We start from the raw sequence: 56,467 nt of genomic DNA on the forward strand, positions 1-56,467 counted from the left end.
GCTTCGATGGACACCGAAGCACAGCCTGTGGAGGGGGGAAGAGTCCCCCCACCCCCCGAAAAAACACCCAAAGGAGGAGGGGGAAAGGCGGATTCCTCCCTTTTTTTTTTCCCCCCCCCCGCGCCTGTGGAAGTCGCTTGTCAGTGGCTCAAGCAGCACGACCATGGCATCCGGCGGGCCGGCTGCCATAGGTAAAGACGAAGATCGTCGCGAGCTTGAACATGCCAGGGAGTATAGCGCGGCCCCCATCAACCCCCTCCGGGCACACTCAAGCCCCTCCGGCGATTGAGGAGCGGGGTCCGGGGCGGAGCCCCGTGGCCTCAGGGCCAGCGCCGCCGAACCGGTAGAATCACAGGTACCGACCCCCGTAAAGCCGCCGGAAGGCAACCCGTGTCATCAGCGACCACCGCTGCCCCCGCCCCCGACACCGTCCTGGTCGTCGACTTCGGCGCGCAGTACGCCCAGCTCATCGCCCGCCGAGTCCGTGAGGCCCGGGTCTACAGCGAGATCGTCCCGTCGACCATGCCGGTCGAGGAGATCCTCGCCAAGAACCCGGCGGCGATCATCCTCTCCGGCGGCCCCTCGTCGGTCTACGCGGAGGGCGCCCCGCGCCTGGACCCGGCGCTCTTCGAGGCCGGCGTCCCCGTCTTCGGCATGTGCTACGGCTTCCAGCTGATGGCGACGGCCCTCGGCGGCACCGTCGACGACAACGGTGCCCGTGAGTACGGCCGCACCCCGCTCACCGTCTCCAAGGCCGACTCGACGCTGTTCGAGGGCACCCCGGCCGAGCAGCCCGTGTGGATGTCGCACGGCGACGCCTGCTCCGCCGCCCCCGAGGGCTTCACCGTGACCGCGTCCACCGACGTCGTCCCGGTCGCCGCCTTCGAGAACGACGAGAAGAAGCTGTACGGGGTCCAGTACCACCCCGAGGTCATGCACTCCACGCACGGCCAGCAGGTCCTGGAGCACTTCCTGTACCGCGGCGCGGGCCTCAAGCCCGACTGGACGACCGGCAGCGTGATCGACGAGCAGGTCGCCGCGATCCGCGCCCAGGTCGGCGACAAGCGCGCCATCTGCGGCCTGTCCGGCGGCGTCGACTCCGCGGTCGCCGCGGCCCTGGTCCAGAAGGCCATCGGCTCGCAGCTCACCTGCGTGTACGTCGACCACGGTCTGATGCGCAAGGGCGAGACCGAGCAGGTCGAGAAGGACTTCGTCGCCGCGACGGGGGCGAACCTGAAGGTCGTCGACGCCAGCGAGCGCTTCCTCACCGCCCTCGCCGGCGTCTCCGACCCGGAGACCAAGCGCAAGATCATCGGCCGCGAGTTCATCCGCGTCTTCGAGCAGGCCCAGCTGGAGATCCTCCAGGAGGACGGCCCCGAGGTCGCCTTCCTCGTGCAGGGCACGCTCTACCCGGACATCGTCGAGTCCGGCGGCGGCACCGGCACGGCGAACATCAAGTCGCACCACAACGTCGGCGGCCTGCCCGACGACATCGAGTTCGAGCTCGTCGAGCCGCTGCGCCAGCTGTTCAAGGACGAGGTCCGGATGGTCGGCGCCGAGCTGGGCCTGCCGGACGAGATCGTCCAGCGCCAGCCGTTCCCCGGCCCGGGTCTCGGTATCCGGATCGTCGGCGAGGTCACCAAGGACCGGCTCGACCTGCTGCGCGAGGCCGACGCCATCGCCCGCGAGGAGCTGACCGCGGCCGGCCTCGACCGCGACATCTGGCAGTGCCCGGTCGTCCTGCTCGCGGACGTCCGCTCGGTCGGCGTCCAGGGCGACGGCCGCACCTACGGCCACCCGATCGTGCTGCGCCCCGTCTCGTCCGAGGACGCCATGACGGCGGACTGGACGCGCATGCCGTACGAGACGCTCGCGAAGATCTCGACGCGCATCACGAACGAGGTCGCGGACGTCAACCGCGTCGTGCTCGACGTGACGTCGAAGCCGCCGGGCACCATCGAGTGGGAGTAGTCCCCACGGTCGTGTGATCGTGCCGTCCACCTCCGGGTGGGCGGCACTTTCGTGTCTTCGGCCCGGTCCCCGTCAGGTCCGCTTCATGGTCCGCACGCCGCCGCCCGGCGTCCACACCTGCACCACCAGATAGGTGTCGTCCTGGACGGACGTCCTGGTCACCTCGGTCACCTCGACGCGGAACAGGTGGAAGGACGACGGGTCGGGGACGGTGACCTGGCCGGTGTAGCGCTGGATCGTCGGCTCGTCCTCGACGAGCACCGCGCGGCCCGAGATCCGGACGTCGCCGCCGGCCATGGTCGTGCCCTCGCCCGGGTTCGCCTGCACCGCGCACCGCGGGTCGCGCAGCAGGTCCAGCGCCTTGAGCGACCCCGGCATCATGCCGAGCCACAACTCGCCCTCCAGGAAACGGACTTCGAGGCCGGAGGTGCGCGGCGAGCCGTCCTTGCGGAGGGTCGCGAGGACGTGGTGGGTGAAGGCGCCGAAGCGGTCCTCCACGGTCTTGGCGAGGACGGGTTCCGCGGTCGAGAAGGCTGCCCAGTTCGACGTCATGCGTCGAGTCTGCCGCGCATACCCGACATCTTCTGTCGGATATCGGGGACGACTCGCCGCATTCTCTTCACAGCCCGGCCCTGTCGCCTTGGATGCCGCGGAGGTACCTTCCGCTCCATGTCGACGCAGAACCCCGGACCCGTGCCCGCCCCCGCCCCGATACCGACGGACCAGCTGCACTTCGCCATGCCGCCGGTGCACACGAGCGCCGCCGACGAGCGGCGGCACCGCAAGGAGCGGCTCGCGGGCGCGCTGCGCATCTTCGGGCGGCTCGGGTACGAGGACGGGGTGTCGGGGCACATCACCGCCCGCGACCCGGAGTTCGACGACTGCTACTGGGTCAATCCGTTCGGGGTGCCGCTGCGGCACATCACCGTCGGCGACCTCGTCCTGGCCAACGGGGAGGGGCAGGTCGTCCAGGGCCGCCACCACGTCAACCAGGCGGCGTTCACCGTGCACGCCGAGGTGCACCGGGCCCGCCCCGACCTGGTCGCCGTCGCGCACTGCCACTCCACGTACGGCAAGGCGCTGTCCGCGCTCGGCGAGCTGATCGAGCCGATCACCCAGGAGGCGTGCGCCTTCTACGAGGATCACGCGCTGCTCGACGAGTACACGGGGGTGTCCGTGGACGCCGGGGAGGGCAAGCGGATCGCTGTCGCGCTCGGCAACTACAAGGCCCTTGTCCTTCGCAACCACGGGCTGCTGGCCGTCGGGGACTCGGTGGACGCCGCCGCCTGGTGGTTCATCGCGCTGGAGCGGTGCTGTGAGGTGCAGTTGGCTGCGCGGGCTGCCGGGCGGCCTGTGCTCATCGATCGCCGCCAGGCCGTGGCGACCCGGGATCGGACGGGCGGCGACCTTGTCGCGTGGATCAACTACCAGAGCATGTGGCAGGACATCACGCGCAGCGAGCCGGAGTTTCTGGCGTAGTCGATCGTCTGCGGGCCGCGTCGTGGCTGGCCGCGCAGTTCCCCGCGCCCCTGAGGCAGGCGCTTCGCGCCGCCTCCCCTTGAGGCTGCGCTTCGCGCGCCTCGATGGAGATAGCGCACGCAGTGCGCATCTCCAGGGGCGCGGGGAACTGCGCGAGAAGCGGCCACCGGCCGTCAGCCGAACGACAACCCGATAAGGGGCGCGGGGAACTGCGCGTGTGGATCAGCGGAAGTCTCGGAGCACGACCTGCTTCGTCAGGGTGAACTCGTCCTCGGTCAGGACCCCTTGGCGGTGCAGGTCACCCAGCTCGCGCAGCCTGCGCAGCAGTACGTCATGATCGGCCCGCAAAGGCCCCGGCACCGCCGACAGGGCTTCCCGGGGCGTCGACGGGTGCGGCAGCCGGGCCGTGACCGCCGCCGCGACGAGCGCCGTCAGCAGGTCCTTGCGGGCGTTGCCCCACAGATCGAGGGCGTACGGGTCCTTCTCCGGCGGCAGCTTGACGTGCGGGGCGGTGTCCGCGGCGCCCTTGGTGACGAAGCGCAGGAACCCGTCCTCGTAACCGGAGTTGGGCACCCAGTCGACCCCGTCCAGATCGCCGAGCGCGATGATCCGCGGGCCCGTCGCCCGCTTCACCCGGTCCGAGGTGTCGCTCCAGTCGATCCGGACCCGGCTCCCGTCGAAGGAGACCATGCCGTCGCTGGAGCGGACCGAGACCGGTACGGCGGGGCCGGGCACGAGGTACGACTCGGCGGGCCCGTCCGGGAGTTGTTCGAGGAGCAGCGCCTGCCGTATCTCCTCGGCGAGATACTCGGCGACACCGGACCGGTCCGTGTCGACGGCGAGGCGGAAGGGGTCCGCGGCCTCCGGGAGACGGCCGCCCGTGGCCTGGAGGAGCGGATCGGCGGCCTCGCGCAGGGTCAGGCGGAGCCGGCCGCGGCGCCGCTCCGGCTCGTAGGCGACGCCCGCGACGGCCGTCAGCGGCACGTCGATCTCGCCGTACGTCTGCCGCAGCAGCGCCACACTGCGGTGCAGACCTGGGGTGATGCGGACCGTGGTTCCGTCGAAGGCCCAGGTTCCGTCACGCTGGATGATCTCGGCCATACGGAAATTCTCGCAGTGTCGTCAACACTTCGGTCAATGCGGGCGAAAGCCGTTCAGGCCCTAGGGGTGGACCTGCGCGCCGGAGCGTACCTCCGGTACGGCACAATTCCCTGGCATCACAAGGAAGTTGACTGGGGGAACGACGGTGGCGGTGCAGGAAGCGCGGCAGGGGCAGGACACGCACGGGGGCGGCTGCGTGTGCGGCGACTGTCCGCACGGCGCACGCCAGGGGCACCGCAGGGCGGTCGCCGCGTTCCTGGCCAAGCGGGACGAGCTGGCGGCCGGCACCGGACTGCCGCCCGCCGTCGCCCATTCGGCCGGAGCCTCCCGGCAGTGGATCTCCGACGAACTCACCCTGTCCGCACAGGCCGTCGCCGACCGCGGCCGCGAGGAGGGCACGGCCTGGCTGGCCGGGTTGTGGCCGCGCACCCTGTACGTCGTCTGGGGCGCCGCCGGGGTGCTGCTCCTGGTGCAGCTCCTCACCGCGCTCGGAGCGGGCTGGACGGCCGCCCGCACGGCCGGCCTCGTCGCCGCCGTGCTGGTCGGCGCGCTGCTGACCGGCGCCGCCTACTGGCACCGGGCGCGCGGCGGGGTGCTCGCGCCGCTGATCGGCGAGGACAACCGGCTGTCGACCTCGCGGGCGGTGGCGGGCGGTGTGGTGCTCCTTTCGGTGTACGCGGTGCTGGTCCTCGCCGGTGAACTCGCGGCCGCCTCCGGCCCGGCCCGCCGCGACGCGCTCATCGACGGCCTCGAACTCGCCGCCGGGGCAGGTCTGTTGACGGTTCTCGCCGTGGTCTGCGCGGTCGCGGTGCTGGTGCGGCGGGTCGTCGGGCTCCGGATCGCCGGGCAGCGCCTGCAGAAGGTGCGGGCCGCCCGGCCGCGCGCGGCCGACCTGCTCACCGACGACTCGGGGCGCGGCAGCTTCACCGACACGCAGTACGTGGCCGTGTGCGCGGCCGCCGTCATCTGGGCCGGGGCGCGCCTCGCCCGCCGCCCCGAGCAGCTCCCCGACCTGCCCTGGGGCCTCGCCGTCCTCGTCGTCGTGTCCGCGGCGACGTACCTGGCCGGCAAGTACGCCGAGGGCGGCCGTCCGGTCATCCTCTCCGTGGTGCGGGCCCGGGAGGCCGGTGACCTCGACGCGCCCATCCGCACCGGCGACGACATCGAGATCCGCGGCACCGGCTTCGTGCCGCCGGGCGCGGGCGGCGCCGATCAGCTGGCCCGGGTCGCGGTGCGCATCGGTCCGGTCCATGTGCACGTGCCGCTGGTGCCGGTCGCGGGCGGCTTCACCAACCCGGCGGACGCGCTGCTCACCGTGCCGGTGCCGGTGGACGTCGAGCCCGGCCGGGTGGAGGTGCAGGTCATCACGGCGACCGGCGTCGAGACCAATCGCTGCCCGATCGACGTCACGGATTGAGCCATACCGATCAGTACTGAGCCGAACGCGTCTCTCGTACGTATGGTCGGGTAAAGGCGTGTGGAGCGCCCAGGCGCGAGAGGCGGCGGAGCGGTGATGGCCCACGGCATGCGGACCGACGCGTACACCGGATATGTCGACAGAGGGCGCGGCAACTGGCGGGAGACCGCGCAGCGGTACGCGCTGGTGCCGCTGCGCGTCTTTCTCGGCATCACGTTCATCTACGCGGCGTACGACAAGCTCAGCGACAGCGCGTTCTTCAAGTCTTCGGGGGCCGGGTCGATCGGGGATCAGATGCGCGGGGTCCGTGACAGCTCCGCGATTCCGGCGCTCGTCGATCTGGCGCTGAAGTCTCCTTCGGGGTTCGGCTACGCGATTGCCTTCGGCGAGCTGGTGGTCGGTATCGGCACGCTGCTCGGTGTGCTGGCCCGGATCGCGGCTCTCGGCGGTGCGCTGATCTCTTTGAGCCTGTGGCTGACGGTGAGCTGGCAGACGGAGCCGTATTACCTCGGCAACGACTTGGCGTATCTGATGGCTTGGCTGCCGTTGGTTCTGGCTGGGGCGGCTGTGTGGTCGGTGGATGCGTGGTGGAGGGGGCGGCGGCGCGGGTTGTAGCTCGGCTCCGGGTGGGTGGGGGCTGGTCGCGCAGTTCCCCGCGCCCCTGGGTAGTTCTTCACGCGCGGGCCGGTGGCCGCTTCTCGCGCAGTTCCCCGCGCCCCTGAGATGCGCACTGCGTGCGCCATCTCATCAGAGGCGCGCCGCCCCCTTCAGGAGAGGCGCGCGAAGCGCAGCCTCAAGGGGAGGCGGCGCGTAGCGCCTGCCTCAGGGGCGCGGGGAACTGCGCGAGAAGCCCCACCGGCCGTCAGTCGAAGGTCAACCCTTCAGGGGCGCGGGGAACTGCGCGAGAAGAGGCCACCGGCCGTCAGCCGAACGACGACCCATCAGGGGCGCGGGGAACCGCGCGACCAGCCGTGACGAGAGCCGCTACCGGGCACTATCGGGACCCCTGAGACCGGCGGTGCCGTACCGCGTGGGTCACCGTTCCTACGGCGCCGGCCAGGCACAGGCCTCCGACCACCAAGGGAATCGCCGTGAACCACGGCGTGTCCCACGCCCCACCGGCGTCGCCGAAGTACACGACCCCGGTCACCATCAGAACGACCCCGGCCAGCAACCGCCCGGGACGGAATTCACGCCGCACGGGACACCTCCACCTGTCCGACCCCGACCTCGACATGCAGCTCCACCGTGCCGGAGGCCTTCGTGCCGGGCGGCGGATCGAGCGTCTTGCGCTTCTCGACGCCAGGCCTGACGTCGACGTCGTTCGAGGTGTCGCCGGGCAACTGGATGTCCCCGACCCCGACCTCGGCGTGCAGCTCCACCGTCGCCCCCGCGGGCACGACGACCTTCGCCTGCCCGGCGCCGACCTCCACGTGCACGGACACCTTCTTCCCCGCACCCGGCCGGACCTTGGTCAGATCGAGCGTGCCGACCCCGGACCCCAGCTCGTACTTGGCGGAGACATCGGCGGCGCTCGCCGGTGTCCAGTCCGTGCGCATCCACTGCGTACTGATGTTGGAGGGCAGCGCGGCGGACGCCGTGAGCAGTCCCGCCGTGACGACGGCGAGGACGATCGAGCCGACGCCGGTGCGCCCGCGGAAGGCGCTGACCGCGATGCCGAGCCCGAAGACGGCCAGCGCGCAGGCCAGCCCGGTCTGGAGGCTGTGGCCGAGGGAGCGGTCGTCCCAGGTGGCGCCGGCGCCGACCAGACCCGCGACGAGTGCGCCCAGGAAGGTGAGCGCCCCGATCCCGCGCGGTCCGCGAGGCCGTTCGGGCGCCACGGGCCGCCCCCACCCGGCGGGCCGCCCCCCGGAGGGCGCGGCGGCGGTCCGGGCCGCGTCCGGCGGCCCCCAGAAGTACCCGGTGCCCCCGACGTGCGTACCGTCCTTGACGATCGGATCGCGCCACCACGACGGCGCCCCGGCCACCGGCGGCGCCTGCGCCTCGGGCGGCGCGTCGGCGACGGCCTGCGCGGCGACCGGGTCGGCCTCGGCGGTGGTGGTGCGCCGCTGCGACCAGTAACCGGAACCCGCCAGGAGCAGGGCGAGGACGGCGGCGAAGGAGAGCGCTCCGCCGTTGTTCAGCATGGAGAGGAAGACACCGCAGCCGACCAGCGCGGTGACGATGGCGGCGAGTCCCGGCCCGTCGACCCGCCCGGTGAGCAGCTTCCTGAACTCGTTCTCGTCCTCGTCGTCGTACGCCACGAACAGCCACGCGAAGCCGTAGAAGATCAGGCCCACGCCGCCGGTCACGGCGAGCACGGACAGGCCGATCCGGAAGATCACCGGGTCCATGTCGCAGTGCCGGCCGAGCCCCGCGCACACCCCGCCCAGCGTCTTGTGCCGGCGGTCCCGGCGGAACCGGCGCAGCGGGGCGGGCTCCCGCTCTCCACTCGGGGCCGCGGTGGCGGCCGGGGCATCCTCTTGCGTCATACGTCCATGGTGGCGGGCCGGGGCCGCCGACGGCAGTCGGGACAACCCTGGACGGACCCTGAGATCGTCCCTGAGGCACCCATCGTGGTACCCACCGCCCCGGCCGCGAAGATCAGGGGAGTATCGGGGCCCGACCCTGATGCCCCGCACCACCCCGCCGTGTGACGATCGGTGGCATGCCGGAAGCAGCGACCGCCCCCCTCGTGGAAGACCCGCGGCCGCCGCGCAAGCTCTACCGAAGCAGCGACGGACGCTGGCTGGGCGGAGTCGCGCGGGGCCTGGCCGGGCATCTCGGCCTGCCCGTCATCTGGGTGCGGCTGGTCTTCGTCGGCCTGTTCATGGCCGACGGGCTCGGCGCCCTGCTGTACGCGGCGTTCTGGTTCTTCGTCCCGCTGGGCGTCGGAGGCGTCGGCGCCGACCGGCCCCTGACCTCGTCGGTCCTCACCACGGAGGTCTCCGCCGACGGCCGCCGCAGACTGGTGGCGCGCCGCCCCGACAAGGGGCAGATCCTCGCGCTCGTCCTGATGGTCGTCGTCGCGATGATCTTCGTACAGAACGTCCACCTCTCCGGCAGCGCCAAGGCATACCTCGTCCCCTCCATCCTGGTCGGCGCGGGCGTCGCCCTGGTGTGGCGCCAGGCGGACAACGCGCGCAGGGCCCGCTGGGCCGAGGTCGGCCGCCGCAGGCGCACCCTGAACCTGGCGCGCGCCGCCGCCGGGGTCGTCCTGGTCGGCGCGGGCGTGACCGGCATCTTCGTCACCCAGGGCTCCACCGAGCACCTCGGCTCGATCCTCCAGGCGGCGCTCGCCGTGCTGGTCGGCATCGCGCTGCTCGCGGGCCCCTATCTGATCCGCATGACGCAGGACCTCTCCGAGGAGCGCCTGATGCGCATCCGCGCGCAGGAGCGGGCCGAGGTCGCCGCCCACGTCCACGACTCGGTGCTGCACACCCTGACCCTGATCCAGCGCAACGCGGACAGCGCCAGCGAGGTGCGCCGCCTCGCCCGCGCCCAGGAACGCGACCTGCGCGCCTGGCTCTACAAGCCGGCCGCGGCCGAGAACCCGCAGGAGCCCGAGACGGTCGCGGAGGCCGTCAAGCGCAACGCGGCCGAGGTCGAGGACAAGCACGGCGTCCCCCTGGAGGTCGTGGTCGTCGGCGACTGCCCGCTCGACGAGGCCCTCACGGCACAGATGCAGGCCGCGAGGGAGGCGATGGTGAACGCCGCCAAGTACGGTGGCGAGGGCGGCGCGGTGCAGGTCTTCGCGGAGATCGAGACGACCGGCGAGGGGGCCGAGGTGTTCGTGTCCGTACGCGACCGTGGGCCGGGCTTCGACATGGATTCCGTGCCCGCCGACCGCATGGGCGTAAGAGAATCGATCATCGGCCGGATGGAACGCAACGGCGGCACGGCCCGTCTGCGGGCGGTGCCCGACGGCGGCACGGAGGTCGAACTGACCATGAAGAGGGCGGAGAGGACGTCATGACCGACGCAGCGGCGGAGCAGGGCCCCGGACGGCACGTGCGGGTGGTCCTGGTCGACGACCACAGGATGTTCCGTACGGGCGTCCAGGCCGAGATCGGCCGCACCGAGACGACGGGCGTCGAGGTCGTCGGCGAGGCGGCCGACGTCGACCAGGCGGTCACCGTCATCACGGCGACCCGCCCCGAGGTCGTCCTCCTCGACGTCCACCTCCCGGGCGGCGGCGGTGTCGAAGTGCTGCGCCGCAGCGCGGCGTTGATGGCCGACGCCGAGAGCCCGGTGCGTTTCCTCGCCCTGTCCGTGTCGGACGCGGCGGAGGACGTCATCGGCGTGATCCGCGGCGGCGCCCGCGGCTACGTCACCAAGACCATCACCGGCACCGATCTGGTCGACTCGGTCTTCCGTGTGCAGGACGGCGACGCGGTGTTCTCCCCGCGGCTCGCGGGCTTCGTGCTCGACGCGTTCGCCTCCACGGACGCGCCGCCGGTCGACGAGGACCTGGACCGGCTCACCCAGCGCGAGCGCGAGGTGCTGCGCCTCATAGCCCGCGGCTACGCGTACAAGGAGATCGCCAAGCAGCTGTTCATCTCGGTGAAGACGGTCGAGTCGCACGTCTCGGCGGTGCTGCGCAAGCTCCAGCTCTCCAACCGGCACGAGCTGACCCGGTGGGCGACGGCGCGACGGCTGGTCTGACCGCCCGGTCTTCTTGACCGCCCGGTCTTCTTTACTCGGTGGACGGGGCGGGCGCCCCTGTGTCCTCATGGCTGCATGGTGTCCACCGACCGGCTTCTCGCCTTCGCCGCGATGTCCCTCCTCCTCATCGTCATCCCCGGCCCGAGCGTCCTGTTCGTCGTCGGCCGGGCCCTCGCCCAGGGCCGCCGCGCCGCGCTGACCACGGTCGTCGGGAACACGGCGGGGTCCTATGTCCTCGTCGCCGCCGTGGCCCTCGGCGTCGGCGCGGTCGTGGAGCGCTCGATCGCCGTCTTCACCGTGCTGAAGCTGGCGGGCGCGGCCTACCTGATCTACCTGGGGGTGCAGGCGATCCGCCGGCGCCGCTCGCTCCAGACGGTGTTCGCCGGGGCGGGCGCGGAGCCCGCGAAGGGGTCGCGGACCTTCTGGGAGGGATTCGCGGTCGGCGTCGCGAACCCCAAGACGATCGTCTTCTTCGCGGCGGTCCTGCCGCAGTTCGTGGACCGCGGGGCCGGGCACACCGTGCTTCAGATGCTGCTGCTCGGGCTGGTGTTCAACATCATCGCGGTGACGTCGGACAGCATCTGGGGCCTCGTGGCGGCCACGGCCCGCGACTGGTTCGCCCGTTCACCGCGCCGGCTCGCCGCGGTCGGCGGGATCGGCGGGCTCGCGATGGTCGGGCTCGGGGTCACCGTCGCGGTGCAGGGCCGCAAGGACTGACGCCCCCCCACCCGACCGTCCCGCGGTTACTTGCCGGAGCCGACGTGGTAGCCGACCGGGTCGACGAAGACGTCGGGGGAGCTGCCGCCGTCGGCCGGGACGGTGATGTCCAGCCCGTCGAGGTTCACGATCTCCGAGACGGTCTCGTTGGGCGGGGTGACGGACAGCCGCGTGAACTTCTTGCCCTTGCTGTCGGGGATCCAGCGGAGCAGGAAGCGGTTCTCCTCGCCGGGGCCGACGGTGACGGTGGGGGCCTTGGCGTCGGTGCGGGCGGCGTCGGGGCCGGTGTCGCCCAGCCCGTCGGGGCCGATCAGCTGGACGCCGGGGAAGCCGTGCATGGTGCACGTGGTGGAGCCGGTGTTCTTCAGGCTGACGACGATCTCGTTCTTCACGCCCGAGGCGGCGGCGGTCCCGGTGAGGTGGTCGGTCTTGCACGTCGAGGCCGACGTCGAGGCCGAGCCGGAGCCCGCGCTCTGGGCCTTGGTCCCGGTCCGGTCGGAGAGCTTGGTGCCGGAGGAGTCCGAGCCGGTGGAGTCCGAGCCGGAGGAGTCCGAGCCGGTCGCGTCCGAGGACTTGCTGTCCGTGGACCCGCTCGCCGCCGTGGAGGTGCTGCCGCTGCCGGAGGCCGCATCGGATCCGTCCGCACCGCCGCACGCGGTCAGCGAGAGGCCGGCGGCGGCGACGACAAGGGCGAGAGCGGAGTACTTCTTCGTACGCATGGGGGCTCCTGAGAAACGGTGGGGCGTTTGCTGTTTCGCGCTGTCGTTTCATAGGACACCCACTTGCCGGTGATCCGTTGCGGGCCACAATCGATCAAGACGCCCCTGTGACACGGGAGTCGAAAAGCGGTGACGAACCGAAAGCCGAAGGGGTTCACCCGGTCTTCGGTGCGCAACCATCGGCCGTTCACGCGCGTCTCGAAGACGACTACATTCACGAGGAGGAACCGTGTCCATCCGCAGACCTGTCCTGTCGACCGCCATAGCCGCCGCGATGATCGGCTCGCTGGGCGTACCGCTCATCGCCGGGACCGCGTCCGCGCAGACCCGGTCCACCACCGTGCGCGAGGACTTCGACGGCGACGGCTACCAGGACGTCGCCGTCGCCGCCCCGCAGGCGAAGGTCGGCGGCCACACCTGGGCCGGTTACATCACGGTCAGCTACGGCTCGGCGCACGGCATCGACCCGGCGCGCACCAAGGTCTTCACCCAGGACACCGCGGGCGTGCCCGGCGCGTCCGGCGACGACCACAGGTTCGGCTACGCGATGGTCTCCCGCGACCTGGACGGCGACGGCCTGACCGACCTGGCCGCGGTCTCCAGCGAGTACGACGCGACCGCCGGGGTCAATGGGGCGGTGACCGTCCTGTGGGGCCGCAAGGGCGGCATGACCGGCGCGGACTCCGTCCGTATCGCCGCGCCCGCGAACACCTCGATCGGCGAGGACCTGACCGCCGGCGACTTCGACGGCGACGGCCACACCGACCTGTTCATGAACCACGGCGACGACTACGACTACCACGCCGTCCTCTACGGCCCCATCGGCCGCGACGGCGCCCCCGCCCGCGAGCAGCAGGTGAAGGTGTACAGCACCGACAACTTCATCGACACGACCACCTCGGGCGACTTCAACGGCGACGGCATCGAGGACCTCGCGACCTTCTACGTCTACGAGAACCACGCCGAGGGCGGCAAGCTCTGGCTCGGCACCAAGAACGGCCTGTCCGCGACCTCGACGCCCCTGCCCTCCGCGGCGGCCGCCGCCGTCGGTGACTTCGACAAGGACGGCAAGGCCGACCTCGCCACCCGCGTCTGGCCGGGCGAGATCACCGAGGGCACCGACACGGACCCCGGCACCGTCAAGATCTACTACGGCTCGGCGACCGGCGTCAGCACCACCCGCACGAAGACGATCACGCAGAGCACGGCGGGCGTGCCCGGGGCGAGCGAGAAGGGCGATCAGTTCGGCTCGCGCCTGAACGCGGCCGACGTGAACGGCGACGGATACGCCGACCTGGCCGTCGGTGTCCCCGGCGAGGCGATCGGCACGAAGAAGCTGGCCGGCGCCGTGGTGCTGCTCAAGGGCGGCAGCGGCGGCCTCACCGGCACCGGCGCGCAGGCGTTCCACCAGGACACGGCGGGCGTCCCGGGCGTCGCGGAGGCCGGTGACGCGTTCGGCGGTGCGGTGCGGCTGCTCGACGTGACGGGCGACGGCAAGGCCGACCTGGTCGCGGGCGCGCCCGGCGAGGACCTGGGCAGCGTCGTCAACGGCGGCGCGGTGTGGCAACTGCGCGGCGCCACCGCCGGGTTGACGGCCACGAACTCGGTCGCGATCAACCCGACGGACATCGGCGCACCGTCGGCGAAGGCCCTGTTCGGTGCGAACCTGAGCGGTGACAACGGCCTCACCGTGCCGATTCCGTAGCCTCCTCGGTCTCCTTGGACTCCGTGGCGAACACCGCCTTCACCAGCTTCTGCGTGGCCTCCTGGAACGGGACGGCCAGGGAGAGGGTGGCGTCGTCCACGTAGTTCAGGGCGGCGGTCAGCGTCGTACGGCCGTCGGGCGTGCTGTACATCAGCGCGCCGTGGCCGGCGATGCCGCCGTTGTGGGTGATGACGGTGGAGCCGCCCGGTGTCTCCTGGACGAAGACCCCGAGGCCGTAGTGGGCCTTGGACTCCGGGGTGCACATCTCGGCGAGCAGCGGGGCGGGCAGGAGCCGGCCGGTCACGAGGGCCCGGATGAACGTGTGCAGGTCCTCGGTGGTCGAGACCATGTCGCCGCCGGTGGAGATCCAGGACGCGTTCTGCCGGGTGACGTCGACGACCGTCTCCGAGCCGTCCTCCTCGTACCGGTAGTAGGCGTGGGCGTGCGGTTCGGGGAGGTCCACCTGGGTGTCGCCGGGCATGAAGGTGTCCGCGAGGCCGAGCGGCTCCAGGATGCGCAGCCGCATCTCCTCGGCCAGTGGGCGGCCGGTGACCTCCTCGATCACCAGCCGTGCCACGACGTAGTTGGTGTTGGCGTAGCTCCAGTCGGTGCCCGGCTCGAAGCGGGCCGGCTTCGACAGCGAGAACCGCACCAGCTCCTCCGGGAGGTGCGCGGCGAACCGGCCCTCGACCCACTCCTTGCCCTGCCAGGGCATGCCCGGCGCGACGGTCCCGTCCTCGTAGTACTCGCCGGTGAAGTTGAAGAGCCCGCTGGTGTGCTGGAGCAGCATCCGTACGGTGATCCGCGGGTCGAACCCGAATTCGGGCAATATCGCGGCGACTTGGCCGTCGAGGTCGACCAGGCCGTCGGCCACGAGCTGGAGCATCACCGTCGCGGTGAAGGTCTTGGTGTTGCTGCCGATCCGCACCCGCCCGTCGGCCGGCGGCTGTTCGGTGCCGCCCAGTTCGCGCACTCCGGCGGTGCCGACCCACTCGCCGTCCGCGTCGTTCACGCGCAACTGCACCCCGGTGAAACCGGAGTCGACGATCTCCTGGGCGAGTTCCCGCAGCTCCGAACGGTTCGACATCGTGCACTCCTTCAACCTGGCGACTCGTTGTTTCCGATGAGTGAAACGCTACGTTGCGTTCGTGAGTCAGGCAATGCTGATGTTGCTCGCGGAGTGAGTAACTGCACGTCAATGGCGCCGAATTGATGCAATGGGCCTGCGCGATAATGCAACGAACGCGAGATAGTCCTTGCAATCGCCTGTGGGTGAACGCTCCAGCCCGGCCGGGAAAACCGGGTGCGCCCGGGTGCCCGCGGGCCCTACGGTCCTCGGATGGTCACTGGAGACGACGGCTACTTCCCGGAATCCATCGCGGCGGACTACGACCGGTCCTCCGCCTCCATGTTCACCCCCGAGACCCTCGACCCCACCCTCGACCTGCTGACCGAACTCGCGGGCGGGGGAAGGGCGGTGGAGTTCGGCATCGGCACCGGCCGCGTCGCCCTCCCGCTCGCCGCGCGCGGGATCGGGGTCCACGGCATCGACCTGTCCGGCGCCATGGTCGCCCGCCTGCGCGCCAAGCCGGGCGGCGACCGCATCCCCGTCACGATGGGGGACTTCGCGACGGCGCGGGCCGACGGGGCGGGCGGCTTCTCGCTCGCCTACCTCGTGTTCAACACCATCAGCAACCTGACCACCCAGGACGCCCAGGTCGACTGCTTCGTCAACGCCGCCGCCCATCTCGCCCCCGGCGGCACCTTCGTCGTGGAACTCATGGTGCCGGACCTGCGGCTGCTGCCGTACGGACAGGAGGCCGTGCCCTTCCACGTCAGCGACACCCGGTGGGCGTTCGACCGGTACGACGTGGCGACCCAGGCCATGAGTTCGAACTACTTCAGCGTGGATCCCGGGACCGGGCAGGGCACGTTCTGGTCCCTCCCCTTCAGGTACGTATGGCCGTCCGAACTCGACCTCATGGCGCGGATCGCCGGGCTGCGGCTGCGCGAGCGGTGGGACGGATGGACCCGCGAGCCCTTCACGAGCGAGAGCCGCAAGCACGTCTCCGTGTGGGAGAAGGCCGCCTGAGGACCCTGAGGGCGGGGAGCGGTCACACCACCCGGGCCGCCCCCGCGAAGGGCATCTGGTCGATCGGCGCGATCCGCACCGGCGCGCTCGGGTTCGGGGCGTGGATCATCTCGCCGTTGCCGATGTAGAGGCCGACGTGACTGATGCCGGAGTAGAAGAACACCAGGTCGCCCGGTTGCAGCTCGGACCGGGACACGCGCTGTCCCGCGTTGATCTGCGCGTAGGTGGTACGCGGGATGGAGACGCCCGCCGCGCGGTACGCGGCCTGCGTGAGGCCGGAGCAGTCGAAGGCGTTCGGACCCGTCGCGCCCCAGACGTAGGGGCTGCCGAGGGCCTGGCGCGCGTACGCGATGGCGGCCGCCGCGCGGGAGTTGGGGGCCGTGGCCGTCGGCGTCGTCCGGCCGGTGTCGGCGCCGGAGCGCGAGGCGCGGTCGGCTCCCGCCGCGGTGGTCGCGCCGGCCGTGGTGGCCGCGCCGGTCCCGGCGCCCGAGGCGACGGCGCGCTCGGCCGGGGTGAGCCGGTCCAGGAGGTCGCGGGCCTCGCCCAGCTTGCCCGTGACGGTCTTCTTCTGGCGGGCCAACTCCTGCTGCTTGGCGCGGAGTTCGGAGACCTGGCCGTCGGCCTGGCTGCGCAACTGCTCGACACCGCGCAACTGTGCGCGCACCCGGGAGATCGTCGCCGCCTGCCGGGTACCGACCCGGTCGACGAGGGACGCCTGGTCGAGATAGCGGTCGGGGGAGGAGGAGAGCAGGAGCTGGAGCGACGGGTCGACGCCACCGGTGCGGTACTGGGCGGCGGCCGTCGAGCCGAGGCGCTGCCGCTCGGAGTTCAGGGCCTCCTCGCGCCGGGCCGCCTCGTCCTGGAGCGACCTGACCTTCTTGCGGGCCCGGTCGGCGTCCTCCTGCGCGCCGTTGTACTTGTCGGTGGCGACCTCCGCCTCCTGGTAGAGCCGGTCGACCTTCGCCTTCACCTGAGCGGGGCTGAGGTCCGGCTCCGCGTGCGCCGTGCCGCTCTCGAAGGCGGTGGCGCCCGCCGCGGAGGCGAGGGCGAGGGTGGCCGCGGTGCGGGCCGTATGGCCGCTGAGCGAGCGCTGCCTGGGCTTGCGATGCGCTGCCGGCACGAAGTGCCACGTCCTTCCGGATCGTACGACCGCCGTCGTCATACGCCCGGCGGCGGCCCGCACAGGGGGAACGGGCCGCCGCCGGACTCTCCTCGGCGGTGGTGGCCGACTGCCGCCCCTGGCCCGGGCGGCGGTGGGGAGCCGGTCACCTGAGGAAGGACGCTAAACCTCGGCGTAACGGGTTGGTGTGGGATTGTTCGGAACTGCTCCCTTTGTTGTGGACGGCGTCAGAGGGTGACAGGTCGGCGACCATGCGTGCTCGTGGGGGATCGGTGGCGAGGCGTCCCCTGCGTCCCGTTAGGCTCCGGAACCATGGACGTACTCATCCATCTCTTCGTCGGCCTGCACATCATCGGCATCGCCTCGCTGCTCGGCGGCTTCCTCACGCAGATGTCGGCGATGGGCAAGGGCACCGCCCGCTTCAACAAGGCGATGCTGCACGGCGCCCTGACCATGCTGGTGACCGGTGTCGCCCTCGTCGGCCTCAATCAGGCCGACGACAACACTGTCAACAACATCAAGATCGGCGTGAAGCTCGCGATCCTGATCGTCATCCTCGGCATCGTGTATGTGAAGCGGGACGAGGAGAAGGCCGAGAAGGGCCTGTTCGCGACGGTCGGCGCGCTCACCGTCGCGAACATCTTCATCGCGGTGCTCTGGACCTGAGACGGTCCGGGCTCCGCTCAGGCGGGGCGCACCACGCTGTGGATCGACGAGGTGCCGTCGTAGTAGATGGACTCCTCGCGCACGTACGCGCCCGGCTTCGGGGCGTGGATCATCATCCCGTCGCCGAGGTAGAGGCCGACGTGGCTGATGTCGTCGTAGAAGAACACCAGGTCGCCGGGCTGGATGTCGGAGAGCGAGACCGTCGTGCCGACCTCGACCTGGTCCCAGGTGGTGCGCGGCAGCGTGATGCCGGCGGCCTTCCAGGCGGCCTGGGTCAGGCCCGAGCAGTCGTAGGAGTCGGGGCCCGTGGCGCCCCACACGTACGGCTTGCCCTCCTGGGCCTTGGCGAAGGCGAGGGCCTGCGCGGCCTTGGCGGCGTAGCCGGACGACGAACCGGACGACCCCGATGACGACCCCGTCGAGCCGGAGCCCGACGCGCCCTCCTGGGCGGCCTTCTCCTCGGCCGCCTTCTGCTTGGCGGCCTCGGCCTCCTTCTGCTGCTGCGCCAGCTCGGCAGCCTTCTTCCGGGCCGCCTCCTCCTTGGCCTTCTCGATCCGCGCGAGCCGCGCCTTCTCCTCGGCGGTCAGCTTGGAGAGCAGCTGCCGCGCGTCGGACAGCTTCGTCTGCACGGCTTCCTTGGAGCTCTGCAGCTCCTCCTGAGAACCGGCGAGCTGGCGCAGGTTCTCCTGCGCCTCGGTGCGCTTCTTCGCCGTCTTGCGCTGCTCGTCCTGGAAGTCGTCGACGGCCTTCTTCTGCTCGTTCGTCATCCGGCTGAGCAGTTGGTCCTGCGCGAAGTAGTCCTCGGGGTTGTCGGCGAGGAACATCGTCGCGGTGTCGCTCATCCCGCCCGAGCGGTACTGCTCGGCGGCGTACCGGCCCAGTTCCTGGCGGGCCTTGTTCATCTTCTCGGTGCGCTGCGCGATGTCGTCGAGGAGCCGGTCGACCTGCTGCTTCTTGCCGGTGGTCTGCTCCTTGGCCGCGTTGTACTTCTGCGTGGCGACCTCGGCCTGGCGGTACAGGGTGTCGACCTTCTTCTGGACCTCTTCCAGGCTCGGCCGGTCCGGCTGCGCGGGAGCGGCCTGCGCCGTCTGCGAGAGCAGGGCGACAGAGGTGAGGGCGGCGGTGGTGATGCCGATCGCGGGGGTCGTGCGAAGACCGCCGGCGAGTCGGGACCGGTTGCGCGGCTTGCGGTGCGACGCCAAGGCTGGCGACTCCTTCCGTCATCCGCCTACCGGGTTAGCTGTCGGGTTCGGGCCAGGAAGGTCGCCCTACGCTCCACCGCCCGGTACTGCCGGGCCGTCGAGCCGATTCACCCCAAGGTCGGTGGGTCCCCGGTTCCCTGCCTCACGGCGTACGGAACTCAGCGGGGGCTGCCCGCTCGCCGCGACGATCGCGGGCGGGGGGACGGACGGCCCGCGCAGCACGGTAGCCAACTCGTGTTGCTGCTGTGAAGGTTGATGTGCGATATGCCCGATACATTTTCGTGACCTTGCTGCGGTCGGGGGACCCGAGGGGTGCCGCGCGTCCATTTCTTGATCGGTTCTCGGTCTGTTTATCCGGCTGTGTGCCGATGTGGCGGCATGATCCGCGGCCGGGGGAGCGGCGAGTGATCTGCGTCATGCGGAACACGCCGCGTCCGCGCTCCCGCACGGCGGCGGAGGCCCGGTATCGCAAAGGCGGCGGCGCTCTGTCAGTGGGGCGGCCTAGACTCGTACGGCGATGAGCAGCCTCTTTGACGACAGTTTCCTGGCCAGCCTCCAGAGCGGCGCGGAGCAGCCCCCGCCGCCGCCCGAGGACCCCGCCCACGACAGCGCGCCGGAGCCGATCCCGGACGATCTGTTCGGCGGGAAGTTCGACGTGCCACCGGCCAGGGACGCGTACTACCGGGACGGCGCCCCGCGCCCGGCCGTCGACGCGGAATCCCTCCTGGAGGGGTTGAACGAGAATCAGCGGGCGGCCGTCGTCCACGGCGGCTCGCCCCTGCTCATCGTCGCGGGCGCCGGCTCCGGCAAGACCCGCGTCCTGACGCACCGCATCGCGTACCTGCTCGCCGAGCGCGGCGTCCACCCGGGCCAGATCCTCGCGATCACGTTCACGAACAAGGCCGCGGGCGAGATGAAGGAGCGCGTCGAGGCCCTCGTCGGCCCGCGGGCCAACGCGATGTGGGTGTCGACCTTCCACAGCGCCTGCGTGCGCATCCTGCGCCGGGAGAGCAAGAAGCTGGGCTTCACGTCCTCCTTCTCGATCTACGACGCGGCCGACAGCAAGCGCCTCATGGCGCTCGTCTGCCGCGACCTGGACCTGGACCCGAAGAAGTTCCCGCCGAAGTCCTTCAGCGCGAAGATCAGCAACCTGAAGAACGAGCTGATCGACGAGGAGGACTTCGCGAGCACGGCGGCCGACGGCTTCGAGAAGACCCTCGCCCAGGCCTACGCGATGTACCAGTCCCGCCTCCGCGAGGCGAACGCGCTGGACTTCGACGACCTGATCATGACGACGGTGAACCTGCTGCGTGCGTTCCCCGACGTCGCGGAGCACTACCACCGCCGCTTCCGCCACGTCATGGTCGACGAGTACCAGGACACCAACCACGCGCAGTACGCGCTGGTCAAGGAGCTGGTGGGCCCGGCCGACAGCGACCCGGCCGAGCTGTGCGTCGTCGGTGACGCCGACCAGTCGATCTACGCCTTCCGCGGCGCCACGATCCGCAACATCCTCGACTTCGAGGAGGACTACGCGGACGCGACGACGATCATGCTGGAGCAGAACTACCGCTCCACGCAGACGATCCTCTCCGCGGCCAACGCGGTCATCGAGCGCAACGAGTCGCGCCGCCCGAAGAACCTGTGGACGAACGCGGGAGCGGGCGCCCAGATCACCGGCTACGTCGCGGACACCGAGCACGACGAGGCCCAGTTCATCGCCGACGAGATCGACCGCCTCACGGACGCGGGCGACGCCCGGGCCGGCGACGTCGCCGTCTTCTACCGGACGAACGCGCAGTCCCGTGTCTTCGAAGAGATCTTCATCCGCGTAGGACTGCCCTACAAGGTCGTCGGCGGCGTCCGCTTCTACGAGCGCAAGGAGGTCAGGGACGTCCTGGCCTATCTGCGGGTGCTCTCCAACCCGGAGGACTCGGTCCCGCTGCGCCGGATCCTGAACGTGCCGAAGCGCGGCATCGGCGACCGCGCCGAGGCGATGATCGACGCGCTGTCGCTGCGCGAGAAGATCAGCTTCCCGCAGGCGCTGCGCCGCGTCGACGAGGCGTACGGCATGGCGGCCCGCTCGACGAACGCGGTGAAGCGGTTCAACACGCTCATGGAGGACCTGCGCACGATCGTCGAGTCGGGCGCCGGTCCGGCGACGGTCCTGGAGGCGGTCCTCGAGCGCACCGGGTACCTCGCCGAGCTCCAGGCCTCCACCGACCCGCAGGACGAGACCCGCATCGAGAACCTTCAGGAACTCGCCGCCGTGGCCCTGGAGTTCGAGCAGGAGCTGGCCGCCTCGGACGAGGGCGCGCAGGACGACGGCGTGGAGGCCCCGGTCTCCGGCGGCACGCTCTCCGACTTCCTGGAGCGGGTCGCGCTCGTCGCCGACTCCGACCAGATCCCCGACGAGGACGACGACGGCAGCGGCGTCATCACCCTGATGACCCTGCACACCGCCAAGGGCCTGGAATTCCCGGTGGTCTTCCTGACGGGCCTGGAGGACGGCGTCTTCCCGCACATGCGCTCGCTCGGCCAGGCCAAGGAGCTGGAGGAGGAGCGCCGGCTCGCCTATGTGGGCATCACGCGCGCGCGGGAGCGGCTGTACCTGACCCGGTCCACGATGCGCAGCGCCTGGGGCCAGCCCTCGTACAACCCGCCGTCGCGGTTCCTGGAGGAGATCCCGGCCGCGCACCTGGACTGGAAGCGCACGGGCCCCTCGACGCCGGCGGCCTCGACGAAGAGCATCGGCGGCGGCATCGCGGCCTCGCTCTCCTCGTCGCGCTCGCGCACCGGCTCGACGCCCGCGTTCGCCACCCGGCGGGCGAGCGAGAAGCCGGTGGTGTCGCTGTCGGTCGGCGACCGCGTCACGCACGACCAGTTCGGCCTCGGCACGGTGGTCGGGGTCAACGGCTCGGGGTCGAACGCGGAGGCGACGATCGACTTCGGAGACCCCAAGCCGAAGCGGCTGCTGCTGCGGTACGCGCCGGTCGAGAAGCTGTAGCGGAGTTTTTTGCAGGGGGGCTCAGGTCGGGTCCAGGCCGTGGCTGCGCAGCCACGGCAGGGGGTCGATCGCCGAGCCGCCGCCGGGCCGTACCTCGAAGTGCAGGTGCGGTCCGGTCGAGTTCCCGGAGTTGCCCGAGCGCGCGATGACGTCCCCGGCCTTGACCGGCCCGCTCATCACGGTGTGCGCGGAGAGATGGCAGTACCAGGTCTCGGTACCGTCCTTGGCGGTCACTATCGCCATGTTTCCGTAGGCGCTGTTCCACTGCGTCCGTACGGTGCCGTCCGTCGCGGACATCACCGGAGTCCCGTAGCTGACGGGGAAGTCGATGCCGCTGTGCGAGGACATCCAGTTGACCCCGGCCTGACCGAAGTACGCGCTCAGTCCGCGCTGCTTCACCGGGAGCACGAACTTGGGGCGCGCCGCTTCCTTGCGCGCGGCCTCCTCGGCGGCCTTCTTGCGGTCCGCCTCCTGCTTGGCCTTCAGGTCGATACGTTCCTGGGTGCGGCTCGCCCGGTCGGCGAAGTCACCGGCGTCCTGGGAGAGATCGGCGAGCTGGGTGTCCAGCTTGTTGTTGGCCGTGGACGGTTTCACCGCCTTCGCCTCGGACGCCGACACGGCCTGCGTGTCCGTGTCGTCGCCGCCCCCGCCGACTCCGACGGAGGCCGCCGCGATCCCGGCGATGCCGACCACGCACACCGAGGGCACGGCGACGGTCAGCAGTGCGGAGCGCTTGGCGGGCGTACGACGCCGGGAGCGGCCGCGGGCCGCCGCGCGTGAGGTGAACTCCCGTTCTACGGGAGCCGGTTCGGGATGCTCGGGGTGCTCGGGATGTTCGGCGACGGGTTCGGCGGTGTCGTACTCGGCCGGGGACGGCGCCGGTTCGTGCACGGCTTCCATCTGGCCGGTGTCCGTGCTGTGGCTGTCCCCGGAGTTCCACTGCGTGGCGTCGTACGCGCCCGTGTCGAAGGCCGTCGCACCGAAGACCGGCGACTCGAAGGTCTGCGTGTCGTAGGGCTGGGCCGCGAGGTGCTGGGGGTCGAAGGCCGGTGCCTGGAAGGCCTGGGTCTCGAAGGCCTGGGTCTCGAAGGTCTGCGTGCCGCCGTACGTCGTGGTGTCCCACTGCCCGGTGTGGTGCTGTCCCGTGTGGTGCTGCCCGGTGTGGTGCTGCCCGGTGTGGTGCCCGGCCGCGCCGGACTGGGCCGGGATGGTGCCGGTCTGTTCGTACCCGCCGTGACCGCCGTACCCGGAAGCGGGCCACGCGCCGGTGGTGTCATAGCCGCCGGTGTCGTACGAGGACGCGTGCGGGTCGGTGTACTGCTGCTGGTGGCCGGGGTCGGCGTACCAGTGGCCGGTGTCGTAGGAGCCCGTGTCATAGGTACCGGCGCCAGGGGAACCGGTGTCGTAGGGGCTGTCGCCCGGCAGGTCACCGAAGAGGGGATCGGTGGCGAAGCTGGTCGTGGAGTAACCGTCGTGCGCCGCGTAGTGCGCGGTCCCCGACGGATGACGGTCGTTCACCAACTTCTCTTTCGCCTCGACAACAGGGGCTGCCAGAGCAGTGCGGCGACTGTACCCGGCAGTACGAGGGCGCGACAATCTTCCGCAGGTTTCCCCTCCCGCGGAAACGGGCAATCGGCCGTCTTTCGGTGGACTGTGGGCACAGCTTTGGCGCTGAGTTCGAGAAACGTTCGACCTCAGCGCCGTGTTGCGTGCCGTCGGAGCGTCGTCAGGCCACCGTCAGACCGCCGACCGAGTCGGCGGCGCGCGCTCCTTCCGTGGTCGGCGCGGCGTCGAGGATCTGCCGGACACCGGCCGCGACCGCGGGATGCACCGGCAGCGCCAGATGTCCGATGCCGGTCACCCGCACGTTCTGCACGAGCAGGTCGGGGTGGTCCACGCAGGCCGTCTCCAGCGGAACCATCAGATGGTCGAGGTCGCTCCAGAAACTCACGAACCGGGTCCGGCAGCCGGGCGCCGGCTCCTTCAACTCCTCGATCACCGACGAGCCGGGGCGCATCTGCCGCACGATCGGGTGCGCGTCCGCGAGCGGCGCGACCCGGGTGCCCGCGTGCGGGGTGCCGAGCGTGACGAGGGTGCGGACACGCTCGTCGCCGCCGAGCCGCTGCACGTAGTACCGCGCGATGAGGCCGCCCAGGCTGTGCCCCACGATGTCGATCCGCTGCTGCCCGGTGCGCTCGCACAACTGCGTCACATGCCGGGCGAGCAGCGTGGCCGCGGCGCGGATGTCGCAGGTCAGCGGCGAGTAGTTGAGCGACTCGACCGGCTGCCCGCCGTGCTGGGCCAGCGACCGGCGCAGCAGGACGAAGATGGAACGGTTGTCGATGAAGCCGTGCAGCAGGAGAACCGGGGGCTTCGCCGGGGCGGGCAGGCGTGGCGCGGCGGTCGTCGCCGCGGGTTCCGCGGGTTTCTTCTGATCCGCCAGATCCGTCAGTTCCGCCAGTTCCGCCAGTTCCGCCAGTTCCGTCGGATGCGTCGGATCCGTGGGGTGCTCCGGTGCCGGGCCCGCGTCGTGCGGCGGTACGGGCGGGAGGGCCGGTGGCCTTGGCCGTTCGGGGAGGATGCCCGAGGGGTAGAGGAGCAGATGCCCGGCCAGGATGGCCAGCTCCAGCGCGGTCGCCTTCAGCAGCGCCATCGAGAGACCGGCCAGTCTCGTGGGCATCAAGTGGCAGTGCGGGCGAAAGGGCAGCGCCCTCGTGACCTTCATCGGTCGACCTCCCGTCGGCGCACGGAGGCCTCGCTGTCCCCCGTGTGCACTCCTGGGGAGCCGGCCGAGCAGGCGGATGCGCCGCGGGCCGATGTTCCGACTCATCGGTCCGTGCGAGTCGGTCCGCGCGACGACGGGAGCACCGTGCCACCGTGCCGTGCGGCTGACGGCGCGGTGGCGCGGCGATCTCGTAGCGGCTCCCCTCGCGCCCGTCCCGGATGTGGCCGATGAGCCACCCAGCGGGTATGCGGCGCGCAGCGAACGTGTCCCACCGTGTGATTTCCCCCTCGGTCCGCACCGTGAAACGGGCGGTTGCGGGATGCTGTCGATAACGTTCGTTCACTTCGGTTGTCCGCGAGGGGATATCCGGGGGCAGTCGCTTCTGGGAGGCAGTGATGGGTGTGGCAGCCGCTCCGATCCGCGTGGTCGTCGCGAAGCCTGGGCTCGACGGCCACGATCGCGGGGCCAAGGTGATCGCGCGTGCCCTGCGCGACGCCGGTATGGAGGTCATCTACACGGGGCTGCACCAGACGCCCGAGCAGATCGTGGACACCGCCATCCAGGAGGACGCCGACGCGATCGGTCTCTCCATCCTCTCCGGCGCGCACAACACCCTCTTCGCGCGCGTCATCGAGCTGTTGGCCGAGCGGGACGCCGCCGACATCAAGGTGTTCGGCGGGGGCATCATCCCCGAGGCCGACATCGCGCCGCTCAAGGAGAAGGGCGTCGCGGAGATCTTCACGCCCGGGGCGACGACGGCGTCGATCGTGGACTGGGTCAGGACAAACGTACGACAGCCCTCCGGGGGTTCGGCGGTTCTGGGTTCGTCGTAGGACGCGGCGCGGGCAGTCCCCTCAGGTTGTCGGTCGACTGCGGCCCGGTGGGGCTTCTCGCGCAGTTCCCCGCGCCCCTGGAGATGCGCACTTCGTGCGCGACCTCCATCAAGGCGCGCCATCTGCCCCAGGCGGAGGCGCGCCACCCACCTATGGCCGAGGCGCGCCACCCACCCCTGGCGGAGGTGCGCCACCCACCCCTGGCGGAGGCGCGCGGAGCGCAGCCTCCGAGGGGAGGCGGCGCGAAGCGCCAGCCTCAGGGGCGCGGGGAACTGCGCGAGAAGCGGCCACCGGCCCGCGCACGACCGACAACCCGATAAGGGGCGCGGGGAACTGCGCGAGAAGCGGCCACCGGCCCGCGGACGAACGACGATCCGGGATCAGCCACGACGGGCCCGCGCTCGGCGACGAACACCCCGCCCGGGGCCACGGCTCAGGCCGACTGTTCGCCGGCCGGGGCCAGTTCACCCGCCATCGCCCGGCGCAGCCGCAACGTCCCGGCCAACCGCTGAAACGCCTCCCCCCAATACCCCCCGGCCCCCGGCGCCGACCCTTCCGGCTCCTCCACGGCGGCCGTCAGCGCTTCCAGACGCACGACCTCCGAGGGGTCGAGACAGCGCTCCGCCAGCCCCATCACCCCACTGAAGCTCCACGGATAACTCCCCGCGTCCCGCGCGATGTTCAGCGCGTCGACGACGGCCTGCCCCAGCGGTACCGCCCACGGCGTGGCACACACCCCGAGCAACTGGAACGCCTCGGAGAGCCCGTGCGCCGCGATGAACTGCCCCACCCACTCGGCCCGTTCATCCCGCGGCAACGCCGTGAGCAACTTGGCCCGCTCCGCCAGCGATACGGCGCCGGGCCCCGCCGCCCCGGCCGCCGTCGCGGACCCGAGCAGCGCCCGCGACCACCCGATGTCGCCCTGGCGCACCGCCGCCCGGCACCACGCGGCATGCAGCTCGCCCTGCCAGTCGTCGGCCACCGGCAACGCCACGATCTCGCGCGCGGAGCCCCCGCCGAGCCGGTCCGGCCAGCGGTCCAGCGGTGCGGCCTCCACCAACTGCCCCAGCCACCAGGACCGCTCGCCCCGGCCCGCCGGCGCCTTGGCGACGACTCCGTCACGCTCCATCGCCGGATCGCATTCGTGCGGTGCCTCGACGGTGACCGTCCCCGTCGCCCGGTCGAGCGCCACGCACGACAGGGCCCGGTCCGCCATGCGCCCGGCGAGCGCGGAACGCGGCAGCGCCGAGAGCAGCTCCGCGGCAGTCGCCCGCACGTTCCTGCTGCGGTCGCCCAGCGCCTGCTCCAGGAAGGGCTCGTCCGCGTCGCCGAGTCCGGTGCGCAGGGAGTCGAGGAACATCAGCCGGTCCTCGGCGCGCTCCGTGCTCCACGTGCCCGCGAGGAGCGTGCGGGCCGCCCCGGGATCGTGCGCGCGGACCGTGGAGAGCAGCGCCACCCGCTCCGCGAACAGGCCCTCCTCCCAGAGCTGCCGGACCCGCTCCGTGTCCTCGGGGGCGGGCAGTGCCGCGCTCGCGCCGGGAGTGGCGCGCAGCGCGAACTTCCAGTCCGTGTTGAGCCGGCCCAGCCACAGGGCGCGCGGCCCGGCGAAGGCGAGGGCCTGGGGACGCAGATCGGTGCGGCCGCGGGCGGCGTCGAGCAGCGCGGGCAACAGCTCGGGCGGTGCCGCGTAACCGTGGCCGTTGGCCGCGGCCAGCCATTGCGGGAGCAGTTCGAGCAGGTCGGGAGTGGAGCCGCGGCGAGTGGTGCCGGTGCCGGGGCGGTCGGTGAGCAGCATCGCAAGCCTTTGGCGCGCGGCGGCGGGCAGCGGCGGGCGCGGGTCCTCGGCGGCGGGCTCGGGCGGCGCCACGGCGGGCGCCGGACGCAGACCCGCGCGGCGCCGCACGGTCTGCGCGGCGGCCTCGTCGAGCAGAGCGCGCGGACTGGTGGCCGAACGCCGCTCCGTGCCGAGCAGAGCAGCCGTGACGAGGCCGTCCCAGGTGTCCGCGGATTTCTGACCGGTCGCCGTGTTGGCTGTGGCCACGGTGGTGGTCGTGGTGGTCGGCGTCATGCTGGTTCCTCTTCCTTTCTGCTGGGCTTTCTGTCGGGCCTTCTGTCGGGGTTTCTATCGGGACCGAGAACGGGACAGGGGAGGTCGTGGCGCCCCTTCAGCACAGCGATATGACCTCACCGGCGGCCCCGGTCCAGGTGGCCAGCGGGCGGAACCCCCGGTGTCCGCACTCGCCGAACACCGTCACCGGCGCCCCGCCGGACACCGCGGCCAGCCGCCACAGCCCGGACGGCGCCGCCTGCGGGACCAGCGGAAGCGCCGACTTCCTCTCCACGTCGGCCAGTTGCCAGCCCCCGCCGTCGGGGTCCCGGGCCGGTATGACGTCCGCGAGGGTCACCGGCCACGACTCCAGCCAGGGATCCGCCGTCAGCGCCCGGCCGTACGCCGCGAGCGCCGCGCCGACATCGACTCCCGCCGGGCGGACGCCCTGCGGCCGGGCCGTCCCGAACTGCTCGCCCAGCTCCACCCGCAGCGTCCCCGCCCCGGGATACCCGGAGACCGACGCGTCCAGGGTCAGACCGGCCGGCAGGGCCAGCGCCGGGGCGCGGCCCGCGGCGCCGTAGGAGAGGAGGAGCGCGGTGCGGTGCGACGCCGCGCCGTACAGCCATATGCGGCGCGTGGTGAGGTGGCCGTCCGCCGAGTCGTACTGGGCCAGGATCAGCCAGTCGTCCCGCTGCGGGGGCTGCTCGGCCGACGCCGACAGGCCGACCCGGGAGCGGACCGTGGCCGCCAGGTCCTCGGGCAGCTCGGCGCGGTGCAGCCAGCCCTGATCGAGAAGATGGAGCAGCGCGCACTCCTCCAGGAGCCGCACCGGCCAGCCGGCACCGGAACCCGGTATCGCCCCCAACTCCCGCACGCGCGAGGCGAGTCCGGGTGCCTGCGCGTCGACCATGCGGGCCGCCGTCTCCTCCCACAGTCCGTACCCGGCCCGCTCCGCCTGCGCCAGGCCGCCGCGCAGCAGGTCGGTCAGGCGCTGCTCAAGCTCGGTGGCGCCCGCGGTGATCCGCTCCGCGCGCCGCTCCGCCCTGCGCCGGACCGCCTCCGCGTCGGCCGGCGCGCTCCCGGCGCCGTCCGGCGTCTCCTGCGCGGTCCGCTTCTGCGCCGCCCGCTGTCTGCGGCCGGCCAGCCACTGCTCCGTCCACTCCGGCGGCGCCTGCCCGGCCGGCACCTGCTGGTCGCCGCCCGACCAGAGCAGCAGCAGTCCCAGCGCGTGCTTGCACGGGAACTTCCGGCTCGGGCAACTGCACTTGTACGCGGGGCCGCTGCCCGCGCCGTCCCCGCCCGTGTCGACGATCGTCTGGTACGGCTTGCTGCCGCTGCCCTTGCACAGTCCCCACACCGCCCCCTCGTCCGAACTCCCGGTCTGCGACCAGGGTCCCGCTGTCCCGAGCTTGCTTCCCGCTTTGCGTGACGCGGCGTCAGGCGCCAGTGCAAGCACCTGGTCCGCCGTCCAGCGCACCCCCTGCTGAGTCATGTCTCCGACGGTAGGTCCCGCCACTGACAATCCCTCAGGAGGCCGCTCTGACCTGCGGTGATCGCGTCCGCGAGGTCGATTGTCAGTGGCGTGGTGCACCGTGGAATCCAACGCGCGGCGAAGGCGGTCGGACCGTCCCGTCGTGCTGGTGCGAGCTGGGCGATTCGAAGTGATGCGACACGCGTTGGGCGTGAGTTGGAGGGGGACAGCCATGACCGTTTCTGTCGAGGAGCAGGCCGGGTCCGACACCGGGGACCAGGCGCTGCGGCCGCACGCCGAGCATGCGTTCGCGCACGAGCTCGCCGCGCTGGCCGCGCAGGACGACCGGCCGCGGCCGGCCCGCTGGCGGATGTCGCCGTGGGCCGTCGCCACGTATCTGCTGGGCGGCACGCTGCCGGACGGCACGGTGATCTCGCCGAAGTACGTGGGGCCGCGGCGCATCGTCGAGGTGGCCGTGACGACCCTCGCGACCGACCGGGCGCTGCTGCTGCTCGGCGTCCCGGGGACCGCGAAGACCTGGGTCTCCGAGCATCTCGCCGCCGCCGTGAGCGGCGACTCGACCCTCCTGGTGCAAGGCACGGCCGGCACCCCGGAGGAGGCCATCCGCTACGGGTGGAACTACGCGCAGCTCCTGGCGCACGGCCCGAGCCGGGACGCCCTGGTGCCCAGTCCGGTCATGCGGGCGATGGCGGAGGGCATGACGGCCCGGGTCGAGGAGCTGACCCGCATCCCCGCCGACGTGCAGGACACCCTGATCACGATCCTCTCCGAGAAGACCCTGCCGATACCGGAGTTGGGGCAGGAGGTACAGGCGGTGAGCGGGTTCAACCTGATCGCGACGGCCAACGACCGGGACCGTGGGGTCAACGAGCTGTCGAGCGCGCTGCGCCGCCGGTTCAACACGGTGGTGCTGCCGCTGCCCGCGAGCGTGGAGGCGGAGGTCGACATCGTCTCCCGCCGGGTCGAACAGCTCGGCCGTTCCCTGGAGTTGCCCGCCACACCCGACGGGATCGACGAGATCCGGCGCGTCGTCACCGTCTTCCGCGAGCTGCGCGACGGCGTGACCTCCGACGGACGTACGAAGATCAAGTCGCCGAGCGGCACCCTGTCGACGGCGGAGGCGATCTCCGTCGTCACCAGCGGCCTGGCCCTGTCCGCCCACTTCGGGGACGGCGTGCTGCGCCCCTCGGACATCGCCGCCGGCATCCTCGGCGCCGTGGTCCGCGACCCGGCCGCGGACCGGGTGGTCTGGCAGGAGTACCTGGAGGCCGTGGTGCGCGAGCGGGACGGGTGGAAGGACTTCTACCGGGCCTGCCGCGAGGTCAGCGCATGACGGGCCCGCTGCTGCTCGGCGTGCGGCACCACGGGCCGGGCTCGGCGCGTGCCGTGCGGCGCGCGCTGGACGAGACGGGCCCCGCGGCCGTGCTGATCGAGGGGCCGCCCGAGGCGGACGCCCTGGTGCCGCTCGCCGCCGAGCCGGACATGCGGCCGCCGGTCGCGCTGCTCGCCCATGTGGTGGACGAGCCGGGGAAGTCGGCGTTCTGGCCGTTCGCCGAGTTCTCGCCCGAGTGGGTCGCGATCCGCTGGGCCCTGGACCACGGCGCACAGGTCCGCTTCATCGACCTGCCCGCCGCCCACAGCCTGGCGCTGCGCGACGAGGACGCCCCGGACCAGGAGGCGCGCGAAGAGGATTCCGTACGCGTCGACCCCCTGGGCGTCCTCGCCGAGACCGCCGGGTACGACGACGCGGAGCGCTGGTGGGAGGACGTCGTCGAGCACCGCGAGGGCGACGCGTTCGCCGCGCTCGGCGAGGCGATGGGCGCGCTGCGGGAGTCGTACGGGGACGGCGGGCACAGCCGCGACCTGGTGCGCGAGGCACACATGAGGCTCCGGATAAGGGCCGCCCAGCGCGAGTTCGGGTCCGGGGACGAGGTCGCCGTCGTGTGCGGGGCGTGGCACGTTCCCGCGCTGCGCCGGAAGACGCCCGTCGCCGCCGACCGGGCGCTGCTCAAGGGGCTGCCGAAGGCGAAGGTCGACATGACGTGGGTGCCGTGGACCCACCGGCGCCTCGCACGCGCCAGTGGCTACGGCGCGGGCATCGAGTCGCCGGGCTGGTACGGGCATCTGTTCGGCGCTCCCGACCGGCCCGTGGAGCGGTGGCTGACCAAGGTCGCGGGGCTGCTCCGCGCCGAGGACCGCATCGTGTCGTCCGCCCATGTCATCGAGGCCGTCCGGCTCGCCGAGACCCTCGCCGTGATGCGGGGCAGGCCCCTCGCGGGCCTGACCGAGACGATCGACGCCGTGCGGGCCGTGCTCTGCGAGGGCTCCGACGTTCCGCTCGCGCTGATCCACGACCGGCTGGTGGTCGGCGACGACCTGGGCGAGGTGCCGCAGAGCGCGCCCGCGGTGCCGCTCCAGCGCGACCTCGCCAAGCAGCAGCGTTCCCTGCGGCTCAAGCCGGCCGCGCTGGAGAAGGAGCTGGACCTCGATCTGCGCGGGGACACCGACGCCGCGCGCAGCCGCCTGCTGCACCGGCTGCGGCTGCTCGGCATCGCCTGGGGCGAACCGGCCCGGTCCGCGCGCGGTTCCACCGGCACCTTCCGCGAGAGCTGGCGGCTGCGCTGGGAGCCGGAGCTGTCGGTGCGCGTCGCCGAGGCCGGGGTGTGGGGCACGACCGTGCTCGCCGCCGCGACCGCCAAGGCGGAGACCGACGCCGTCGGCGCGTCCGCGCTCGCCGACGTCACCGCGCTCGCCGAGCAGTGCCTGCTGGCCGGGCTCGCGGACGCGCTGCCCACCGTCATGCGGGTGCTCGCCGACCGGGCCGCACTCGACGCGGACGTCGGCCATCTCGCCCAGGCGCTGCCCGCCCTGGTCCGCGCCCTGCGCTACGGCGACGTGCGCGGCACCGACACCGCCGCGCTCGCCGGGGTCGCGGCCGGCCTCGCCGAGCGGGTCTTCGTCGGACTGCCCCCGGCCTGCGCGGGCCTGGACGCCGACGCCGCCGCCGAGATGCGCGGGCATGTCGACGGGGTGCACGGGGCCGTCGCCCTGCTGGAGGACGCCGGGCTGCGCGACCGCTGGCGGGCCGTGCTGCGCACGCTTGCCGTACGGGACAGTGTGGCCGGGGTGATCCGTGGCCGGTGTGCCCGGATGCTGCTCGACGAGGGCGAGCTGACCGACGACGACACCGCCCGCCTGATGAGCCTCGCCCTGTCACCGGGCACGCCGCCCGCGGAGGCCGCCGCCTGGATCGAGGGGTTCGTCGGGGGCGGTTCGGGAGGCGGGCTGCTCCTCGTCCACGACGAGCGGCTTCTCGCGCTGGTCGACGGCTGGCTCACGGGGGTGTCGGACGACGCGTTCACCGATGTACTGCCTCTGCTGCGGCGGACGTTCTCGGCGTACGAGTCCGGGGTGCGCAGATCTTTGGGCGAGCTGGTTCGGCGCGGCCCGGGAAGTTCGGCCTCGGCTCCCACCGGGACCGGCCTCCCGCCCGGCTTCGCCGACGACCTCGACCAGACCCGGGCCGACGCCGTGCTGCCTGTCGTCCGGATGCTGCTCGGGGCCGGGGCCGGGGCCGGATGACGTTCTACCCGCGGCCCGGCGGGGGCTGGTCGCGCAGTTCCCCGCGCCCCTGGAAGCGAGCTTCGCTCGCCCAGGGGAGGCGAGCGCAGCGCAGCCTCCGAGGGGAAGGCGCGCGAAGCGCAGGCCTTCGGGGGCGCGGGGAACTGCGCGATCAGCCACGACGTGAGTGGCACTCGCGCACCGGGCCCCACCCGGCAGACGAGACGGCGTATCAACAACCAATTGGAGGTGGCGAGATGACGGAAGAGCGACTGCGGCGCTGGCGGCTCGTGCTCGGCGGTGACAGTGCCGACGGCACCGGACACCAGCTCGCCGGCAAGGACGCCGCGATGGACGGCGCCCTGGCCGCGCTCTACGGCTCCGGCCAAGGAAAGGACCGCCCCACCGGCGGCAGCCGAAGCGCGGGGCTCGGCGCCTCGGCCCCCTCCGTCGCCCGCTGGCTGGGAGACATCCGCACCTACTTCCCCTCCTCCGTCGTCCAGGTCATGCAGCGCGACGCCATCGACCGCCTGGGCCTGTCCACGCTGCTCCTCGAACCGGAGATGCTGGAAGCGGTCGACGCCGACGTCCACCTCGTCGGCACGCTGCTCTCCCTGAACAAGGCGATGCCGGAGACCACGAAGGAGACGGCGCGGGCCGTCGTCCGCAAGGTCGTCGACGACCTGGAGAAGAAGCTCGCCACCCGCACCCGAGCCACCCTCACCGGCGCCCTCGACCGCAGCGCCCGCATCAGCCGGCCCCGCCACCACGACATCGACTGGAACCGCACGATCGCGGCCAACCTCAAGCACTACCTGCCCGAGTACCGCACGATCGTGCCCGAGCGGCTCATCGGCTACGGCAGAGCCGCGCAGTCGGTGAAGAAGGACGTCATCCTCTGCATCGACCAGTCGGGTTCGATGGCGGCCTCCGTCGTCTACGCCTCGGTGTTCGGCGCGGTGCTCGCCTCCATGCACTCGATCTCGACCCGGCTGGTCGTCTTCGACACGGCCGTCGTCGACCTCACCGACCAGCTCGACGACCCGGTCGACGTGCTCTTCGGCACCCAGCTCGGCGGCGGCACCGACATCAACCGCGCGCTCGCGTACTGCCAGTCGCAGATCACCCGCCCCGCCGAGACGGTCGTCGTCCTCATCTCCGACCTCTACGAAGGAGGCATCCGCGACGAGATGCTGAAGCGGGTCGCGGCGATGAAGGCGTCCGGCGTCCAGTTCGTGACGCTGCTCGCACTCTCCGACGAAGGAGCGCCCGCCTACGACCGGGAGCACGCGGCGGCCCTCGCCGCCCTCGGCGCCCCGGCCTTCGCCTGCACGCCCGATCTCTTCCCCGACATCATGGCCGCCGCCATCGAGAAGAGGCCTCTGCCGATACCGGACGCGGCGGCGGAAACCGGGGGAGGAGTCGCGAACCGGATATGAGTAACCATCAGTAACAAGAGATGCCACGGGGCTTGCGCAGCCTCCCGCGTCCCGTGCGAGGATCGGCGGACCGTGATCTCCCCCGCCGTTTCCCTCGCCCCCGTCGTGCGCCCGCTGCGCGCGGTGGACGGTCGGCGTGCGCTGCAACTGGCGCTGCTGTTCGGCGGGTTGATCGTTCTTGGTCTGCTGTGCGCCGGCCGGGCCCAGGCGTCCGACTCTGTCGGGGGCGTCGTTCCGGGCGCGCGGCTCTCCGCCGACCCCGTCGAACGGGTCTCCGCCGAGCTGCATCTACCGGCATCCGCACAGCACCTCGCACAGCACCCCGTACAACCACAACACCCTGCACGGAAGCCCGTACAGAACTCCGTACAGAACTCCGTGCAGCACCCCGTTCGGGAGCCCGCACAGAACCCCGTACCGAACTCCGCGCAGAAGTCGGATGGGCGGCAGAAGGCGGTCGTATCCGGGCCGGGTAAGGGGGCTCCGCACGCTCTCCGCGCACCCGCCGCCGCTTCCGACATCGTGCGGCCTTTCGCCGGCACGGTTCGCTCGGCGGTGCGGCAAGTGGTCGAGCCAGTCGTGGTGTTGGCCGGTGAGGTGCGCGAGGCCGGGGGCGGGCTGGTCGGCGCGGTCGCGCGACCGTTGCCGTCCGGGCCGGTGCTGTTGCCGCAGCTGCCGGGGATCCCCGGTCCGCCCGGCGCGGGGGCCGAACCGCCTGCCGCGTCCGTCGGCACCGCCGATCCGCAGCCCGCGGCGCGCGGTGCGGCGCAGCACCCGACGGCGCAGCGGTCCGCCGGGGCCACGGGGGACGACCCCGCGTGGTTCGGCGGCGAGTCCGCGGCGGGCGGGCAGTCCGCGGTCGGCGCACGGCACGTCGAGGCACGGCCCGCGGCGCCTTCGGTGCCGCCCCGTCCCGACAACGCGCCGGTGGCGAACGCGTCCGTGGGGGACGGCGGTTCGACGCGCCACGGTGATCTGCACGCGGCGGCGTTCGGCAGCCGCGTGCCCGTTCTGCTGACGCCCGGCGCCACGGCGTCCGGCGACGCCCGGCCGGTGCTGGACCGGCTGCGCGAGATTCCTCGATTCCCCGGCTAGGGCAGCCCTCTCCCCGCTCGTGACCTGCCGCGCGGGGGCGGAACAGGTCTGCCCGACACCCGGAAACCACCGGATCATCGCCGGAATTCGAAGGAACCACGTACGCATGAACAAGAACATTCGCCGCTCCATCGTCATAGCCGCGGGCGTCTCGGGCGCCTGGGCGCTCGGCTCCGCCGCGGCCAGCGCCGACGAACTGCCCGCCCACTCGCTCTCCGTGCCGGACGTCGCCGCCGACGCCGTCGCCGACGTGCAGGACACGGCGTCGCAGGTCACGCAGGCGACCCGGACGACGCACGTGACGCAGAAGGCCGACGACACCGCCACCCACGCCGAGTCCACGGCCAAGGCAGCCACCAAGGCAGCCACCAAGACGGTCACCAAGGCAGCCACCAAGACCGCGACGAAGGCGGCCACTGACACGGTCACCGACACGGCGGCCGACACGGTCACCGACACGGCCACCCGCACGGTCGGCCACACGGCCGACAAGGAGACCGTCGCCAAGCCCACCGAGGCCGCCCACCAGGCCGCCGACGAGGTCGACTACCTGTTCGGCCCGCTCTCCGCCTTCGCCCCCGAACTCCAGCAGCGGACCGCGCAGCAGCTGCGCGACCAGGTCACGACCACCGAGCAGTTCGTAGAGGTGTACGCGCAGCACCCCGAGAACGCCCTCAACCTCCTGAGCGGCCTCAACGGCATCGACGCCCAGCAGGCCACCCCCTACGCCCGGACCACCGCGACCCCCGTCGTCGACGAGACCACCGGGGCCGTCCTGCCGCCGGTCGCGGCCACCGCCGTGCACGGGGTGCTGCCGGTCGTGGGCCAGGCCGTCGGTGACGTGACGGTGCTCGCGGACAACGCGGTCGTGGGCGACGTCGCACCGTTCGCGACCACCCTCGTCGGGGACGACGTCACGCCGTTCGCGGGCGGCGTCACCGGGCAGGTCCGGCCGCTGGCCGGCGGGGTCACCGGCGAGGTCACCCCGTTCGCGCAGGCGCTCGTCGGCGACGACGTGCAGCCGTTCGCGGGCGGTGTCGTCGGCGCCGTGCAGCCGCTCGTGCGGACGGTCGTCGACCACGTACAGCCCGTCGTCGGTGGCGTCACCACCAGCGCGCACGGTCTGGCGCAGGGCGTGACCGGTGACGTGACGCCGTTCGCGCACGGGGTCGTCGGGGAGAACGTCGCCCCGTTCGTCCGGACCGTCGTCGGTGACAAGGTGACGCCGCTGGCCGCCGGGGTCACCGGACAGGTCGCCCCGTTCGCGCAGGACGTCACCGGCACGGTCGCCGCCGACGCCCAGCCCCTCGCGGGCAACGCGGTCACCGGCGCGCACGGCGTCGCGGGTTCCGTCGCCCCGAGCTACGTGACCGGTATCTGACCGGTATCTGACCGACAGCGAGATCCCATAGCCAGATCCCGCAGCGAGATCCCACCGCCAGATCCCGCAACGAGATCCCGCAACGAGATCCCGCAACGAGATCCCGCAACGAGATCCGACAGCGGGATCCACGGAAATCCGGGCAAGAGTCCCGGGAGAGATCCCCGGTGATCTCGACAGAAGACCGACGCCACACAGGACCCGGACGGCCGAAAGCCATCGACCGGCCGGATCCGCAACCGGCGTGAAGGCGGGTGTCCCGTGGGGACGGGGCGCCCGCCGCGGGCCCACCACCGCACCACCGGGCCCCTTCGGGTGGCCTCACCGTGTGTACCCCCGCACGGTGAGGCTGCGGACGGCCGCCCGCAGACGCGACAAACAGCGGCACAAAAAGCGCGCTCTGTGACAGGTATCACCGCTCAGGTGTGATCTGCGATTTAGAAGGCACCGCTGACCGGCGATAGCCTGCGAGACGGACATGCCGCGTACCCGGCCACCGTGTACGCCTCCCTAGTGACAGCGGAGTCACAGTTGCCCATCGCGGCACGCCCACGCAGACAGCAACGCAAAACCGCGAATCACTGATAGGGACGGACGCGCGTGGACCTGTTCGAGTACCAGGCGAGGGACCTCTTCGCCAAGCACGGTGTACCGGTGCTGGCCGGTGAAGTCATCGACACGCCTGAGGCAGCCCGCGAGGCGACCGAGCGGCTGGGCGGCAAGTCCGTCGTCAAGGCGCAGGTCAAGGTCGGCGGCCGCGGCAAGGCCGGCGGCGTGAAGCTGGCCGGCGACGCCGACGAGGCCGTGGCCCGTGCCACCGACATCCTCGGCATGGACATCAAGGGCCACACGGTCCACAAGGTGATGATCGCCGAGCTGTCCCCGGAGATCGAGGCGGAGTACTACGTCTCGTACCTCCTGGACCGCACCAACCGCACCTTCCTGGCCATGGCCTCGGTGCAGGGCGGCATGGACATCGAGGAGGTCGCGGAGAAGACCCCCGAGGCCCTCGCGAAGGTCCCGGTCAACGCCGTCGACGGTGTGGACATCGCCAAGGCCCGCGAGATCGTGGCCCAGGCGAAGTTCCCGGCCGACGTGGCCGAGGGCGTCGCCGAGGCCATGGTCACCCTGTGGGACACCTTCGTCGCCGAGGACGCGCTCCTCGTCGAGGTGAACCCGCTGGTCAAGACCAAGGACGGCCGCATCCTGGCCCTGGACGGCAAGGTCTCGCTCGACGAGAACGCAGACTTCCGCCAGGCCGACCACGAGGCTCTCGAGGACAAGGCCGCAGCCAACCCGCTCGAGGCTGCCGCCAAGGCCAAGGGCCTCAACTACGTCAAGCTCGACGGCGAGGTCGGCATCATCGGCAACGGTGCCGGTCTGGTCATGTCGACCCTGGACGTCGTCGCGTACGCCGGTGAGAACCACGGCGGCGTGAAGCCGGCCAACTTCCTCGACATCGGCGGTGGCGCCTCCGCCGCCGTCATGGCGAACGGCCTGGAGATCATCCTCGGCGACCCGGACGTCAAGTCCGTGTTCGTCAACGTCTTCGGCGGCATCACCGCGTGCGACGAGGTCGCCAACGGCATCGTCCAGGCGCTCGCGCTCCTCGAGGAGAAGGGCGAGAAGGTCGAGAAGCCCCTCGTCGTCCGCCTCGACGGCAACAACGCCGAGCTGGGTCGCAAGATCCTCTCCGACGCCAACCACCCGCTGGTGCAGCGCGTGGACACCATGGACGGCGCGGCCGACAAGGCCGCCGAGCTCGCGGCCGCGAAGTAAGGGACGAGGGACAGAACAGCCATGGCTATCTTCCTCAACAAGGACAGCAAGGTCATCGTCCAGGGCATGACCGGTGCCACGGGCATGAAGCACACCAAGCTCATGCTGGCCGACGGCACCAACATCGTCGGCGGCGTGAACCCGCGCAAGGCCGGCACGACCGTCGACTTCGACGGCACCGAGGTCCCGGTCTTCGGCTCGGTCGCCGAGGCGATCGAGAAGACGGGCGCCAACGTGTCGGTGCTCTTCGTCCCGCCGGCCTTCTCCAAGGCCGCCGTGGTCGAGGCGATCGACGCCGAGATCCCCCTCGCCGTCGTCATCACCGAGGGCATCGCCGTCCACGACTCCGCCGCCTTCTGGGCGTACGCGCAGTCGAAGGGCAACAAGACCCGCATCATCGGCCCGAACTGCCCCGGTCTCATCACCCCGGGCCAGTCGAACGCCGGCATCATCCCGGGCGACATCACGAAGCCGGGCCGCATCGGCCTGGTCTCGAAGTCCGGCACGCTGACGTACCAGATGATGTACGAGCTCCGTGACATCGGCTTCTCGTCGGCCGTCGGCATCGGTGGCGACCCGGTCATCGGCACCACGCACATCGACGCCCTCGAGGCGTTCGAGGCGGACCCCGACACCGACCTGATCGTCATGATCGGTGAGATCGGCGGCGACGCCGAGGAGCGTGCGGCGGACTACATCGCCAAGCACGTCACCAAGCCGGTCGTCGGCTACGTCGCGGGCTTCACCGCCCCCGAGGGCAAGACCATGGGCCACGCGGGCGCCATCGTCTCCGGTTCGTCGGGCACCGCCCAGGCGAAGAAGGAGGCCCTGGAGGCCGCCGGCGTCAAGGTCGGCAAGACGCCGACCGAGACCGCCAAGCTGGCGCGCGAGCTGCTCAGCTGAAGCAGTCCACGTACGACTGAAGCAATTCTCGTACGTAGCTGAAGAGGGCCCGCACCGAGCACGGTGCGGGCCCTCTTCGCGTACGCACAGCCAGCCCTTACTCGGCCACCGGCGCCAGCCGCTCGGGGCCGCCGCCCAGCCGCTTCCGCAGCGCCTCGCGCAGCGCGATGTCCTCGTCGGTGAGATGGCCGGGGCCGGTCAGCGGCGGCACACCGCTGATGGGCGCCCCGGGCGCGGGCGTCGGGTCGTAGTGCGTGGGCGCCACCCGCAGCGTCAGCACCGTCATGCCCACGATCAGGGCGGTGACGGCGACCGCGGTCCTGGTCCAGAAGCGGACCCGTTTCTCGCCGGCGCCCCGCACCAGCGTCGACCCCGGCGCGTCGAGCTTCTCCGCGCCCGCGAGTTCGGTCAGCCGCCGGTGCAGCTGCTCGGGCACGGCGAGGTCGGGCAGTTGTTCGGCGACGGCCTCGCGGGCGTGCAGGATGCGGTTCGCGGCGGCCGGGGTGCTGGCCTCCGTCTCGGCCGCGGTCTCCGGCAGGTCGAGGCCCACACCGTCGTAGAGCAGCAGCGTGCGCCGGTAGGCGGGCGGCAGGCTCTGGAGCACGTCCATGAGCTTGCGGTCGTCCGCGTCGGCGGGCGGCGCGTCCGGCTGGCGGTGCGCCGGGCGCAGCCGGTGCCACGGCGACATCGCGTACTCGTAGGCCGCGGCCCGCACCCAGCTCACCGGATCCGGGTCGACCGCCACCTCCGGCCAGCGCGCCCAGGCCAGCTGGAACGCCCGCTCGACGGACTCACGGGCCAGCGTGCGGCGGCCCGTGAGCAGGTACGTCTGGCGTACGAGGTGGGGGGCGCTGTGCGCGTAGAGGGCGTCGAAGGCCTCGGTGGCGCTCCGCGGCCGCTCCCGGCCCGGCCCGCCGTCCGACTCGCCGTCCGGCCCGTCACCGGTCGCCTGATCCCGGGGCGCCTCCTGTACGGCGACCGAGGCGGCCGGAGCGGTCCCCGAGGCCCGTGAGGCCCGCGCTTCAGCCTTCGTACGGGCATCCGCTTTCGTCGGCGCATCAGGCTTCGTGCGGGCGGCGGCGCCCGCCGCGTCGGCCGTCCCGGTCTTCTCCGACCGCCCCAGTTCCGCCAGCAGCCGGGCGTACGCCTCCCGCTTGCGGCCTCTCGGGGCCGTCCGGCCGGTCTCCCAGGAGCGGACGGTCTCGCGGGTCACACCGATGCGCTCGGCGATCTGGGTCTGTGTCAACGACCTCGCCACGCGAAGCCTGCGGCGCTCGGTGGGCGTCGGCAGTGGGGTCGCAGGGCTCTGCGTCATAGGGAACTCCACACACCCTTTCGCGCGAAAAAGTACATAAGCGTATCTTCAGCGACACATCCGCAGTTCGCCTGTTACGCCGGGAAAGCGCGTGTCGTTGGGAGCATGGGCCGGTGACCCAGATGACCGGCCGTGGACTGTCGTTGCCCCTGCTCCTGAACCGGGCGCGGGAACGGGCGCCGGGCCCGGCCGCCGGGGCCCTCGGCGGGGCCGTGGCGGCCGGGCTCGGGCTCGGGGTGTGCGCCGTTGTGGTGATGGTGCTGTGGATCAGCTCGCCGTACCCGGACAGCGGACCCGGCGCCGCGCTGCACACCGCCGCCGCGCTGTGGCTGATCGCGCACGGCGCCGAGATCGTCCGCACGGACACCCTGTCGGGTGCGCCCGCCCCGATGGGGCTCACCCCGCTGCTGCTGCTCGCCCTGCCCGCGTGGCTGGTGCACCGGGCCGCGCGCGACGCGGCCGAGGACGCGGAAGACACGGCGGGCGCGGAGGGGATCGGCGTCTGGGGCGGCGCCGTCTTCGGATATCTGCTGGTGGGAACCGCTGCCGCCGCCTACGCGGGGGGCGGCGAGATGCGGCCGTCCTGGGTGAGCTGCGGGGCGCATCTGGCGCTGGTCGCGGCGGTCGCGGCCGGGAGCGGGGTGTGGACCGCGCACGGACGGCCGCGCGGACCGCTGCCGGGGGCGCTGCGGCGCTGCGCGGACGTCCTGCCGAAGGTCTTCGTGACGGAGGTGCTGCCGGTCGCCGCGCGGGCGGCCGCCGCGGGGCTCCTGGTGCTCGTCGCGGGCGGTGCGCTGGTGATGGCCGTGGGGCTGGTGTGGCACGGAGGGGATGTGCGGGAGTCGTTCGTCCGGGTGACGGCGGCGTGGTCGGGGCGGTTCGCGGTGCTGCTGCTCTGCGTCGCGCTGGTGCCGAACGCCGTGCTGTGGGGCGCCGCGTACGCGCTCGGCCCGGGGGTGCTGCTCGGCGCCGGGCAGACGGTGGGCCCGCTGGGCAGCTCCGGCAGCGCGCTGCTGCCCGCCTTCCCGCTGCTCGCGGCGGTGCCGCCGGCCGGGCCCGGCTCGCCGTTCACCTGGGCGGTGGCGCTGGTGCCGGTGACGGCGGCGGCGACCGTGGCGTGGTTCGTCACGGGTGCGGGGGAGGCGGCCGGGTGGACGCGCGGCCGGGTCGCCCACGCGGTGGTGGCGGCGGCCGGGGTGTGCGGGGCGGCGATGGCGTGCCTGGCGGTGGCGTCGGGCGGGGCGCTCGGGACGGCGGCGCTCTCCGCCTTCGGCCCGGTGGGCTGGCTGACCGGCACGGCCACGGCGGGCTGGGTCGTGGCGGTGGGCCTTCCGGTGGCGCTGACCGTGCGCTGGTGGCGGGGCCGGGACGAGGGGGCCGGGCCGCGGGCGTCGGCCTGGCCGGCCTCCCTGGTGACCCGGCGCCGCCGCGACGACGCCGCGGAGCCCGCCCCTGTACCTCGACCCGCGCCGGTGCAGGTGCCCGACGCCGGTGCCGAGGCCGGGTTCGAACCCTTCGACCACTACTTCGACGAGACGTCCCGGGGCGAGCGCTGGGCCTTCTTGCGGGACGCGTCGGAGGACCCCGGCCCGGGCGCGGAGCCCGAGCCCCCGAAGGAGGCCGGCTAGTCCGAGCCGAGGAGCGGTCGGAGTCCCTTCGGCAGGAGGTCGTCGCAGGACTTCTGCGCCTGGTTCGTCAGGGCGTCCGTGCGGCACTCGTAGAAGTCGCTGTAGACCATCCTGGCCGTGAACACCGACGCCACGAGCGCCAGCGCGAGACCGCCCGTGACCAGGCCGCTGACCGCGGCCGTCGTCTGCGGGCGGGTGCTGTCGGGCGCGGCCGCCGGGGCGGGCTTGTCCGGGTCCGGGGTGCGCGGCTTGGCGCGCAGGGAGCTGATGCCCCAGTACAGGGCGAGCGCGCCGAGCAGCAGCGCCACGTACGGCCAGTTGAACAGGGCGAAGAAGAAGCCCCACATGCCGGAGAGCAGGGCGTAGCGCGCACGGCGCTGGGCCGGGTCCGTCGGGTCCCAGCGCATGCCGCCGCCGGGTCCGGGGCCGGGGCCCTGTCCCTCGGGTCCGCCCTGGCCGCCTCCCGAACCGGGACGGTCGCCGAAGCGGCCGCCCTGGGCGCGGCCCGGCTGGCGGTCGCTCCACTGGCTGCCCCACGCGGAGCGGCCACCGCCGCCGCCCTCGGGAGAGTCGGAGCCCTCCGGACGACGCGGCTGCCACGGGCGGTCCGGAGCGTCCTCGGGCGGCGGCGCGAACGGGTTGTCGGCCTTGGGCGCGTCCGTCCCCTTGGAACCCTGGGGCTCCTGGGACCCCTCGGCCTCCTTGGACGGCGACGGCGGCGTGGGTCGGCCTTCGCGCAGCAGGACGGCGCCGACGGGCAGCGTGTGGCGAAGGCTTCGGTCCGGCATCAGGTGTGCGTCTTCCCCTAGGTCGTCGGCCACAGGCCGCGGGTGCGGCTTGGTCCGTTCTTTACATCTCTTTACGTCAACGTTCCGTGACCGCCCGGCGTTCCGTCGTGAGCGCAGGTCTTGGTGAATCTTCCCGACCGCTGACGCTACCCCCCGTGCTCGCCCCCGTCCCGTGGGGGCCGTCGGACGTGCCGGTATCGTTGCTGGCGGTCGGCCGCTTCGTATGGTTCCCCGTATCGGGGACACCAAAGCTTTCGTACGACCGTACAAAGACACGCAGGATGTTCTCCCAGAAAGGGCCCCGCCGTGGCCAAGGCCAAGCGCCTCGTCGTGCTGGTCTCCGGATCAGGTACGAATCTGCAGGCACTGCTCGACGCCGTCGCGGCGCAGGGAGTGGAGGCCTACGGCGCGGAGATCGTCGCCGTCGGGGCCGACCGCGAGGGCATCGCGGGTCTGGAGCGTGCCGAGCGCGCCGGTCTGCCCACCTTCGTCTGCCGGGTCAAGGACCACGCCTCGCGCGAGGAGTGGGACCGGGCGCTCGCCGAGGCGACGGCCCGCTTCGAGCCGGACCTGGTGGTCTCGGCGGGCTTCATGAAGATCGTGGGCAAGGAGTTCCTGGCCCACTTCGGCGGGCGGTTCGTGAACACGCACCCGGCCCTGCTGCCCAGCTTTCCCGGTGCGCACGGCGTGCGCGACGCTCTCGCGTACGGCGCCAGGGTCACCGGATGCACCGTCCACTTCGTCGACGACGGCGTCGACACCGGGCCGATCATCGCTCAGGGCGTGGTCGAGATCCGTGATGAGGACGACGAGAGCGCTCTGCACGAGCGCATCAAGGAAGTCGAGCGCACGCTGCTCGTCGATGTCGTGGGGCGTCTGGCCCGTAACGGCTTCAGCATTGAGGGACGAAAGGTAGTTATCCCGTGACCGCCGAGAGCAACAAGCGGCCCATCCGCCGGGCGCTGGTCAGCGTCTACGACAAGACCGGTCTGGAGGAGCTGGCGCGCGGGCTCCACGAGGCGGGCGTCGAGCTGGTCTCCACCGGCTCCACCGCCGGGAAGATCGCCGGTGCCGGGGTGCCGGTCACCAAGGTCGAGGAGCTCACAGGTTTCCCGGAGTGCCTCGACGGCCGGGTGAAGACCCTGCACCCGAAGGTCCACGCCGGCATCCTCGCCGACCTGCGCCTGGAGGACCACCAGAAGCAGCTCGCCGACCTCGGGGTGAAGCCGTTCGACCTCGTGATCGTGAACCTGTACCCGTTCAAGGAGACCGTCGCCTCCGGCGCCACTCCCGACGAGTGCGTGGAGCAGATCGACATCGGCGGCCCGTCCATGGTGCGCGCCGCCGCCAAGAACCACCCGTCGGTCGCCGTGGTCGTGAACCCGGCCGCGTACGGGGACGTGCTGAAGGCCGTCGGGGACGGCGGGTTCGACCTGACCGCCCGTAAGCGCCTGGCCGCCGAGGCGTTCCAGCACACCGCCGCGTACGACGTGGCCGTGGCCTCCTGGTTCGCCGCCGACTACGCGGCGGCCGACGACAGCGGTCACCCCGACTTCCTCGGTGCCACCTACGAGCGCAAGAACGTGCTGCGCTACGGCGAGAACCCGCACCAGGGCGCCGCCCTCTACGTCGACGGCACGGGCGGCCTCGCCGAGGCGGAGCAGCTGCACGGCAAGGAGATGTCGTACAACAACTTCACGGACACGGACGCCGCGCGCCGTGCCGCGTACGACCACGAGGACCCCTGCGTCGCGATCATCAAGCACGCGAACCCGTGCGGCATCGCCGTGTCCGGGAACGTCGCGGAGGCGCACCGCAAGGCTCACGCGTGTGACCCGGTCTCGGCGTACGGCGGCGTCATCGCCGTGAACCGCCCGGTCACCAAGGAGATGGCGGAGCAGGTCGCCGACATCTTCACCGAGGTCATCGTCGCGCCCGACTACGAGGACGGCGCCCTCGAAGCCCTCACCAAGAAGAAGAACATCCGCGTGCTGCGCGCCCCGAACGGCCCGGCCGCGAAGGTTGAGACGAAGCAGATCGACGGCGGCGCCCTCCTCCAGGTCACCGACCGCCTCCAGGCAGACGGCGACAACCCGGCCACCTGGACCCTCGCCACCGGCGACGCGCTGTCCCAGGGCGAGCTGGACGAGCTGGCGTTCGCCTGGAAGGCGTGCCGGGCCGTGAAGTCCAACGCGATCCTGCTCGCCAAGGACGGCGCCTCGGTCGGCGTCGGCATGGGCCAGGTCAACCGGGTCGACTCCTGCAAGCTCGCCGTCGAGCGGGCGGGCGAGGAGCGGGCGCGCGGCGCGTACGCCGCCTCGGACGCGTTCTTCCCGTTCCCCGACGGGCCGCAGATCCTGATCGACGCCGGCGTGCGGGCGATCGTGCAGCCGGGCGGCTCGATCCGTGACGAGCAGGTCGTCGAGGCCGCCAAGAAGGCGGGCGTCACGATGTACTTCACCGGGACGCGGCACTTCTTCCACTGATCCCGTCGGCTTCACCGACGTCAGCGCTGCGCGCGAGGGCCCGCCGGTCACCGACCGGCGGGCCCTCGCGGTGCGCGGACGTCCGTCAGCCCTTGATGACCAGGGTCGAGCAGATCTTGTCGGCGAACGTCTGCTTCTTGGCGTCCCACAGCGGCCACAGGTAGCCGATGTAGCAGGCCATGCCGTCGACGATGTGGCACAGCTTGCGGCCGAAGGCCAGACCGAAGCCGATGGGCTGGCCGTCGATCTCGCGCAGCGTGCGGATGCCGACGGCCTTCTTGCCGATGGTCTGGCCGGTCTTGCCCTCCAGGTAGACCTGGTAGAAGCCCATGCCGATCGCGTAGAGCACGGCCACGAGGATGGCGACGACGGCACCGGAGGCCGGGCTCTCCCCGGGGTCGAGCGGGGCGAGGAAGATGGCGAACACCAGCAGGTAGGGGATGCCGATGAGCAGACCGTCGAGCAGGTAGGAGGCCACCCGCAGGCCCCAGTGGGCCAGTTGCGGGCCGCCCGGCTGACCGGGACCGACACCGTAGCCGCCCTGCTGCGGGTACCCGCCGTACGGCTGGCCCGGCTGCTGCGGGTAGCCGTATCCCTGCGGAGGAACGCCCTGCGGCGCCTGCGGGTAGCCGTAGCCCGGCTGTCCCTGCGGCGGGCCCTGGGGCTGTCCCTGGGGCTGGCCGTAGGGGTTGCCCTGCTGCGGTTGCTGTCCGTAGGGGTTGTTCGGGTCGCCGTAGCTCATGGCGGAATCCTTCGATGGTGCCGATGGGGACGAGACCGGGGCATCGAAGGAGGGCGAGCGCACTACGATCGACCGCCCCATGGACGACCGCCCCCCTGCCGCTGCCTGCGGCGCTCTGCGCCGTTCATGGTTCTGGGCCGTGCACCGCTCTGTCCAGCCAGGGTGACGACTGTTGTGCAAGTGCAACTTGGGTGAATGACGGCCGCCCTGAAAGAATGGACGGCATGACCGCCCAGATTCTCGATGGCAAGGCCACCGCAGCCGCGATCAAGTCCGATCTGACCGCCCGCGTGGCGGCCCTGAAGGAGAAGGGGGTCACGCCGGGTCTCGGCACCGTCCTCGTCGGGGAGGATCCCGGCAGCCAGAAGTACGTCGCGGGCAAGCACCGCGACTGCGCGCAGGTCGGCATCGCCTCCATCCAGCGTGAACTGCCCGCCACGGCCACGCAGGAGGAGATCGAGGCCGTCGTCCGCGAGTTGAACGAGGACCCGGCCTGCACCGGCTACATCGTCCAGCTGCCGCTGCCCAAGGGCATCGACGAGAACCGCATTCTCGAACTGATGGACCCCGACAAGGACGCCGACGGCCTGCACCCCATGAACCTGGGGCGACTGGTGCTCAACGAGCCGGCGCCGCTGCCCTGCACCCCGTTCGGCATCATCACGCTGCTGCGCAGGCACGGCGTCGAGATCAAGGGCGCGGAGGTCGTGGTCGTCGGCCGCGGCGTCACCATCGGCCGCCCGATGCCGCTGCTGCTCACCCGCAAGTCGGAGAACGCGACGGTGACCCAGTGCCACACCGGCACCCGTGACCTCGCCTCCCACCTCAAGCGCGCCGACATCATCGTGGCCGCGGCCGGTGTCCCGCACCTGATCAAGCCCGAGGACGTCAAGCCCGGCGCCGCCGTGCTCGACGTCGGTGTCTCGCGCGACGCGAGCGGCAAGATCGTCGGCGATGTCCACCCCGGTGTCGCCGAGGTCGCCGGCTGGATCTCCCCGAACCCGGGCGGCGTCGGCCCGATGACCCGCGCCCAGCTGCTGGTGAACGTGGTGGAGGCCGCAGAACGGAACGCCGACGGTGTCCGCTGAGGCCTCCGGGGGCACGCCGGGAAGCGCCGCGCGGGACGCGTCCCCGGGCACGTCCGGTGACGCCTCCGAAGGCGCCTCCGGGTCCGTCTCCGACGAGCGCGGCAAGAAGCGCGGCACGCGCCGGTTCCCCCTGTGGACCCGCGACACCGCGCGCCCCGAGGGCGGCGGCCGCGCCGCCCCCGGTGACGCCCCGGCGCCCGCCCGCCAGTGGCCGCTGATCTCCGTCCTCGCGGTGACCGGACTCGGCCTGCTGCTCACGGCGTTCGACGTGTTCCGGGTCGGCACGATGCTCGTGGGCCTGGCCCTGCTCGGCGGTGCCGTGCTGCGCTGGGTGCTGCCGAGCGTCGGCATGCTCGCCGTGCGCTCCCGCTTCACGGACATGGTCACGTACGGCATCCTCGGCCTGGCCATCGTGCTGCTCGCGATGATGGCGCAGCCCCATCCCTGGCTGCGGATCCCGTTCCTCCAGGACACCCTGCACTTCACCGTGCGGTGACCGTGGGGCTCCTGAGCCGGAGCCCCGCCGTCCTTGTGTGGGGATGTCCGGGTAACTTGCGGGATTATTCGTACGTGGGTGGACAACACACCTAGCCTGGGCAATCGGGACGCTCCCGGAGAAGTGAGGGCGTCCCGGGCCCGGCGGTGTGCGAGGGGGCACACCCTGGTGTCGAATGTTGTCGAATGCCTCCATGCGCCCCCGTCCGGGGAACTGACATCCTGGCTACTCGCATCCCATTGGGTAGCCAGTGGGAGGTCGACGCGCAGGGTGGCGCGGGGAATTTTCTGGCACGTATGGGGGGAATAGGGGGAAGGCAATGCCTCGTTGGAGGGCGCTACCGGACGAACTCGACCCGCAGGTCAAGGAGTTCGCCAGCCAGTTGCGCCGGCTGGTGGACCGCAGCGGGCTCGGGATCGCCGCGTTGGCGGACCGCACCGGGTACAGCAAGACCTCGTGGGAGCGTTATCTGAACGGACGGCTGCTCGCGCCCAAGGGCGCGATCGTCGCGCTCGCCGAGGTGACCGGCACCAATCCCGTCCACCTGAACACGATGTGGGAGCTCGCGGAGCGCGCCTGGAGCCGTTCCGAGATGCGCCACGACATGACCATGGAGGCGATACGGATATCCCAGGCGCGCGCCGCGCTCGGGGAGTTCGGGTCGCCGGCCGCCCAGACGAAGAACAGCGCGGGCAGGAACGGCAGCGTGACGGCTCCCCGGGCCACCGGGGTGGCGGAGCCCGCCGCGGCCGCGGCCTCGCCGGTCGTGCCGCAGCAGGCCCAGGCGCCGGTCCAGGACCAGTTCGGGCCGCCGCCGGTGGTGTCGCAGGGTCCGCGGAGCAGTGCTGAGCCGGGTGGCAGACGGCGCCTGTTCATGTTCCTCGCGGGTGTCGTCGGCGCCGCCCTCGTCGTCCTCATCGCCTACGTCCTGACCAGCGGCGGCGATGACAAGGGGACCGAGGCCGGGCCGTCGAAGTCGCCGACCACCAGCGCCCCCCAGCTGCCCGCGGGTGTGCAGTGCGTGGGCGACGGCTGCACCGGCAAGGACCCCGAGGCCATGGGCTGCGGCGGCGATCTGGCCGACAGCCCGGTGCGGACCGCGCTCGGCACGGCCAATGTCGAGGTCCGCTACAGCAAGACGTGCAAAGCGGCCTGGGCGCGGATCCAGTCCGCGGTGCCCGGCGACAGCGTGACGCTGTCCGTGGGGGCCAAGACGTCGAAGAAGGGCCTGGTCGGTGACGCGGACACGGACGCGTACACCCCGATGATCGCGGTCGGCTCGGCCGCCGAGGCGAAGGCCTGCGGGACGCTGGTGGCGGGCCAGAAGGGCTGCACCCCGTAGCGCCGACACGGCGTGCGGACAGGAACAGGCATGGGGGAGCGCCTTCGGGGAAGGCGGGTCAGTACCCCCACGGGATGGCCACACGGTGGCACCCTCGGCGGCCGCCGACCCCTTCTCTCCCGGGGCGGCGGCCGCCGCCGTGTCAGGGCGGCCCGCCCGTGATTCCGCTCTGTGGGCTGAGCCACACGGACCCGGGGGTCGCGTCCGGCCGAGAGGCGATAGCCTGACGAGCGGATCTCTTGGTATCAAGAGATCGATCAAAAGCCTCGCTGTCATACGGAGAACGCCATGACCCGCACTCCCGTGAACGTCACCGTCACCGGCGCCGCCGGCCAGATCGGCTACGCACTGCTCTTCCGCATCGCCTCCGGCCAGCTGCTCGGCGCGGACGTGCCGGTCAAGCTGCGCCTCCTGGAGATCACCCCGGCGCTCAAGGCCGCCGAGGGCACCGCGATGGAGCTCGACGACTGCGCGTTCCCGCTCCTTCAGGGCATCGACATCACCGACGACCCGAACGTCGCCTTCGACGGTACGAACGTCGGTCTGCTCGTCGGCGCCCGCCCGCGCACCAAGGGCATGGAGCGCGGTGACCTCCTGGAGGCCAACGGCGGCATCTTCAAGCCCCAGGGCAAGGCCATCAACGACAACGCCGCGGACGACGTCAAGATCCTCGTCGTCGGCAACCCGGCGAACACCAACGCCCTCATCGCCCAGGCCGCCGCGCCGGACGTACCGGCCGAGCGCTTCACCGCCATGACGCGCCTCGACCACAACCGCGCGCTGACCCAGCTGGCGAAGAAGACGGGCTCGACCGTCGCCGACATCCAGCGTCTGACGATCTGGGGCAACCACTCGGCCACCCAGTACCCGGACATCTTCCAGGCGTCCGTCGCGGGCAAGCCGGCCATCGAGGCCATCGGCAACGACGAGAAGTGGCTCGCCGAGGACTTCATCCCGACCGTCGCCAAGCGTGGCGCCGCGATCATCGAGGCCCGTGGCGCGTCCTCGGCCGCCTCGGCCGCCAACGCCGCCATCGACCACGTGTACACGTGGGTCAACGGCACGGCCGAGGGCGACTGGACCTCCATGGGCATCCCGTCGGACGGCTCCTACGGCGTCCCGGAGGGCCTGATCTCCTCGTTCCCCGTCACCACCAAGGACGGCAAGTACGAGATCGTCCAGGGTCTGGAGATCAACGAGTTCTCGCGTACGCGCATCGATGCCTCTGTGGCGGAGCTGACCGAGGAGCGCGAGGCCGTGCGCGGGCTCGGCCTCATCTAGGGTTCCCTCCCTTCTGCTTTCACCGCCCGTGGTGGGTCGTTCTCGACTCGCCGCGGGCGTTTGTGTTGTGTGGGCGGGTGCGGCCTCGTCGTGGCTGGTCGCGCCCCGCGGCGGAGCCGCAGATCGACACAGCCCCGCGCCCCTGAAGCGGGCTTCGCCCGCCCAGGGGCAGTATCCGTTTCCGCCTCGACACCCTGGCGCCCTATGCTGCTTCCCTCGTAACTTCCGTACCAGTGACGGCAGTTCGAACATGCGGGATCGATGGGAACATTCGGGGGAGTGGCGTGAGTACCGCCTATGTACCGCAGCAGTCGGCAGCACCTGACACCGGCGGCGGGGTGGGGCCGCTGCCGTCGGCGAAGCCGCCGTACGCCAGTGAGGCCACCCGGCTGCTGAGCGCCGGCGCCTATCTCGACCAGGACTACCGCGACCGGGTCATCGAACAGCTGCATCTGCACGAGCAGCGCATCGCGGCCCCGTCGCTCGGCTTCGACGCGGCCCGGATCCTGGCGCACGCGCTGCGCGCCCGGCGCATCGAAGTGGCGTGGGCCTCGGCCGTGCTCGGCCTGCTGGTGGTGGGGCTGCCGCTCACCGGCTACTGGATCCTCACGTTCCTGCTGCCGTCCGCGCTGCTCGCCATCGGCGTCTGGGTCCGCGGTCCCGAGCAGCGGCCGCCGGTCTACCGCCGGTTCTTCGCCTGGTACCTGCGCTGGTGGGGGCGGTGGCTGCTGGCCGTCCTGCTGATCGCCACCGTGGTCATGGCCACCGACGGCGGCAGCGACGACGGCGGCGAGAGCTTCTCCTACGAGATCCGGTCGAGCCTGCACGACGGCCTGCCCGACTTCTTGAGCTGGCTGGTCCCCACGGGCACGGCCTCCGGTTCCGGCGACACCCTGCACGGCTGCCTCACGCTGCTCCTGTTCGTCCTCCTCGCGGTGTGCGCGGGCGCCCAGCGCGGTCAGCTCGGCCGCGTGCTCGGCACCGACCTGTCCGAGGCGCGGTTCGCGAACGCCGCCACCGACCCGGCGGAGAGCGCCGAGGGAGCCCGCTTCCAGCGGGTGATGCGGCGGATCAGGACCGAGCAGCACGCGCCGCTGATCATGTACCACGCTGTCCGGCCGTTCTGCGGCGCGGGCGATCCGGTCGACACCTGGACCCTCGCCGTCGAGCTGCGCCCCGACCCGTCCAAGGAGCGGCAGCCGCTCAACAACCGGGGCATCCTGGAGAAGATCCGGCCGCGGCTCGAACAGCTGCGGCTGCCCGCCGAGTCGGCCGGGGCCACCGGCCGCGACCGGCTGCGCTGGCTGGAGATCGACGAGTGCGTGTTCCTGCCCGCCGAGGGCCTCGAACGGCGGGAGGACGCCCCGTACCGTCCCGAGGAGTTCGAGAAGCACCGGGAGCGGTCCGTCGAGGAGGGTGCCGAGAAGCGGCGGCACTTCCTGCGGATCCGGGTCGGCGGCTGGGAGGAGGAGCTGGTCGTCACCGTCTTCGTCCGGGTCCACACCCAGGGCCGGATGCTGATGCTGGAGATCGCGCCGCACGTCCTCGCCCCGGTCCGCGAACCGTTCCGCGACGCGGACCGCACCGCCCACCAGTTCCGCCACAACAGCCCGCTCGGCAAAGCCGTTTGGGCCGTCGCGCGGGTCCCGGGATCCCCTGCCCGCTCCGCCGTCACCGTCGGCCGCTGGATCGGCTACGGCTGGCAGGTGCTCACCGGCGGACACAGCGGCGCGCTGCCGGACGGCCCCGCCCTGTCGGTGCGGGAGCTGGGCTCGGAGGGGCCCGGTTCGCTCTTCCAGCAGATGGACGTGGAGCGCTACCTCAAGTCGGTCCAGGACCGCATCGCGGGCGGGGTGCGCCAGGCGCTCGCCGAATCCGGTTACCAGACCGGCGAGTTCGTCCAGAAGATCGTGAACATCAGCAGCGGCGGCGTGAACATCGACCGGGTCGAGGACTCCACCTTCGCCGTCGGCAGCCACGCCAGCGCGACGTCGGAGAAGAAGGCCGACGACGCCCAGCCCCAGAAGGGATCCGACGACCATGACGGCGAATGACGAGCCCTCGGTCCGCATCGGCGACGTCCACGGCAGCACCTTCGCCATCGGCAGCCATGCCCGCGCGGAGAGCCACACGCACGGCTCCCCGCAGCGCGACGAGACGATGCGCGAACTGCTCGAAGCGGTACGCGAATTGCGCGCCGACCTGACCCGGCTGCGCGACGACGGGCAACTGCGCGCCCTCGACGCCGAACTCGCCGAGACGGAGGGCGAACTGGCGCGCACCGGCAGCGCGCCCGCGACCCGTCTCGAGCGGCTGCGCGCGCTGCTCGGCGACTCCCAGGCGGTCCTGTCGCTGTTCACCTCGGCGGGCACGGTGGCCGCCATGCTGGGGAACCTGAGATGAGCGGGCGGCACTGGAACGAGGAGAACCAGCGCTGGGAGGAGACGGGTTCGGGCCCCGCGACGATGTCGTCGCCGCCCCCGCCGCGGCCGGACTTCGCGCCCCCGCCGACGTCCTGGCCCGAACCGGAGCTGACCGGCCCGGCCGCCCCGCCGACCGGCCGGAACCGGCGCTACGCGCTCGTGCTGGTCGGCGCGGCCGTGCTCGGCGCCGCCGTCGCGACGACGGTGACGCTGGTCGGCCGTGGAGACGATCCCGGCCCGGACCCGAAGCCGACCCGTGCCGCGGCCGCGACCTCCACCCCCACGACCAGTCCTCCTGGCCCTACGGCCTCAGCCACCCCCTCAACCACCTCTTCAACCACCGGTGAACTCCCCTCCGGGTACCGGGAGGTGACGGACGAGACCGGTTTCACGCTCGCGGTTCCCGACGACTGGAACCGCACCGAGAGCAAGCAGGGCGTGTTCTACAAGTCCTCCGACAAGACCTCGCTCATCCAGGTCTTCACCATCGAGGAGCCGGACACCACACCGCTCGCCTCGCTCAGCACCGCGTCCGAGACCCTCTCGACGGCCAATCCCGGCTACGAGGAGGTCTCGCTGGAGGAGACGACGGCTCCCGACGGGGCCTCGGAGGCCGTCACCGACGACGCGGCCGAACTCGTCTACGCGTACGACAGCGAGGAGTTGGGTGCCCGCAGGAAGGTGGTCGACTTCTCGTTCACCGCGCAGGACGGCACGCAGTACGCGGTGCTCGTCGCGGGCCCGGACACCGACTGGCCCGCGCAGCGCGACCGGCTGACCACGGTGCTGTCCCGCTTCAGCCCCGCGTAGCTGTTTTCGGCGGACCGGGTCTCGTGCATCATCGGGGAATGATCTTCAAGTCGAAACCGAAGCCCGAGCTGGGTGTCGTCGTCCTGCGGGACGCCGACCGCATCGCCGAGGCCCTGGCGGCGGCGCTCGCGCAGGCGAGCGACGTCGAGCGGCCCGGTCTTGAGCGGGCCGTTGCGCTGGTCGCTGAGACGGAGCGGGTGAGCGAGGCCGAGTTGCGGGGGCGGTGGGTGTGGGAGCGGTTGGCTGCCGCCGGGTACGAGGGGCCTGCGGACTCGGTCCGGGCGATCAAGGTCCTCCGGCAGGCCGAGCCGTCGCTCACGTTGGCCACGGCGGTGCGGCTCGCCAAGGACGCGGCCCAGTACGCCGCGCCGGGCGCGCCCTAACAGCCCCCCGAGCCCATGGCCGTGCGCTCGTCTGCGACCCGGTGACCGCTTCTCGCGTGTCGGTCGGGTGCGGCTCTCGTCGTGGCTGGTCGCGCAGTTCCCCGCGCCCCTGAGGCTGCGCTTCGCGCGCCTCTCCTGAGGGACGGGGGCGCGCCTCCGATGGAGATAGCGCACGAAGTGCGCATCTCCAGGGGCGCGGGGAACTGCGCGAGAAGCGGCCACCGGCCCGCAGGTCGCAACGAAACCCCGTGGGGCAGACGCGGATCTTTGAGGGGCGCGGGGAACTGCGCGACCAGCCCCCACCGGCCGTCAGCCGACCAACAAATCAGGGGCGCGGGGAACTGCGCACAGGGCTCGGAGCCGTCGTGGGAGCGGGGACGCGGCTTGGTCCCCTGAGTGGGACCTCCCTTACTGCCAGCGCCGCGATCAGCGCGAGTGCCGAGACGACGGACGCCAGCAAGAAGATCTGATGGGTGCCCGAGGCCACCGAGGCCGGCGTGGTGCCCTGAGCTGTCGCACGGTTGAAGAGCATCCCGAACGCGGCAAGCCCCACGGAGGCCCCCAGCGTGCGGAACAGGTTGGTGCCGGACGACGCGACCCCCAGGTCCTTCAGCTCCACGCTGTTCTGCGCGATGGTCGTCGTCATCTGCGTGAAGAACCCCATACCGGTACCGGTGATCACCATGTACACGGCAGCCGTCACGGCCGAGGTGCCCTGATCCATGGTGGACAGGAGCGCGGTGCCCAGCACCAGGAACACCCCGCCGAGCACCGGGAAGATCTTGTAGCGCCCCGTCCGCGACATGACCCGCCCGCCGATCTGCGACACGACCACGACGGGCGCCATCAGTGGAACGAGCAGCAGCCCCGAGTCCGTCACGGACGTGTGCTGCACTGTCTGCTGGAACAGCGGCAGGTAGAGCGCGGCGCCGAACATGACGACGCCCAGGGCGAACATCATCACCGAGGCGAGCCCGAAGTTGCGGTGCGCGAACACCCGTAGCGGAAGCACCGGCTCGGCCGCCCGGCGCTGGACGGCAAGGAACGCGGCGAGCCCGGCGACGGCGACCGCCAGCAGACCGGTGACCTGCCAGGAGGCCCACGGGTACTGCACGCCGCCCCAGGACGTGGCGAGCACGACGGAGCTGATGGTGAGGGTGAGCAGGGCGATACCGGCCCAGTCGATACGGACCTTGGCGCGGTCGGCCGGACGGTCGGCGGGCAGCATCAGCACGCACCAGGTCAGTGCGACGAGCCCCAGCGGAAGGTTGAGGTAGAAGGCCCAGCGCCACCCCAGGTGACCGGTGACGAGTCCGCCGACGAGCGGCCCGCCGATGGTGCCCAGCGCCATCACGGCGGCGGTCATGCCCTGGTAGCGGCCGCGCTCGCGGGGCGGCACGAGGGACCCGATCAGCGCGAACGCGAGCCCGCCGAGCCCGCCGGCGCCCAGCCCCTGCACGACCCGGAAACCGATGAGCTGGCCCATGTCCTGGGCGGCGCCCGACAGCACGGAACCGGCGAGGAAGACGCCGATCGAGATCAGGAAGACGCGTTTGCGGCTGTAGAGGTCGCCGAGCTTGCCCCACACGGGGGTCGAGACGGCGGTGGTCAGGGTGTAGGCGATCACGACCCACGACAGGTGGGACGCGCCGCCGAGGTCCCGGACGATCGTCGGCATCGAGGTGCCGACGATGTTGTTGTCGAGCATCGACAGGAGCATCGCGAGCATCACGCCGAGCATCGCCCAGCGCACGGAACGTGGGGTCGTCGGGGACCCGGAGACGGAATCAGGCATGCTTCGAGAAAAGCACACTCGTTAAATAAGTGCAACGGATCAACTTTTGGAACAGGGCAACCTTGACGGGGTAGGGTGGGTCCATGACCGTCGAACCCCTGGGCCGCCGCGAACGCAAGAAGGCCGCCACCCGCCAGGCCCTCGCCGACGCCGCGCTGCGGCTCTTCCTGGAGCACGGGTACGACAACGTCGGGATCCGGGACGTCGCGGAGGCCGCCGACGTCTCCACGACCACCCTGTTCAAGCACTTCTCCGGCAAGGAAGCCCTCGTCTTCGACCTCGACGAGGGTCAGGAGGAGGACCTCGTCTCGGCGGTCCGGGACCGCCCCGAGGGCCGTACGATCCTCCGGTCGCTGCGCGAACTCGCGCACCGCTACCAGGAGTTGGACCCCTCCGACAAGGAGGGTGCGCTCTTCCGCGAGCTGGTCGACGGCACCCGGGCGCTGCGCGAGTACGCCGAGCGGATGTGGCTGCGGCACCGCACCGCGCTGGCCCGCGCCATTGCCGAGGACATCGGCGCGCCCGAGGGCGATCCGGCCAGTGAGGCGCTCGCCGCCTTCGCGCTCCAGGCGATCCGGGTGGGCGACAGCGCCGAGGGCATCGACGTCGCCTTCGACATCCTGGAGCGCGGCTGGGACGCCACCCGCGCCGCGTGACACAGCGCACTTCTCCATGCCGTTCACGCATGTTCTCCGTACCCCCGGGCAGGGGCCATCGACGTCACCCCTGAACACGCCGACCGGCGGTTCTCGGTGCACGGGGGCAGCTCAT

Annotated in this window: 46 protein-coding genes and 1 riboswitch; of the genes, 31 read left to right on the forward strand and 15 right to left on the reverse strand. The window is 71.9% G+C overall.

Annotation, left to right across the window (positions count from 1 at the left end):
- The first annotated feature begins 390 nt into the window (after positions 1-390).
- Positions 391-1,971, forward strand: coding sequence for a glutamine-hydrolyzing GMP synthase (gene guaA, locus ACFVDP_RS11305; RefSeq protein ID WP_383486828.1), 1,581 nt, complete (start codon positions 391-393; stop codon positions 1,969-1,971).
- Between the two features lie 72 nt (positions 1,972-2,043).
- On the opposite strand, the gene ACFVDP_RS11310 is transcribed toward guaA, so the two are convergent.
- Entirely contained in the window at positions 2,044-2,523 is a 480-nt protein-coding gene (locus ACFVDP_RS11310) for a pyridoxamine 5'-phosphate oxidase family protein (RefSeq protein ID WP_383486831.1), read from the reverse strand.
- 117 nt (positions 2,524-2,640) lie between these two features.
- Here ACFVDP_RS11310 and ACFVDP_RS11315 point away from each other — a divergent pair, with 117 nt between their 5' ends.
- Positions 2,641-3,450, forward strand: a complete 810-nt coding sequence (locus tag ACFVDP_RS11315) for a class II aldolase/adducin family protein (protein ID WP_383486834.1) — start codon at positions 2,641-2,643, stop codon at positions 3,448-3,450.
- A gap of 222 nt (positions 3,451-3,672) precedes the next feature.
- Here ACFVDP_RS11315 and ACFVDP_RS11320 read toward each other — a convergent pair whose 3' ends face one another.
- A complete protein-coding gene (locus ACFVDP_RS11320) occupies positions 3,673-4,551 on the reverse strand; it encodes a DUF4429 domain-containing protein (protein ID WP_383486837.1) in 879 nt (292 codons plus the stop codon).
- A gap of 145 nt (positions 4,552-4,696) precedes the next feature.
- On the opposite strand from ACFVDP_RS11320, the gene ACFVDP_RS11325 reads away from it, so the two are divergent.
- A complete protein-coding gene (locus ACFVDP_RS11325) occupies positions 4,697-5,968 on the forward strand; it encodes a hypothetical protein (RefSeq protein ID WP_383486840.1) in 1,272 nt (423 codons plus the stop codon).
- Positions 5,969-6,064: 96 nt separating this feature from the next.
- A complete protein-coding gene (locus ACFVDP_RS11330; protein ID WP_383486843.1) occupies positions 6,065-6,583 on the forward strand; it encodes a DoxX family protein in 519 nt (172 codons plus the stop codon).
- Positions 6,584-7,158: 575 nt separating this feature from the next.
- On the opposite strand, the gene ACFVDP_RS11335 is transcribed toward ACFVDP_RS11330, so the two are convergent.
- Complete coding sequence (locus tag ACFVDP_RS11335) at positions 7,159-8,460, reverse strand: PspC domain-containing protein (protein WP_383486846.1); 1,302 nt, start codon at positions 8,458-8,460, stop codon at positions 7,159-7,161.
- Between the two features lie 176 nt (positions 8,461-8,636).
- Here ACFVDP_RS11335 and ACFVDP_RS11340 point away from each other — a divergent pair, with 176 nt between their 5' ends.
- The 3 genes from ACFVDP_RS11340 to ACFVDP_RS11350 all read left to right on the forward strand — a co-directional run bounded on the left by ACFVDP_RS11340 (position 8,637) and on the right by ACFVDP_RS11350 (position 11,350).
- Complete coding sequence (locus tag ACFVDP_RS11340; protein ID WP_383486848.1) at positions 8,637-9,944, forward strand: PspC domain-containing protein; 1,308 nt, start codon at positions 8,637-8,639, stop codon at positions 9,942-9,944.
- Positions 9,941-10,633 (forward strand): LuxR C-terminal-related transcriptional regulator, encoded by a 693-nt coding sequence (locus tag ACFVDP_RS11345; RefSeq protein WP_383486851.1) that lies wholly within the window; start codon positions 9,941-9,943, stop codon positions 10,631-10,633. The genes ACFVDP_RS11340 and ACFVDP_RS11345 overlap by 4 nt, the downstream gene beginning before the upstream one ends.
- Before the next feature lie 75 nt (positions 10,634-10,708).
- Entirely contained in the window at positions 10,709-11,350 is a 642-nt protein-coding gene (locus tag ACFVDP_RS11350) for a LysE family translocator (protein ID WP_383486853.1), read from the forward strand.
- A gap of 26 nt (positions 11,351-11,376) precedes the next feature.
- On the opposite strand, the gene ACFVDP_RS11355 is transcribed toward ACFVDP_RS11350, so the two are convergent.
- On the reverse strand, positions 11,377-12,069 hold the full coding sequence (locus ACFVDP_RS11355) for a DUF4232 domain-containing protein (RefSeq protein WP_383486856.1): 693 nt from the start codon (positions 12,067-12,069) through the stop codon (positions 11,377-11,379).
- A gap of 229 nt (positions 12,070-12,298) precedes the next feature.
- Here ACFVDP_RS11355 and ACFVDP_RS11360 point away from each other — a divergent pair, with 229 nt between their 5' ends.
- A complete protein-coding gene (locus ACFVDP_RS11360) occupies positions 12,299-13,774 on the forward strand; it encodes an FG-GAP and VCBS repeat-containing protein (protein ID WP_383486859.1) in 1,476 nt (491 codons plus the stop codon).
- On the opposite strand, the gene ACFVDP_RS11365 is transcribed toward ACFVDP_RS11360, so the two are convergent.
- Positions 13,755-14,861 (reverse strand): serine hydrolase domain-containing protein, encoded by a 1,107-nt coding sequence (locus ACFVDP_RS11365; protein ID WP_383486862.1) that lies wholly within the window; start codon positions 14,859-14,861, stop codon positions 13,755-13,757. The two genes, ACFVDP_RS11360 and ACFVDP_RS11365, sit on opposite strands and share 20 nt — an antisense overlap.
- A gap of 252 nt (positions 14,862-15,113) precedes the next feature.
- On the opposite strand from ACFVDP_RS11365, the gene ACFVDP_RS11370 reads away from it, so the two are divergent.
- Entirely contained in the window at positions 15,114-15,866 is a 753-nt protein-coding gene (locus tag ACFVDP_RS11370; protein ID WP_383486864.1) for a class I SAM-dependent DNA methyltransferase, read from the forward strand.
- Positions 15,867-15,888: 22 nt separating this feature from the next.
- Here the strand turns inward: ACFVDP_RS11370 and ACFVDP_RS11375 are convergent, their stop codons facing one another.
- Positions 15,889-17,028: an NlpC/P60 family protein gene (locus ACFVDP_RS11375; RefSeq protein WP_383486867.1), complete on the reverse strand. Its 1,140-nt coding sequence runs from the start codon at positions 17,026-17,028 to the stop codon at positions 15,889-15,891.
- 270 nt (positions 17,029-17,298) lie between these two features.
- Between ACFVDP_RS11375 and ACFVDP_RS11380 the strand changes: the two genes are divergently transcribed.
- Positions 17,299-17,652: a hypothetical protein gene (locus ACFVDP_RS11380; RefSeq protein ID WP_111663915.1), complete on the forward strand. Its 354-nt coding sequence runs from the start codon at positions 17,299-17,301 to the stop codon at positions 17,650-17,652.
- 17 nt (positions 17,653-17,669) lie between these two features.
- Here the strand turns inward: ACFVDP_RS11380 and ACFVDP_RS11385 are convergent, their stop codons facing one another.
- Complete coding sequence (locus ACFVDP_RS11385) at positions 17,670-18,854, reverse strand: NlpC/P60 family protein (protein ID WP_383486870.1); 1,185 nt, start codon at positions 18,852-18,854, stop codon at positions 17,670-17,672.
- A 7-nt stretch (positions 18,855-18,861) separates the two neighbouring features.
- A riboswitch (cyclic di-AMP (ydaO/yuaA leader) is annotated at positions 18,862-19,028 on the reverse strand.
- A 343-nt stretch (positions 19,029-19,371) separates the two neighbouring features.
- On the opposite strand from ACFVDP_RS11385, the gene pcrA reads away from it, so the two are divergent.
- A complete protein-coding gene (gene pcrA, locus ACFVDP_RS11390) occupies positions 19,372-21,861 on the forward strand; it encodes a DNA helicase PcrA (protein ID WP_383486873.1) in 2,490 nt (829 codons plus the stop codon).
- Positions 21,862-21,882: 21 nt separating this feature from the next.
- Here the strand turns inward: pcrA and ACFVDP_RS11395 are convergent, their stop codons facing one another.
- Both ACFVDP_RS11395 and ACFVDP_RS11400 read right to left on the reverse strand, forming a co-directional pair.
- Positions 21,883-23,379, reverse strand: a complete 1,497-nt coding sequence (locus ACFVDP_RS11395; RefSeq protein WP_383486876.1) for a M23 family metallopeptidase — start codon at positions 23,377-23,379, stop codon at positions 21,883-21,885.
- A gap of 208 nt (positions 23,380-23,587) precedes the next feature.
- Complete coding sequence (locus tag ACFVDP_RS11400) at positions 23,588-24,586, reverse strand: esterase/lipase family protein (protein ID WP_383486879.1); 999 nt, start codon at positions 24,584-24,586, stop codon at positions 23,588-23,590.
- Positions 24,587-24,981: 395 nt separating this feature from the next.
- Between ACFVDP_RS11400 and ACFVDP_RS11405 the strand changes: the two genes are divergently transcribed.
- Complete coding sequence (locus ACFVDP_RS11405) at positions 24,982-25,419, forward strand: cobalamin B12-binding domain-containing protein (protein WP_383486883.1); 438 nt, start codon at positions 24,982-24,984, stop codon at positions 25,417-25,419.
- A gap of 433 nt (positions 25,420-25,852) precedes the next feature.
- Here ACFVDP_RS11405 and ACFVDP_RS11410 read toward each other — a convergent pair whose 3' ends face one another.
- Positions 25,853-27,487 (reverse strand): DUF5691 domain-containing protein, encoded by a 1,635-nt coding sequence (locus ACFVDP_RS11410; RefSeq protein WP_383486886.1) that lies wholly within the window; start codon positions 27,485-27,487, stop codon positions 25,853-25,855.
- A gap of 97 nt (positions 27,488-27,584) precedes the next feature.
- A complete protein-coding gene (locus ACFVDP_RS11415) occupies positions 27,585-28,961 on the reverse strand; it encodes an SWIM zinc finger family protein (protein ID WP_383486889.1) in 1,377 nt (458 codons plus the stop codon).
- A 211-nt stretch (positions 28,962-29,172) separates the two neighbouring features.
- Here ACFVDP_RS11415 and ACFVDP_RS11420 point away from each other — a divergent pair, with 211 nt between their 5' ends.
- From ACFVDP_RS11420 to sucD, 7 genes are all read left to right on the forward strand, one after another.
- Positions 29,173-30,294 carry an AAA family ATPase gene (locus ACFVDP_RS11420; protein WP_383486891.1) on the forward strand — a complete coding sequence of 374 codons (1,122 nt, stop codon included), beginning with the start codon at positions 29,173-29,175 and terminating at the stop codon, positions 30,292-30,294.
- Positions 30,291-32,543: a DUF5682 family protein gene (locus tag ACFVDP_RS11425; protein WP_383486893.1), complete on the forward strand. Its 2,253-nt coding sequence runs from the start codon at positions 30,291-30,293 to the stop codon at positions 32,541-32,543. The genes ACFVDP_RS11420 and ACFVDP_RS11425 overlap by 4 nt, the downstream gene beginning before the upstream one ends.
- 236 nt (positions 32,544-32,779) lie before the next feature.
- Positions 32,780-33,961 (forward strand): vWA domain-containing protein, encoded by a 1,182-nt coding sequence (locus tag ACFVDP_RS11430; protein ID WP_383486896.1) that lies wholly within the window; start codon positions 32,780-32,782, stop codon positions 33,959-33,961.
- A gap of 72 nt (positions 33,962-34,033) precedes the next feature.
- Positions 34,034-35,056 (forward strand): hypothetical protein, encoded by a 1,023-nt coding sequence (locus tag ACFVDP_RS11435; protein ID WP_383486899.1) that lies wholly within the window; start codon positions 34,034-34,036, stop codon positions 35,054-35,056.
- A 106-nt stretch (positions 35,057-35,162) separates the two neighbouring features.
- Positions 35,163-36,437 carry a hypothetical protein gene (locus tag ACFVDP_RS11440; protein WP_383486902.1) on the forward strand — a complete coding sequence of 425 codons (1,275 nt, stop codon included), beginning with the start codon at positions 35,163-35,165 and terminating at the stop codon, positions 36,435-36,437.
- Positions 36,438-37,037: 600 nt separating this feature from the next.
- On the forward strand, positions 37,038-38,216 hold the full coding sequence (gene sucC, locus ACFVDP_RS11445; protein WP_383486905.1) for an ADP-forming succinate--CoA ligase subunit beta: 1,179 nt from the start codon (positions 37,038-37,040) through the stop codon (positions 38,214-38,216).
- Between the two features lie 21 nt (positions 38,217-38,237).
- Positions 38,238-39,119, forward strand: a complete 882-nt coding sequence (sucD, locus tag ACFVDP_RS11450; RefSeq protein ID WP_383486908.1) for a succinate--CoA ligase subunit alpha — start codon at positions 38,238-38,240, stop codon at positions 39,117-39,119.
- A 97-nt stretch (positions 39,120-39,216) separates the two neighbouring features.
- Here sucD and ACFVDP_RS11455 read toward each other — a convergent pair whose 3' ends face one another.
- On the reverse strand, positions 39,217-40,434 hold the full coding sequence (locus ACFVDP_RS11455) for a sigma factor-like helix-turn-helix DNA-binding protein (protein ID WP_383486910.1): 1,218 nt from the start codon (positions 40,432-40,434) through the stop codon (positions 39,217-39,219).
- 122 nt (positions 40,435-40,556) lie between these two features.
- Here ACFVDP_RS11455 and ACFVDP_RS11460 point away from each other — a divergent pair, with 122 nt between their 5' ends.
- Positions 40,557-42,062, forward strand: a complete 1,506-nt coding sequence (locus ACFVDP_RS11460; protein WP_383487341.1) for a DUF6350 family protein — start codon at positions 40,557-40,559, stop codon at positions 42,060-42,062.
- Here ACFVDP_RS11460 and ACFVDP_RS11465 read toward each other — a convergent pair.
- Positions 42,059-42,850, reverse strand: a complete 792-nt coding sequence (locus ACFVDP_RS11465; protein ID WP_383486913.1) for a hypothetical protein — start codon at positions 42,848-42,850, stop codon at positions 42,059-42,061. The genes ACFVDP_RS11460 and ACFVDP_RS11465 overlap by 4 nt on opposite strands.
- A 306-nt stretch (positions 42,851-43,156) precedes the next feature.
- Between ACFVDP_RS11465 and purN the strand changes: the two genes are divergently transcribed.
- Positions 43,157-43,777, forward strand: a complete 621-nt coding sequence (gene purN / locus ACFVDP_RS11470) for a phosphoribosylglycinamide formyltransferase (RefSeq protein ID WP_383486916.1) — start codon at positions 43,157-43,159, stop codon at positions 43,775-43,777.
- Entirely contained in the window at positions 43,774-45,336 is a 1,563-nt protein-coding gene (purH, locus tag ACFVDP_RS11475; protein ID WP_383486919.1) for a bifunctional phosphoribosylaminoimidazolecarboxamide formyltransferase/IMP cyclohydrolase, read from the forward strand. The genes purN and purH overlap by 4 nt, the downstream gene beginning before the upstream one ends.
- Positions 45,337-45,421: 85 nt before the next feature.
- Here purH and ACFVDP_RS11480 read toward each other — a convergent pair whose 3' ends face one another.
- Complete coding sequence (locus tag ACFVDP_RS11480) at positions 45,422-46,078, reverse strand: RDD family protein (protein ID WP_383486922.1); 657 nt, start codon at positions 46,076-46,078, stop codon at positions 45,422-45,424.
- Positions 46,079-46,302: 224 nt separating this feature from the next.
- Between ACFVDP_RS11480 and ACFVDP_RS11485 the strand changes: the two genes are divergently transcribed.
- The 8 genes from ACFVDP_RS11485 to ACFVDP_RS11520 all read left to right on the forward strand — a co-directional run bounded on the left by ACFVDP_RS11485 (position 46,303) and on the right by ACFVDP_RS11520 (position 53,901).
- Positions 46,303-47,166, forward strand: a complete 864-nt coding sequence (locus ACFVDP_RS11485) for a bifunctional methylenetetrahydrofolate dehydrogenase/methenyltetrahydrofolate cyclohydrolase (RefSeq protein WP_383486924.1) — start codon at positions 46,303-46,305, stop codon at positions 47,164-47,166.
- A complete protein-coding gene (locus tag ACFVDP_RS11490) occupies positions 47,156-47,662 on the forward strand; it encodes a DUF3017 domain-containing protein (protein WP_383486927.1) in 507 nt (168 codons plus the stop codon). The genes ACFVDP_RS11485 and ACFVDP_RS11490 overlap by 11 nt, the downstream gene beginning before the upstream one ends.
- Before the next feature lie 319 nt (positions 47,663-47,981).
- Positions 47,982-49,004, forward strand: a complete 1,023-nt coding sequence (locus tag ACFVDP_RS11495; RefSeq protein WP_383486929.1) for a DUF2690 domain-containing protein — start codon at positions 47,982-47,984, stop codon at positions 49,002-49,004.
- 288 nt (positions 49,005-49,292) lie between these two features.
- Positions 49,293-50,285, forward strand: a complete 993-nt coding sequence (locus tag ACFVDP_RS11500) for a malate dehydrogenase (RefSeq protein WP_383486932.1) — start codon at positions 49,293-49,295, stop codon at positions 50,283-50,285.
- Between the two features lie 284 nt (positions 50,286-50,569).
- Entirely contained in the window at positions 50,570-52,339 is a 1,770-nt protein-coding gene (locus ACFVDP_RS11505) for a hypothetical protein (protein ID WP_383486934.1), read from the forward strand.
- Complete coding sequence (locus ACFVDP_RS11510) at positions 52,326-52,688, forward strand: hypothetical protein (protein ID WP_383486936.1); 363 nt, start codon at positions 52,326-52,328, stop codon at positions 52,686-52,688. The genes ACFVDP_RS11505 and ACFVDP_RS11510 overlap by 14 nt, the downstream gene beginning before the upstream one ends.
- Positions 52,685-53,518: a hypothetical protein gene (locus tag ACFVDP_RS11515; RefSeq protein ID WP_383486939.1), complete on the forward strand. Its 834-nt coding sequence runs from the start codon at positions 52,685-52,687 to the stop codon at positions 53,516-53,518. Before ACFVDP_RS11510 ends, ACFVDP_RS11515 begins: the two co-directional genes overlap by 4 nt.
- Positions 53,519-53,556: 38 nt before the next feature.
- Complete coding sequence (locus ACFVDP_RS11520; protein WP_383486942.1) at positions 53,557-53,901, forward strand: hypothetical protein; 345 nt, start codon at positions 53,557-53,559, stop codon at positions 53,899-53,901.
- Positions 53,902-54,226: 325 nt separating this feature from the next.
- Here ACFVDP_RS11520 and ACFVDP_RS11525 read toward each other — a convergent pair whose 3' ends face one another.
- On the reverse strand, positions 54,227-55,696 hold the full coding sequence (locus ACFVDP_RS11525) for an MDR family MFS transporter (protein WP_383486944.1): 1,470 nt from the start codon (positions 55,694-55,696) through the stop codon (positions 54,227-54,229).
- An 83-nt stretch (positions 55,697-55,779) separates the two neighbouring features.
- Here ACFVDP_RS11525 and ACFVDP_RS11530 point away from each other — a divergent pair, with 83 nt between their 5' ends.
- Positions 55,780-56,352, forward strand: a complete 573-nt coding sequence (locus ACFVDP_RS11530) for a TetR/AcrR family transcriptional regulator (RefSeq protein ID WP_383486947.1) — start codon at positions 55,780-55,782, stop codon at positions 56,350-56,352.
- The last annotated feature ends 115 nt before the right edge of the window (positions 56,353-56,467 follow it).

It is taken from the genome of Streptomyces sp. NPDC057694, from assembly GCF_042799415.1.
Classification (GTDB): Bacteria; Actinomycetota; Actinomycetes; order Streptomycetales; family Streptomycetaceae; genus Streptomyces.

What these genes read in the sequence shown, in the direction of transcription:
- ACFVDP_RS11310 (WP_383486831.1), bottom strand. Translation starts at nt 2,523, where the DNA reads ATGACGTCGAACTGGGCAGCCTTCTCGACCGCGGAACCCGTCCTCGCC.
- ACFVDP_RS11315 (WP_383486834.1), top strand. Translation starts at nt 2,641, where the DNA reads ATGTCGACGCAGAACCCCGGACCCGTGCCCGCCCCCGCCCCGATACCG.
- ACFVDP_RS11320 (WP_383486837.1), bottom strand. Translation starts at nt 4,551, where the DNA reads ATGGCCGAGATCATCCAGCGTGACGGAACCTGGGCCTTCGACGGAACC.
- ACFVDP_RS11330 (WP_383486843.1), top strand. Translation starts at nt 6,065, where the DNA reads ATGGCCCACGGCATGCGGACCGACGCGTACACCGGATATGTCGACAGA.
- ACFVDP_RS11335 (WP_383486846.1), bottom strand. Translation starts at nt 8,460, where the DNA reads ATGACGCAAGAGGATGCCCCGGCCGCCACCGCGGCCCCGAGTGGAGAG.
- ACFVDP_RS11340 (WP_383486848.1), top strand. Translation starts at nt 8,637, where the DNA reads ATGCCGGAAGCAGCGACCGCCCCCCTCGTGGAAGACCCGCGGCCGCCG.
- ACFVDP_RS11345 (WP_383486851.1), top strand. Translation starts at nt 9,941, where the DNA reads ATGACCGACGCAGCGGCGGAGCAGGGCCCCGGACGGCACGTGCGGGTG.
- ACFVDP_RS11350 (WP_383486853.1), top strand. Translation starts at nt 10,709, where the DNA reads ATGGTGTCCACCGACCGGCTTCTCGCCTTCGCCGCGATGTCCCTCCTC.
- ACFVDP_RS11355 (WP_383486856.1), bottom strand. Translation starts at nt 12,069, where the DNA reads ATGCGTACGAAGAAGTACTCCGCTCTCGCCCTTGTCGTCGCCGCCGCC.
- ACFVDP_RS11365 (WP_383486862.1), bottom strand. Translation starts at nt 14,861, where the DNA reads ATGTCGAACCGTTCGGAGCTGCGGGAACTCGCCCAGGAGATCGTCGAC.
- ACFVDP_RS11370 (WP_383486864.1), top strand. Translation starts at nt 15,114, where the DNA reads ATGGTCACTGGAGACGACGGCTACTTCCCGGAATCCATCGCGGCGGAC.
- ACFVDP_RS11375 (WP_383486867.1), bottom strand. Translation starts at nt 17,028, where the DNA reads ATGACGACGGCGGTCGTACGATCCGGAAGGACGTGGCACTTCGTGCCG.
- ACFVDP_RS11380 (WP_111663915.1), top strand. Translation starts at nt 17,299, where the DNA reads ATGGACGTACTCATCCATCTCTTCGTCGGCCTGCACATCATCGGCATC.
- pcrA (WP_383486873.1), top strand. Translation starts at nt 19,372, where the DNA reads ATGAGCAGCCTCTTTGACGACAGTTTCCTGGCCAGCCTCCAGAGCGGC.
- ACFVDP_RS11400 (WP_383486879.1), bottom strand. Translation starts at nt 24,586, where the DNA reads ATGAAGGTCACGAGGGCGCTGCCCTTTCGCCCGCACTGCCACTTGATG.
- ACFVDP_RS11405 (WP_383486883.1), top strand. Translation starts at nt 24,982, where the DNA reads ATGGGTGTGGCAGCCGCTCCGATCCGCGTGGTCGTCGCGAAGCCTGGG.
- ACFVDP_RS11410 (WP_383486886.1), bottom strand. Translation starts at nt 27,487, where the DNA reads ATGACGCCGACCACCACGACCACCACCGTGGCCACAGCCAACACGGCG.
- ACFVDP_RS11415 (WP_383486889.1), bottom strand. Translation starts at nt 28,961, where the DNA reads ATGACTCAGCAGGGGGTGCGCTGGACGGCGGACCAGGTGCTTGCACTG.
- ACFVDP_RS11420 (WP_383486891.1), top strand. Translation starts at nt 29,173, where the DNA reads ATGACCGTTTCTGTCGAGGAGCAGGCCGGGTCCGACACCGGGGACCAG.
- ACFVDP_RS11425 (WP_383486893.1), top strand. Translation starts at nt 30,291, where the DNA reads ATGACGGGCCCGCTGCTGCTCGGCGTGCGGCACCACGGGCCGGGCTCG.
- ACFVDP_RS11430 (WP_383486896.1), top strand. Translation starts at nt 32,780, where the DNA reads ATGACGGAAGAGCGACTGCGGCGCTGGCGGCTCGTGCTCGGCGGTGAC.
- ACFVDP_RS11440 (WP_383486902.1), top strand. Translation starts at nt 35,163, where the DNA reads ATGAACAAGAACATTCGCCGCTCCATCGTCATAGCCGCGGGCGTCTCG.
- sucD (WP_383486908.1), top strand. Translation starts at nt 38,238, where the DNA reads ATGGCTATCTTCCTCAACAAGGACAGCAAGGTCATCGTCCAGGGCATG.
- ACFVDP_RS11455 (WP_383486910.1), bottom strand. Translation starts at nt 40,434, where the DNA reads ATGACGCAGAGCCCTGCGACCCCACTGCCGACGCCCACCGAGCGCCGC.
- ACFVDP_RS11460 (WP_383487341.1), top strand. Translation starts at nt 40,557, where the DNA reads ATGACCGGCCGTGGACTGTCGTTGCCCCTGCTCCTGAACCGGGCGCGG.
- ACFVDP_RS11465 (WP_383486913.1), bottom strand. Translation starts at nt 42,850, where the DNA reads ATGCCGGACCGAAGCCTTCGCCACACGCTGCCCGTCGGCGCCGTCCTG.
- ACFVDP_RS11480 (WP_383486922.1), bottom strand. Translation starts at nt 46,078, where the DNA reads ATGAGCTACGGCGACCCGAACAACCCCTACGGACAGCAACCGCAGCAG.
- ACFVDP_RS11485 (WP_383486924.1), top strand. Translation starts at nt 46,303, where the DNA reads ATGACCGCCCAGATTCTCGATGGCAAGGCCACCGCAGCCGCGATCAAG.
- ACFVDP_RS11495 (WP_383486929.1), top strand. Translation starts at nt 47,982, where the DNA reads ATGCCTCGTTGGAGGGCGCTACCGGACGAACTCGACCCGCAGGTCAAG.
- ACFVDP_RS11500 (WP_383486932.1), top strand. Translation starts at nt 49,293, where the DNA reads ATGACCCGCACTCCCGTGAACGTCACCGTCACCGGCGCCGCCGGCCAG.
- ACFVDP_RS11510 (WP_383486936.1), top strand. Translation starts at nt 52,326, where the DNA reads ATGACGGCGAATGACGAGCCCTCGGTCCGCATCGGCGACGTCCACGGC.
- ACFVDP_RS11515 (WP_383486939.1), top strand. Translation starts at nt 52,685, where the DNA reads ATGAGCGGGCGGCACTGGAACGAGGAGAACCAGCGCTGGGAGGAGACG.
- ACFVDP_RS11520 (WP_383486942.1), top strand. Translation starts at nt 53,557, where the DNA reads ATGATCTTCAAGTCGAAACCGAAGCCCGAGCTGGGTGTCGTCGTCCTG.
- ACFVDP_RS11525 (WP_383486944.1), bottom strand. Translation starts at nt 55,696, where the DNA reads ATGCCTGATTCCGTCTCCGGGTCCCCGACGACCCCACGTTCCGTGCGC.
- ACFVDP_RS11530 (WP_383486947.1), top strand. Translation starts at nt 55,780, where the DNA reads ATGACCGTCGAACCCCTGGGCCGCCGCGAACGCAAGAAGGCCGCCACC.